Raw genomic sequence first — 55,837 nt, 5'->3', positions numbered from 1 at the left:
TTCTTCGCCAACCACATCTTCTGGCCGACATCGCACTCGCTGCGGTTGATCAACTTCTACCGGCAGCGGTTCGAGCACTACGGCCACGGCACGAAGAAGCAGGCGATCGTCGGACTCGGCGGTCAGGCCTACATCGCCAGGAAGTCCCAGGACGCGTACGCCGAGTTCCGGCCCTATTTCGACGAGGCGCCGGTCTACGGCCACGGCCCGAGTCTTGAGGACTTCAGTCAGATGACACCCCTGACCGTCGGCAGCCCGCAGGAAGTGATCGAGAAGACGCTGACCTTCCACGACACGTTCGGCGACTACCAGCGCCAGCTGTTCCTGATGGACCATGCTGGCCTGCCGTTGAAGACCGTGCTCAACCAGCTCGACCTGCTGGGCGAGGAGGTCATCCCGGTGCTGCGCAAGGAACTCGAATCCCGCAAGGATCCGGAGTCCGCCGACGCGCCGACCCACGAGGGCCTGGTCAAGGCCAAGTACGGTGATCAGCCGGCCCGCCAGCCGCGCCCGAATGCCAACCGCGGCGACAATGTCACCGGTGCCTCGCCCTACCAGGACAGCGACGATGTCCAGGTCACCTACCCGAGCATCGTCTGAGCGCGCCGAGCTGGATGCTGATCATGGTCTCCAAGAGCCGATTGGCCAACGACGCGTGGGAAGCGCTGCTGACCGCACATGCAGTGTTGATCAAGGAACTGGACGCCCAGGACGTCTGGGACGGGATCAGCATGCGGGAGTACGACGTGCTCTACACGCTGTCCAAATGCGGTGGACCGATCCGGCCGAGCGAACTGCACCGCAACGTGCTGCTCAGCCAACCGGCGTTGTCCCGGATGGTCGACCGCCTCGTCGAGCGCGGGCTGGTGGAACGGACCAAGGACGCGCAGGACGGCCGCAGCGTACGGTTGTCGCTGACCGACCTGGGCGCCGATCGCCAGCGCGCGATCGGTGGCCGGCATGCGGTCGGCGTCTCACGGACCGTCGGTGCCACCCTCGACCCGGACGAATTGCGTCAACTCGAATCGATCTGCCGCAAGCTTGCAGCAAGGAACACCCACGATGACCAACGCCAGTGATCAACCGCCGGCCGGCCGGACCTACCACCTGGCCGTGGTGAGCGGCGGGACGAGTGATCCTTCGTCGACCCGACTGCTGGCTGACCGTACGGCCGACCGGGTCGCGGCGCTCGCCCGGGAACGCGGCAACACGGTGCTGATCACCACGATCAGCCTGCGCGAACTGGCCCCGGAGATCGGGACGGCGATCACCTCGCAGCTGTTGGGCCCGAAGATGACCGACGCGGTCGAAGCGCTCGGCCGGGCCGACGGTCTGATTGTCAGCACCCCGGTCTACAAGGCCGGCCCGAGCGGACTCTTCACGTCGTTCTTCCAATCGCTGGACAACGACCTGCTGATCGCGAAGCCGGTAATCCTCGCCGCGACCGCAGGGACGGCCCGGCATGCGCTGGTGGTCGATGATCAACTTCGTTCGCAGTTCGCCTATCTCCGTACGCTGTCGGTGCCGACCTCGCTGTTCGCCGCGAGCGAGGACTGGAGCAGCGACGAACTCACCAAGCGCATCGACCGGGCCGCGACCGAGCTGGTGCTGCTGATCGAGGCCGAGCTGGCTACCAAGATCAAGGAAGCGTCCTGGCATCGCTACCAGCACAGCTACGGCAGCGCCGGCGGAGCCGAGACCGAGATCGACCTCGACACCGATCTGATGCGCCTGGCCACCGGCGGTTCCGCTCCGCCGAAGCCGCCCACGGGCTGACCCGCCCGGCCTCGTACGTCCCTCGCTTCCCTTCATACGGCCCTCGCTTCCCGTTCCTGCGCTCGCTTCCCTTGCCCGAGAAGCGAACGCACGGAGCTGAAGCGAGGACGCTGATAGCGGAAACACCGGGAAGCGAGGACCTTGTCCGGGCGAGCTCACATATCGGCGTAGCGCTTGGCCTGCGAGACGGCCTCCCGCAACCCCTCACGATCGAGCTGCTGGACGTAGCCAGGCGTGTCGCGCTGGATCCGCCAGCCCTCGGAGAGCGGGCCGATGTCCAGGGCGTCGAAGCCGATCGCATCCAGGAAGGCCGCTACGGCATCCTTGGCCGCCTGGTCATCACCGGCGACGATCAGTGCCCGCCGGCTCTCGGTGCCGGCCTCCGTCGCCGTGGTGAGGATCTGGGCGGCTTGGATGTGGTTGAACGCCTTCACGACCTTCGCGCCCGGAAGCTGACGCTGCAGCAGCTCGCTGGTGGTGGTCGACTCGTCGTCGAGCTCGGCGATCTGGCCGTCGCGCTGCGGGTAGTAGTTGTTGGCGTCTATCACGACCTTGCCGTCGAAGTCGGCCGGGTTCAGCGCGGTGATCGCCGCCAGCGGGATCGCGACGAGGACCAGGTCTCCGGCCGCGGCGGCCTCGACGACGGTGCCGGCCTTCGCCTTCGGGCCGAGCTCGGCGATCTTGTCGGCCAGGCTTTCCGGGCCGCGGGAGTTGGAGATGACGACGTCTTCGCCGATGGCGATCGCGGCCTTGGCGACAGCAGTGCCGATGTTGCCGGAGCCGATGATTCCAATAGTGGTCATGTCCGGGCGAACCGAGTCGCCGTGGAGGCTATTCCCGAGATGATCGGTGGCGCTCGCCCGGTGACGGCCTGGATCCGAACGGTCTCGCATACCGGGACGAGGCCCGGTGATCACTGAACGCTTCGCCGCACAGTACGGTCGATCACATCCCTTACACAGTTTCATCGTTGAAACTGACGCTTGTGCGCGACGACGAGACACGGCTGACCCGACGACGCCTGCTCGCGGTCGCTGCCGGTACGGCCGGAGGACTGACGATCGCGGCAGGATCGGTCGGCTACCGGATCGGAACCCACGACTCCGGTGGCGCATCGACCGACGCGGGCTCTGCGTCGGCCACGACGACGCCAACCAGTACGGCGTCCACCACCACTGAGACGTCGGGCTCCGGAGCAGGGAGATTCAGGAGCAGGCCCGACCTGCAGCCACCACCTGTGCAAGTGACGCACCTTTTCGGATCGGACCGATCTCCTGAGCCCGATTCGAATGCGACGTCACCGCAGCAGACCGGCACAACATCGGCCCCCCAATTGGCGCCGTACTACTTCCTGACGCCCAAGGCCTACACGCCATCGGCTCCGATCAACTACCAGGTAGGCCCGATGATCATCGAACCTACTGGCCACGTGGTCTGGTTCCAGCCGTCGGCGCAACCGATCCAGAAACGCGCAATGGACTTGCGGGTGCAGACATATCGCGGCCAACCGGTGCTGACCTGGTACGAAGGCAAGTCAGCCAACGGCTACGGCAAAGGCACCGCGAAAATCGTCGACAGCCATTACACGACCGTCGCAACCATCAAAGCGGTTGGCGGCTTGAAGGTCGACCTGCACGAGTTCCGCATCACGTCACGCGACACCGCACTGATCACCGCCTACCGCACCAGCACCACCGATCTCACCGCGATCAGGGGCCTTCGACGCGGCACCATCGTCAGCGGCGTCGTCCAGGAGATCGACATCGCCACCGGACGGTTGATCTTCAGCTGGGACAGCCTGGACCATGTCAGCCCTGAGATGACGTACAAGAAGGCCAGCGCCGACCCCACCACGCAGCTGGACTACTTCCACATCAACTCCATCGACGAGATCGACGAACACACCCTCCTGATCTCGTCACGAAACACCTGCGCGGTGTACAAGATCGACAAACGAACCGGCAAGATCATCTGGCAGCTCGGCGGGAAGAAGTCCGACTTCGAACACCAGGTCGGCACCCGCTTTTACTACCAACATTCCGCTTCCATGGTCGGCGTCGATGAGGTCCTTCTCTTCGACAACGGCGGCTCGCCGGCGATGGAACCCCAATCCCGGGCCCTACGGCTCAAGATCAACACCGATGCCCACACCGTCACGATGGTCCGGTCCCTCACCCATCCGGCCAAGCTGCTGTCAGTCACGATGGGCAACGTCAACCAGCTGACGAACGGCCACTACGTGGTCGGCTGGGGCTCCGAACCATATTTCTCCGAATACGCCGCCGACGGCAGCCTGCTGCTGGACGCCAAAATGCCCAACAACATCCAGTCCTACCGCGCCTTCGGCGCCGACTGGATCGGCAACCCGACCGACAAACCAGCGCTGGCCGTCGGCACCAACGCCGCCGGCGGCGCGACCGTCTACATCAGCTGGAACGGCGCGACCCGGGTCGCCACCTGGCGCGTGCGGGCCGGCGGAACCAAGGCCGGCCTGAAACACCACGCCACCGCCGCCCGACAAGGCTTCGAGACAGCCGTCGCGGTCAACAGCACCGGACCCTATTTCCAGGCCCTCGCAGTAGACAAGAACGGCCATGAACTCGGGCGTTCCGAAATCGTCAAGGCAACTGTCTAGAGCTCGATTCTGAGGCGATGTCGTCGATGACACAGTCGTCGAAAGAAGCGGCCGGGTCGGCAAAATCCTACGATCCCAGGGGATTACCTTCCTGTGTTCGGTCACAGGAATTGGCGGCACGCTGGGGCCAGTTCGAAAGGTCTGCCAAGTCGAGACGGTCTTGGGCCACCACCGGCGGCGACCAGGAAACCGGCCCAGGGAATAGTGAGGACATCCGTGGAGGTCGAGGTTCTACCGGAGAATTCGGTATTGCTCCACATCGGTCCGTACAAGACAGGATCGACAGCGATCCAGGCATCACTGGCAGCTGCGCGGCCTCATCTCGACGACTTCGGCGTCGCGTATCCGGGTTCTTGGCGCCGATTGATGGGACCGGCGTTCGCTGTGATGGGATGGTCGACTCGCGGTCGCCCGGTGCCACCGATGTCGGTGTGGCAAGCCTTTGCCGAGAGGGTCCAGGAACTGGCCGACCGGCGGGTTTGTGTCAGCACCGAAGATTTCGGCGGATTACGCAACGTCGATACCATCAACCGGATCGCCGACGGGCTGGGCCGGGATCGGCTGCACGTCGTCGCCGTCGCGCGTCCGTTCCATCGCCAACTTCCCTCCGCGTGGCAGGAGCGCATCAAGAGTCACGGGACGATTCGGTATTCGGACTGGCTTAATGCGGTGCTGGGCGAGGACCCGCGCGACGACTCGTACCGGCGCTTCTGGCGTTCCAACGACCTGGCTGGGGTGCTGCGCGCCTGGCGGCATGCTGTGCCGGCGGGCCGTTTCCATGTGGTGGTGTCCGACGAGAGCGATCACGGGCATCTGCTGCGGATCTTCGAAGCGTTGCTCGGGCTTCCTGACCACTTCCTGGAACTACAACCTGCCGTGAACGCCTCCCTCGACGCGGGTGCCGTCGAACTTCTCCGGCAGTTCAACCAACGGTTCCAGCACGGCAACTGGCCGACCGATCTGTACCGGCGCCTGATCCAGGAGGGGTTGAACAAGGGCTTCCAGACCGGAGCACCGGACCCAGCGGCCGCCAGGATCCCGCCGCTCCCGGATTGGGCTCTGGACCGGGTCCACGACCTGACCGCGACCCGCATCGCGACAATGCGCCAAGCAGGGGTGGTGATCCACGGCGACCCCGCAACACTGCAACCACCCGGCAGCTACCGCACCTCCGCCGAAGCGGTGGCCCTCGACGAGCCCACCATGATCTCCATCACCACCATGGTCGACGGGCTGATGACGATGGTCGAAGCCGCCGAGTCCGCCAAATCCCCGGCTGCTCGGACCGCACCCCTCGAACACGCCGCAGCCGCCGAGCTGGCCGCCGAACTGGTCCAGCGAGGTAAGCGTCGACTGCGGCGATCGCTGCAGCTACGCCGGCAACGACCTTCGGCGCCGACATCACACCGACGATCGGCCGATCGAGATCGCCGACAGCAAGACCCTCGTCCCAATCCGGGTCCCCATCCCGGACCCCAGCGACCGATCCCGACCAACGATGATCGGAAGGCGCCGATGTCTGCTGCCCGCGAGTAGCCCAACCGCATGACTGCGCAGGCAGTCACGGAAGAACCGTGGGTGACAGCCCTCCCAATCTGATTCCGCGCAAAGAGTTGCGCAGTCCGGAAACGCCATTCCCTGATCCTTCCGCGCCCGGAAGTTACTCCGCCGCCTGAACGAACTGAGCCGGCCAGAACGCGTCACGCGTGTCGCGTGAGGGCACATCCTCGTGGCCCCCGAACACGTGGCTTCTCGGGAATGAACGACTAGGGTCGAGGGGTTGAATCGTGTGGAGGTGTTAACGGCCATGGAGGTCGAAGAGGTCAAACTGCCCGGCGTCGGACTGCGCCGCGATTTCGCCTGCCTGAACGGCAGACGGGTCGGAGTGCTGTCGAAGAAGTCCGGTGAGCGGCAGCTGATCGTGTACGACGACGTGGATCCGGACTCGGTCCTGGTCAGCGTCGACATGGATGCCGACGAGGCGAGCGTGCTGGCGGAGTTGCTCGGTGCCCCGCGGGTGGTGGAGCGGTTGAACCGCCTGCGGGAACAGATCGAAGGGCTGGCGACCGCCGGCATCCCGATCTCACCGGAGTCGCCGTTCGTCGAGCGCACGCTCGGTGACGCGGAGATCCGCACCCGGACCGGCGTTTCGATCGTCGCAGTCGCACGCCGTGACGGCGTCGAGCTGTCACCGCGGCCGGATTTCCGGTTCCACGCAGGTGACAAGGTGGTCGTCGTGGGCACCGACGAGGGCGTGAAGGCGGCGGACGCCATCCTCAACCCGAGCAGCTGAGTCCGGACCGATCGTGCATCTGGACAGCCTCGCCCAGCTCTTCCTCGAGCTGGGCGCGGTGCTCTTCGGGCTCGGCATGCTGGCCCGGCTGGCCAGCCGATTCGGATTCTCGCCGATCCCGCTCTACCTGCTCGCCGGCCTGGCCTTCGGCAGCGGAGGCCTGCTGCCGATCGGAGCACCGCGCGGATTCTTCGAGACCGGGTCGCAGATCGGCGTCATCCTGCTGCTGTTGATGATCGGCCTGGAGTACACCGCCGAGGACCTGGTCGCCAACCTGCGCACCCAGGCTCCAGCCGGCGTCATCGACCTGTTGCTCAACGGCCTGCCCGGAGTCGGGTTCGCGCTCCTGATGGGCTGGGGGCCGACCGAGGCGCTGGCGATGTTCGGCATCACCGCGGTCAGCTCGTCGGGGATCATCTCCAAGGTGCTCACCGATCTGGGCAGGCTCGGCAACCGCGAAACCCCGGGCGTGCTCGGCGTGCTGGTGCTTGAGGACCTGGCAATGGCGGTCTACCTGCCGATCCTGACCGAGGTGGCGGCGTCGGCTGGTGGGCTCTCGGCCGTGGCCTCGACGATCATCGCGCTTGCCGTGCTCGCCGCGGTGCTGTTCATCGCGCTACGATTCGGCCCGGTCGTGACCCGGATCGTGGTGTCACGATCCAACGAGGTGCTGCTGCTCCGGTTGATCGGCCTGGCGATGCTGGTCGCCGGCGCCGCCGAGGCGGCCCATGTGTCGGCCGCAGTCGGCGCCTTCCTGCTCGGTATCGCGCTCTCGACCGATGTCGCCGAACGGATCCATCGGATCATCGAGCCGCTGCGGGACATCTTCGCGGCGATGTTTTTCGTATTCTTCGGGCTGAGCACCGACCCCGGCCAACTCCCCGGTGTGTTGCTGCCGGCGCTAGCACTGGCCGCGGTCGGGATCGCCACCAAATTCGGCACCGGCTGGGTGGCCGGCAAGCGGGCGGGTGTCGGCAAGCCCGGCCGGCTGAGGGCCGGCGCCGCGCTGGTACCAAGGGGCGAATTCTCGATCATCATCGCCGGACTGGTCGGCACCGCCGCGGCACCCGAGCTCGAGCCGGTCACCGCTGCGTACGTCCTGGTGCTGGCCATCGTCGGCCCGTTGGCGCCGCGATTGGCCGAGCCGCTGATCAGGAGGTTCGTGCTGGGCCGCCGCCCGGCACCGAAGCCTGCAGTGCGTGAGCTGGGGACCGAGACTCCCGACGCCTGATCAGGCGATCGACACCGGTCACCGCCGCGCGTCCGGCACGGTTGGCTCCGACGGTCGACTGGGACGGGCCGTGACCGATCAGGTGGACCCGCGGGTCGGCTGCCACCGCCGTGCCGTCCATCGCGATCCCACCGATCTCGTTGATCAACCCCAATGGCTGCAGATGATCAAGGGCCGGCCGGAATCCGGTGGCCCAGATGATCACGTCGGCCGGCTGGAAGCCGCCGTCGGCCAGCCGTACGCCCTCCGGCTCGATCGCGGTGAACATCGGCCGGCGCTGCAGTGCCCCGTTGGCCTCGGCCTGCCGGACAAAGGACGAGTGCCGGCTCAGTCCGGTGTAGGAGACGATGCTGCGCGGCGGCTGCCCGCGGCGCACGTCGGCCTCGACATTGGCGATCACTGCCCGGCCGGTCGTCTCGGGCTGGAACTCCTGGTCCAGCCAGACCGGCTCGCGCCGGGTGAACCAGCTGGTGGTGGTGATCGCGGAGATCTCGGCCAGCAACTGGACCGCGGAGATGCCGCCGCCGACCATGACCACGTGCTGGCCGTAGAACTCCTCGGCCGAGACGTAGTCGGCGGTGTGCAGCTGGCGTCCGGCGAAGGTCTCCTGGCCCGGATAAGACGGACGGCGCGGGTTGGTCCAGGTGCCGGTGGCGTTGATCACTGCGTCCGCCGACCAATTGTCGCGATCGGTCTCGATGGTCAACCTGCCGTCGGGATGATCATCGGCGCGGCGGACGGATCGGACCCGGACCGGTCGCAGGATCGGCAGATCGAAGCGGCGTTCGAAGTCCGCGAAGTATCGCGGCACCGCCTCCGAGCTCGGTGACTGCGGGTCGAGCGGCGGCTTGGGCAGACCCGGAAGATCGAAGATGCCGTTGACCGTGGCCATCCGCAGCGACCGCCAGCGGTGCTGCCAGGCACCACCCGGCCCGTCGTCGCCGTCCAGGATCACGCACGAAAGATCACCGTCCGACGCCTCGGCGACGGGTCGGTAGCCGCGCCGCATCAGGTGGTAGCCGGCCGACAACCCGGCCTGACCTGCACCAATCACCACGACGGACACCGCGGTGGTGATTTGATCGGCTGGAGTCACGTCCGAGTGAACGCCCAGAGCGTCGGTAGCCTTCCCGCCCTTCGACAAGCTCAGCGATCTCGACAAGCTCAGGAATCTCGACAGACTCAGGAATCTCGACAGACTCGGGAATCTCGACAGGCTCAGGGATCTATGGTCGCCCAGGCTGCAGTCGAACTCGACACCCGGAGCGCGGACACGACGACGATCAGCAACAGGACGACCGCGATCAGCAGGGTCCAGCGGCCGTGGCCCTTGACCACCAGCAGAGCTCCGAAGAGGCCGCCGAGGAACATCGTCAGGATCGACAGCGCCCGCCGGCCGAAGTGACTGTTCGTGCCACCACCAGCAGCACTGTCCGCCGAGATCCCGGTCAGCGTCAGGGTGAGCACCGTGGTGGTCAGGTCCGGCACGGCCAGTGCCCGAGCGGTCGCGTTCTGCAGCCCCATGGCGACACCCAGCAGCACCACCAGCACCCCGAGCGGCACTCCGGCGTACGACTGCCCCGAAGCGGGCGGCGCCAGGACTATGGTGACGACCAGCGCAGCGATCACCAGGATCGCCTGGAACGCACTGCCCAACAGCAGATGCCGGCCGCGATGGGCGGCCCAGCGATGCGCGATCCGGCCACCGAGCAGGGCTCCGACGACGAACGTGATCACCGCCGACAGCGAAGCCCACCAGACGAATCCCGATGCACCGCCCAGGGCGAAGGCCAGGAACACGACGTTGCCGGTCATGTTGGCCACGAAGACCCGGCCGAGCTCCAGATAGCTGAAGGCGTCGACCAGACCGGTGACCACGGTCAGCAGCAGGAGCAGCGGAGACAGTGGGCCGTGCGGATCATCGGGCCTGGGCGCGATCGTGTGCCAGCCGCTCGCCAGCTGCTCTTTCATGATCAGCGAGCCGCCCTTGATCAGCGGGGTTGGCGGAGCACGGCCGGTGGGAGCTCTGGAGCGGTCGTCGCCGGCCGGGCCTGGTACCAATAGGCCGTTGTGGCGATGTCGTCCTCGCGTTCGAAGAGACCGTGGTCCCAGGCGCCGATCTGCTGCACGGTGACCCGCAGGCTGGTGTCGAAGTAGACCGGATCGGGCAGGTGCCAGCGATACAACCCGTGGTTGGGCGGCATGCGGGTCGCGAACGGTGATGCCTGGGTGTGATCATCGACCTCGTATTGCGGATAGCCGATGTAGGGCGCAGAGAAGTTGATCACCTGCGGAGCCGGGTCGTTGCGCAGGGCGTCCTGGAAGGCCCAGGCCCCGCCCGCGTAGTCTTCCAGGCCGGTGCTGCACAGCGTGGGATAGTCGGTGTCGTCGTCGACGTAGAACTTGACCTCGCCCTCGCCCCACCAATACCGCTGCAATGCCGTCAGCGCGACATAGGTGCCGACGTAGGACCCCGGACCGGTCGCGTCATCGAGGATCACATGATCAACACCGAGCCCGGTATCGGCATTCGACCGCCGCCAGCGGGCGTGGAAGTAGCCGGCAGTGTCGTCGAGCCGATCTCCTTGGGTGTAGTCGATCTGGTAGTAGATCGACCCGATGTCCGCGGCATGCTCACTGGTCAGCGTCAGCCGGGCGCCGGTGCGGAACGGCATCGGGAAGTAGCAGTTCAGGCCGCCCGTCGGCGCGACGACGATCGGAGCCGAGGTGATCAGACAACGTCCGAAGCCGTTGCAGAAGAAGTCGCCCAGCGGCACCTCGACCGACGGCACGTCCGAGCCGTCCCAGTACGCCCGCAGCACCAGGTCCCGAAGCACGTACGGCCCGCCCGGGGTCCGGTCCGGAAGGGTGAACCAGATGTGCCTGATCACTCCCGGACCGTCGATCTCGGCCAGGGTGAGGGTCCCGCCGGCGGGCAGCGGGAGCGACGCTGACCCCTTCCGTCCCGGCCCGAGACCGGAGGCCGCACGGGCAGCCTGCCCGGGCGCCCCGGTCGGGTTCTCCGCGTTGATGGACCGGCTCCGTACGCCGGGGTTGAGACTGCTCCAGGAACTGAACAAGGCCGGACCCTTCGTATCGAACGGACTGGCCCGTGGTTCGTCAGTGGACCAGAGCTGCGAGCATCCCCGGCTCGTAGCTGCCTCCTACCGTACGGGTGATCACGTTGAGCCGGTTGGTGGCATTGACAAATGCGATCAGGCCCAGCAGCACGGCGATCTGATCATCGTCGAAATGCCGGCACACCTCGGCCCAGGTGCGATCGCTGACACCGGTGAATGCGTCGGCCAGCCGGGTGCCCTCCTCTGCCAACGCGAGCGCTGCCCGTTCCACATCGGAGAAGACCTCGGTCTCGCGCCAGACCGCGACCAGATTGAGCCGCAGCTGCGTCTCACCGGCAGCGATCGCCTCCTTGGTGTGCATGTCGACGCAGGGCGCGCAGCCGTTGATCTGGCTGACGCGCAGGCTGACCAACTCGCGGACGAGCTTGGGCACCTGCGACCCTTCGAAGACTTGACTGAAGCCGATCAGCCGCTTGGTCAACTGCCGTCCGACGTCGTTGCGCAGCAGGTCGAAACGGGATTCCATGATCAAAAGCCCTTCTCTCCGTCGCCGGCACGGTTCGGCCGGTCAGTCACGAGACGCTCCCGGGCTGGTGCCTGTGACAGGCTGCTGGTGTGATGGAGATCTCGGCGGAGTGCTGTCACGCACGACGCCCGCGGCGCGTCTGGTGGGAGTCGACTCAGGCGCACGAGAGGACAGGAACGTGCAGGAACCGGCAACGGATGCCACCGACAGCTTCGTCCGGCACCGGAAGCTGCTGTTCACGATCGCGTACGAGATGCTCGGCTCGGCCGGCGACGCCGAGGACGTGCTGCAGGAGACCTGGCTGCGGTGGATCGGAGTCGATCATGCGACCGTACGCGACCATCGGGCGTACCTGGTCCGGATCGCCACCCGGCAGACCTTGACCCAGCTGCGCCGGCTGGGACGGCGCAAGGAGTCCTATGTCGGTTCCTGGCTGCCCGAGCCGCTGCTCACCTCGCCGGATGTGGCCGAGGACGTCGAGCTGGCCGAGAGTGTGTCGCTGGCGATGCTGCTGGTGCTGGAGACGCTGTCGCCGATCGAACGGGCGGTGTTCGTTTTGCGCGAGGTGTTCGACGTCGGCTATGACGAGATCGCCGCAACGGTCGACAAGAGCCAGGACGCCGTACGCCAGATCGCCCACCGGGCCCGCGAGCACGTCCGCTCCCGGCGTCCTCGCGGCACGGTGTCGTCCGCGGAGGCGGACCGCGCGCTGCAGGCATTCCGGCAGGCGGTCGAGACCGGGCGCACCGACGACCTGCTGCAGTTGATCGCACCGGATGTGGTCATGATCGGCGACGGCGGCGGTGTCCGGCAGGCGATCCTGCATCCGCTGCGGGGTGCGCGCCGGGTGACCAGGCTGCTCACCGTGGGCCTCGCCGAGACCACCGGGCAGCTGACCGCGGAGTCGGTCTGGATCAACGGCTGGCCGGCACTGATCCTGCGGACCGACGGCCGGATCGACACGGTTCTCGCGCTCCGGTTCGACGACGGGCTGATCACCGGCCTCTACGGCATCCGCAACCCGGACAAACTCGGCCGGCTGGACCGGGAGACGGCGATCAGCCGCTGACGACCCGGCGCAGGCTGGCAGCATCGCGCCCCGGCGGCGCTCCGAACAGCCGCCGGTATTCGCGGTTGAACTGGGTGGGGCTGCTGTAGCCGACCGCCTGCCCGACCCTGGTGACGTCGTCCGCACCGGCCAGCAGGAGCGACCGCGCCTCCTGCAGCTGCAGCAGCTTCTGGAACTGCAACGGCGTCATCCCGGTGATGGCGCGGAAGTGCCGGTGAAAGGTGGAATTGCTCATCCCGGCAGTCCGCGCCAGACCGGGGACCGGGATCGGCCGGGCGTAGTCCTCGCGGATCCGGGCGATCGCCCGGCTGACGTGCACCAGGCTGCTGTCGGCGATCCCGATCCGCGCGATCCGGGGACCTGCGGGCCCGGTCAGCAACCGCCACAGGATCTCCCGCCGGATCATCGGCGCCAACACGGCCGCGTCGCCCGGGTGGCCGCCGGACTGTGCGGGCCGATCGAGCGGTCGCAGCAACCTGGCGACCGCATCGAGCAAGGCAGCATCGGCGGTCAGGGTGCCGATCGCTGATTCGGCTGCTCCGGGCGTCCGCATCCCGACCGCCGGCAGCCGACCAAGATCAGGTAGCAGGCTGGCGATGTCGGCCGCTCGCAGCGGCAGGGTGACGGCGAGCGCCGGATGGTCCGGACGAGCGTCGATGAAGTGGCCGGACAGCGGCAGGGTCGTCGTCACCACCAGACACTGGCCAGGGCCGTATTCGACCAGATCGCTGCCGGCGTACAGCCGCTTGCCGCCCTGGGCCATCAGGATGAACAGCGGCTCGGTCAACTGGTAATCCGGCTCGGTGGTCTGGTGCCGGGAGAGCAGCAGCCCGTCGATCGCCGTCCGGGGATCCGGGCGGGCCTCCCGGAGCACCCGTTGACGGATCTCCTCGAGCAGAGCCGCCGGGTCCATGCCACTAATATGCCATCACTGAGCGCGCCTGGCTCCTCGCGATCAGACCGCGATGACAGGATCAGGCAAGATGTTGTGACTTCTGATCTACCGCCGGGGCTGCCTGCGAGCTTGGATCGACATCATGAAAACCTGGCTCATCACCGGTTGTTCCACCGGCTTCGGACGCGAACTCGCCACAGCTGCCCTGGCCCACGGGCAGCAGGTGGCCGTCACGGCCCGCCACCCCGGCGACATCGCCGACATCGTCGCCCCATACGACTCGAGCGCCGCCCTGGCGCTGGCGCTGGACGTCACTGATCCGGAGAGCGTCTCGATAGCCGTGGCTGCGGGGCACGAACACTTCGGCAGCATCGACGTGCTCCTCAACAACGCGGGCATCAGCTACTTCGGAGGGGTCGAGGAAAGCGACCCGCAGGCCGTGCGGCGGCTTTTCGAGATCAACTTCTTCGGCCTGATGCGCGTAACCAACGCGGTGCTGCCGCTGATGCGCGAGCAGCGCTCAGGCACCATCGTCAACCTGGCCTCGATCGCCGGACTGAACGGATTCCCGGGCGTCGGCTACTACAGCGCCTCCAAATTCGCCGTCGAAGGCGTCTCCGAGGCCCTGGCCCAGGAGGTCGATGCCTTCGGGATCCGCGTCCTGCTGGTCGAGCCGAGCGCCTTCCGTACGGACTGGGCCCGGTCGTCGGCGACAGTTGCCGAGCCGATCGCCGCCTACGACAGGACGCCGTTGCGGCAGCAGGTCGAAGCGGCCAGTGACCCGGCCACACCGCTGCCCGGCGATCCGGCCAAGGCCGCCGGGGCGATCATCGCCGATGTGCTGCGGAGTGGCAGCAACCTGCATCTACCACTGGGCGCAGCCTCCTACCTCGCCACCACCGCGAAGCTGGATCGGCTGCGGGCCGAGTACGACGCCCTTGAGCAGATCGCCCGCGCCGCGGACGACCTCCCGGCAGCTGTCTGACCCGGTCGGCCGATGATCGTCACGCCCGGGCCGCCGCAACGCTCTCACGGCGCCGGGCCTGTTCGGCCGGATCGGGCACCGGGACCGCGTCGATCAACCGCCGGGTGTACGGATCCTGCGGTGTGAAGAGGATCTGGTGCCGGTCGCCGATCTCGGCGACCCGGCCGTTGTGCAGGACGACGACCCGGTCACAGAGCTCGTCGACGACAGCAAGATCATGACTGATGAACAGGCACGCGAATCCCAACCGGGACTGCAATTCCCTGAAGGTGTCCAGCACCCGGGCCTGCACCGAGACGTCCAGGGCGCTGGTCGGTTCGTCGGCGATCAACAAGGTTGGATCGAGCGCCAGCGCCCGGGCGATCGCGGCCCGTTGCCGCTGGCCACCGGAAAGCTCATGCGGATAACGGAACCGCCACGCCTCCCCCAGCCCGACATCGGAGAGCAGCTGGGTGACCCGATCGTCCACCTCTGCCGCCGGCACCCCAGCCACCAGCCGGAGAGGTTCGGCGATGGTCCGATGCACGGTGTAGCGGGGATTCAGCGACAGCAGCGGATTCTGGAAGACGATTCCGATCTTGCTCCGCGCAGCCCGGCGGCGGGCCCCGGAGGTGTCGGCCAGTGATACCCCGTCGACGGTGACAACGCCGGAGGTGATCGGCGCGAGGCCGGCGATCGCCTTGCCGATCGTGGTCTTGCCGCTGCCCGATTCCCCCACCAGGCCGAGGATCTCGCCGCGTCCGACCGAGAAGCTGACCTCGTCGACGGCGCGGAACTTGTGCCCGATCCGGTGGCCGTATTCGACGACCAGATCCTCCATGATCAACACCGGGGTATCGGCCTCGGGACCGGGATCGGCCTGCCCACGTCGTCCCAGCCGGGGTACAGCGTCCAGCAACTGTCGGGTGTAGTCGGCCGACGGCGCGCCGAAGATCTCGGTCGCGGTCCCCTCCTCCTCGACCTTGCCATTGCGCATCACCACGACCCGGTCGGCAAGATCGGCTACCACGCCCATGTCGTGGGTGATCAACAGGATGCTGGTGGTCCGGTCCCGGCGAAGCTTGCGCAGCACGTCGAGTACCTCTGCCTGGACCGTGACGTCCAGGGCGGTGGTCGGTTCGTCGGCGATCAGCAGGTCGGGATCGGCCGCCAGCGCGATCGCGATCATCACCCGCTGGCACTGGCCGCCGGACAGCTCGTGCGGATACTGCTTGAGCCGGCGCTCGGGCTCCGGGATCTCGACCGACTCCAGCAGGTCGAGGCAGCGGGCGCGGACCGCCGCCCGGTCCAGATCCGGACTGGACCTGCGGACGGCCTCGGCCATCTGGAATCCGATCGAGTAGACCGGGTCCAGAGCGGCGACCGGGTCCTGGAAGATCATCGAGACCACCCGGCCGCGGATCATGCGGCGCTGCTGTTCGGTGGCGGCGACGGTGTCCAGTCCGCCGACGACGATCCGGCCCCTGACCCGGCTGCCGAAAGGAGTGATGCCGAGCACGCTCATCGCGGTCATGCTCTTGCCGGATCCGGACTCTCCGACCAGGGCCACCACCTCGGCGGAGCCGATCGCGAACGAGACGTCGTCGACGACGACCGATTCGTGTCCCTTGTCCCCGAAGGCGACACTGAGATGCTCGACCGCCAGCACGGCTGCTTCTGACTGGTCCGCCATCACATCTCCCCGTTCTGCGAGTCGTCTCGCGCGTTGTCCTGCGCCTTGCTCTGCCGGGCATCGCGGACGGCCTTGTAGGTCTCCCACGCCTGGCGCATCGTCTGGTGGTATTCGGCGAGCCAGATCATGTAGTCGCGTCCGTTCTCGAGCTTCTTGACGACCCCGGCGTCCTGCGGGTCGTCCGACTTGCCGACCACCGCCAGCGCGCGCTCCATCACGTCCCGCTGCCGGCCGAGGTAGCGCGGCTCCCCGGCCAGCCAGCTGCCCCAGATGTCGGCCTCGGTGCGGAAGTAGTAGCGCCGCTCGCCGGGAGCGACGTAGCGCTTGATGAAACCCTCGTCCAGCAATCGCCGGGTGGACATCGACACCGATCCGGAACTGGCGTGCAGGTCCTCCGCGATCTGGGCCGAGGACGCGTACGGTGCGGGCAGGATCATCAGGTAGGCCAGGACCCGGCCGTCCATCAGCGGACTGCCCGAGCCGTGCCAGAAAGTCGCGAAGTCCTCGATGAACTCCCGCCGCTCGGCCGACAGCCCGGCCGATCCGCGGCCGTTGACCGGCTGCCGAACATCGCTCGGCCCCGGATCACCGTCGTCCCGTGCCGTCGCCATCGTCTGGATTCCCGTCCTCTCCTGCACCATTGCTCGTCCGGGGCCCGTTATGCCACCCCTGCGGAGATCAACGGGTCCTCGTCTCCGGGCACGTCCCAGGGCGTCATGCTCATCCCGCCGCCGTTGCGCACGGACGTGATCGCACCGGAGGTGTCCCGAAGGTAGCGGATATCCTCGTCGATCGCGCCGAAACGGCTGCCGGCCGTCGCGCGGACCGTGTCGGCGTCGGTGATCTCCAGCCGCACCGGCAGTTCGAGCGGCGTCGGCGAGCCGGGATCGATCTGCAGCAGCCGGTCGCCGACCACGGCGATGTCGGCCACGCCCCAGTTGCCGGCGAACCGGCCCGTCACCGTCGCCGGGTCGACATCGGCGGGCATCTGCGACAGCGGCGTGCCGGGTGCGGACTCGTCGGCGGCGGCGAACAGCAGCGACAGGATGCCGCGGCCGATGACGCTGGCCGGGCCTGCGGCGCAGTTGGTCAGCACCGACACCACGACACCGGACTCCGGCTCGAACAGCGACTGGGTGATGTGGCCCGGGAAGCCGCCCGAGTGGCCGACCACCCGGGTGCCGTCGACCTTCTCGTTGCCGAAACCGATCCCGTAGCCACCCGAGCTCTCCTTGTCCGAGCCCTTCCACGCCTCGTGCTGCAGCAGCCACTTGGAGTGGTCGGTCAGCAGCCGGTCATCGCCGGGCAGGTGGGCGGAGAAGTAGTGCACCAGGTCCTCGGCGGTGCTGTAGAAGCCGGTCGCCGACGACATCGCATGGGTATCGACGTGGTCGATCGGCTTGCGGGTCCGGGCCGCGTGCAGGCCGGAGTAGCCCCGGACCCACTCCTCTGCAGGCCGGCTCTTGTCGAAATCCGGTCCGGTGTTGGCCAGTCCGAGCTTGTCGATGATCTCGGCCTTGACGTAGTCGCGGTAGCTCTGCCCCGAAGCCGCGGCAACCACCAGACCGAGCAGTGAGTAGCCCAGGTTGCTGTAGTTGAACTTGCTGCCGACCGGCGTCTTGGTGCCATGGTCGAGAACCAGGTCCAGCAGCTTCTCCTCGTCCGGGAACGGCTGCGCCAGTTGCCAGTGGTCGGAGTCCAGGCCGTCCCGGATGACACCGGCACTCTGCTCGGCGAGCTCGCGGACCGTGGCATCGGCGATCGGCGAACCGGCGGCGGCCAGCTGCGGGATGTACTGTCCGACGGGATCGTCGAAGCGCAGCTTGCCCGCTTCCACCAGCTGGGCCAGAGCGGTTGCGGTGAAGGTCTTGGAGTGGCTGGCGATCCGGAACAGATGCCCGGTCCCCAGCCGTACGCCCTTCTCGACGTCTGCCGACCCGTACGCCGTGGAGAACAGCACCTCGTCCCGGTGCCCGATCGCCACCTGGACGCCGGGAACGCGCAACTGCCAGGTCTTGTACGCCGCCCAGCTGTCGATGTAGGGAAGGGTCGCGCGATAGCGGTCGAGGAGCTGGTCATCGGATGAAGTGGGGGTATTGGTCACAGTCGGTGCTCTCTCGTCTTGATCATGAACGGGTTGATCATGAACGGGTTGATCATGAACGGGTTGATCATGAACGTTTGGGATCCAGTGCGGTGCGGAGCGCGTCGCCGAGCCCGATGATCGCCAGCACAGTGATCACCAGGAACAGCGCGGGGAAGATCAGCATGTGCGGTGCCCGCTCGAAGTTGCCCGATGCGGCCGACAGTTCCAGTCCCCAGGACACGGCCGGCGGCTGCAGGCCGATGCCGAGGTAGGTCAGCGAGCTCTCCGAAACGATCACACCGCCGACGGTGATGGTCGCCAGGACTAGCACCGGGGAGATCGAGCTCGGCAATACGTACCGGGTGACGATCCGCCAGGTCGACAACCCCATGGCCTGGCCGGCCTGGACGAATTCCGCACCGCGGACGCCCCGGACGGCGCCACGAGTCAGCCGGGCCATAGTCGGCCAGCCGAACAGCGCCAGCACCAGCGAGACCGTCAGCACCGAACGCTCGCCGACGCTGCCGAGCACCACGACCGCGCCGAGGAGGAACGGGAAGCCGAGGAAGATGTCGGTCAGCCGGGACAGCACGGTGTCCAACCAGCCGCCGAACATCCCGGCCGCAGTGCCCACGACCAGCGCGACGGCCATCGCCAGGACGGTGGTGAGCAGTCCTACCGACAGCGACGAGCGGGTGCCGTAGATGACGTTGGCGTAGACATCACAGCCTTGCAGGTCGAAGCCGAAGGGATGCCCGTTCGCCGGTCCGTCCGTGCTCCTGCCGAGGTCACACGCGTGCGGATCACCGTGGCCGAAGATGCCGGCGATCGGGCCGGGAAGGAGTGCGATCAGGATCAGGATGGCCAGCACTACCGCCGGCACCAGGAACGACGGGGTCAGCAGGGCGCGCCCCCAGGACCGCTTGCCGACGATGGTCGCGGTCGGCTCGATCGTCTGGCTGATCACTGTCTCGGTCATCGACGCCTCACTCTCGGGTCAAGGGCCGCATGCAGCAGGTCGACCAGCACGCTGGTGACCAGGAAGATCAGGATCAGCGCGGTGGAGACACCGACAACGGTCGGCCCCTCGTGCGTCCGGATCGCCTGGAAGAGCAGGTTGCCGACCCCCGGGATGTTGAAGATGCCCTCGATGATCACCGTGCCGCCCATCAGGTAGCCGAGGTCGGTGGCCAGATAGGTTGCGGTCGGGATCAGCGAGCTGCGCATCGCGTGCACGCCGACGATCCTGGCCGGCGGCAGTCCCCGGGCCCGGACCGCGCGGATGTGATCACTGCCGAGTGTTTCGATCATAGACGTGCGGGTCAGCCGCGACACCGCCGCCAGCCCGAAGATCGCGATCACCACGGCGGGCAGGATGTAGGACTTGGGCCAGCCGTAGACGATGCCGGCGACCGGGAACCAGTGCAGGCGTACCGAGAAGACCAGCTGGCTGGCAACGCCGATGACGAAGACCGGGATGCCGCCGATCACGATGGTGAAGATCAGGATCGCCTGGTCGGCGAAGCTTCCCCGGCGCAGCGCCGAGATCACCCCGAGGCCGACACCGAAGATCATCTCGATCACCCAGGCGGTCAGCGCCAGCGTGATCGTCACCGGCCAGCGGCTGGCCATCTGTGAGGCGACGCTTTCGTCGTTGAAGTCGACACCGAAGTCGCCGTGCAGCAGTCCCCACAGATAGCGCAGATACTGCTCGAAGAACGGCTCGTCGAGGTGGTACTTGGCCCGCAGCGCATGGACCACGGAGTCGGTCAGCGGTCGATCGCCGCCCAGCGCCTTGATCGGATCACCGGGCAGCGCGAAAACCATCAGGTAGATCAACAACGTGACGCCGAGGAAAACGATGATCAACTCGCCGAGCCGACGACCAACGACGATCGCGGCCTTGTTCATAGGGCGGACCCCGCACTGCCGACACGTTCGGCGACGGACTCGCCGACGACCGAGGCGGCCGACGCCAAGGTGGCGGCCAGCTGGACACCGGCCAGCCGATCGATCGGGATCGCCTCCGCCCCGGTCCGGTCGGCGGCCTGACGCTGCCAGTCGCCGTACGTCGCCGCGACCTCCGCACGCAACCGGCGCAGCTCGGGCGGCGCTGTCCCGGCACCGGTCTCCGCTTCGACGGCCCGCAGCAGGATTCCGCCGTAGCGCAGCCGGAAGCAGTGCAGCAGGTCCTCACATCCGAAGGTCTCGGCGACCGTTGCCATCCGGTCGGCCGGCTCGTCGCCGGCGCGACGCAGGTCGGTCTCGCCCATCGCCTTGAACATCGGGACGAAGGCCTCGGTCGCCTCCCGGAACGGCGTTTTCAAGATCAGGTACGGTTCGGCCCGTTCCAGGTAGCCCGACAACGTGTCGGCCATCGCGATCATGTCGCCGGCGGTGCGGCGCAACATGTCGGCGTACGTCTCCTCCGTCGGGCTGGTGTCGCCGGCATCGGGATGCTTCCAGTACGGCAGTTCCGCGACCAGGCACAGGGTCCCGTAACGGGCGGCATAGTGGCTGGAGGCCGATCCCGAGATGAAACCCGACGGGTCGACGCCGAGGTCCTCGTAGTAGTCGTAAGCCGCACTGACGGGGTCCAGCCGGAAGATCGCCGGAGCGAACGCCCGCAGGTACGGCGACTCCGGTTCCCCGACATCCAGCGGCAGCCCGAAGTGATCGGGAATCGCCGACAACGCACCGACGAGTCCGGGAGCGTCCCGGGAGATGTAGTAGTAGACACCCCCCATCTCGCCGTTGTGCAGGCTGACCAGCAGGTCAGGTCGAAGATCATCGATCAGTCGCATGAAGGCCAGCGTCTCGGGCAGCACCCGGTCGAAGTAGGCGTTCTTGTAGTTGGTCGGGAAGGTCCACTCCGCCTGACCGTCGGGTGCCGGCCGGTAGAAGCCGCGGCCGTAGCCGATCCGGTCCGCCGGGTTGGCGAACCAGCTCTCGTTGAGCCGGGCACCGTCCGGGTCGATCGTCGGCACGATGCACCAGCGATAGCCGAGCGAGGCGACCGGCTCCTCCTTGGCCGCGGCCGCCTCGGCCAGCCACAGCGCGGTCCACGATCCGATCGGCTCGTTGGGATGCACACCGCCGACGATCAGGGCCGTACGCGGTCCGTCGCCCACGGTGTAGGAGTGGATCGGTTCGCCGAGCCGGCTGGTGCCGGCCCGGGACCTGATCACCCGCCCGGCCGACGAATCGGCCAATGCATCGAAGCGGGCGATCAGGTCGTCGACCGGGAGGAATCCGTCGACCTCGGGAAGCCGGTCGGTGAACTGGAGGATCGACTCGAGATCGATTCCGGTCTTCTGCACGCCTCAGCTCACCTTGATCTGGGAGATCACCGGGCTGCCTTCGATGGACGGGAGCTTGGTGACCTTGGTGCTGGTCACGTAGCTGTACCGGTCGAAGAAGGTCGGCACCACCGGGAAGTCCTGCAGCACCCGCTTCTGGACCTGGGTGTAGTAGGTGTTGGCCTCACTCTGGGTGGTCGCGGAATCCGCCTTCGCCATCAGCTTGTCGACATCGTCGTTGTGATATTTGCCGGTGCAGAAGTAGCAGCCGCCGGCCGTCGTGAAGAGGCTGCGCAGAGTGTTCTGCTGGCTGGTGTAGAGCGCTCCCCAGTGTCCGAAGTGCGGTCCGGCGACGGTGGAGTTGGTCAGCGTCGCGTAGTAGGAGGCCCAGTCCGCCGAGGGCTTGGCGACCACCTTGGCGATGCCGAGATTCTGCCGGATCTGGTTGGCATAGGCCTGGTAGAGCGAGTCCAGACCGTCACCGCCCGGGTAGATCAGGTCCATCTCGCCGCTGAATCCACCCGCCTCGGCCAGCAGCTTCTTGGCCTGGGTCGGGTTGAAGGTGCAGTACTGACCGCAGATCCCGGGCTGGGTGCCGGCCATGTCGGGCGGCGTCAGTGCGGTGGCCGGCGTGTACAGGCCGCCGTAGATCGCCTTGTTGACCTCCTGTCGGTTGATCGACATCGAGATCGCCTCGCGGACCCGCGGATCCGAGTATTTCTTGTTCCACAAGGGGAAACCGAGATAGTCGATGCCCGGCGAGTCGAACGAGTACAGATGATCACCGAAGTCGCCCTTGGCGCTGGTCATCTTGTCCGCGGGCAGGAAGACCACGTCGGCGTTACCGGCCTGGACATCGGTGTAGGCGGTGTCCATGTTGGTGTAGCTCTTGAAGGTGACCTTCTGAGTGACGGCCTTGGGGCCCTGGTAACCCTTCCACGCCTGCACGGTGAAGGGCTGGTTGTCCTTCCAGGCCTCGGTCATCTCGTACGGGCCGTTGCCGATCGGCTTGCGGTCGTAGGCCGCCAGATCCTTGTACGCCGCCTCGGGCATCGGGAAGAAGCCGGTCTGGGCCTGGGTGAGCTGCATCGGGAACTGGCTGTCCGGATGGGTCAACTCGACGGTGAAGGTGTCGGTACCGGTGGCCTTCAGACCACTCATCTCGGTCGTCTTCGGCTTGCCCTTGGCCGGGTTGAGGTCGGTATAGCCGACGATCTCGGCGAGCTCGCCGGAGTTCTCCCAGGCGTGCGGGCCGTACGCCTCGTAGTTCCACGCCTTGACGTAGCTCTGGGCGGTGACCGGCTCCCCGTTCTGGAATTTCCAGCCCGAGCGCAGCGTGATGGTCCAGTTCTTGTTGTCGGTTGTGGTGACCGACTTGGCAGCAAGATCGGTCACCTTGTTGCTGTTGTCGATCCAGGTGAGCGGCGCGAAGAGCGCCATCACCTGGTCGAAGGCGACCGTCTGTCGCCCGGGGGTGAGATGGTCCGGTTCACCGGTCGCATAGACCAGGGACGTGTCGGCCGCGCTGCCACCTGCGCTGGCGGAGGTGCCGGTGGGTCCGCAGCCTGCGGCCACCAGGGTGGTCGCGGCGGCGATGGCGATCAGGCCGATTACGGATCGACGCATGGATACTCCTGGCTCGGTGCGGTCGGACCGCACGGCTGTCTGTCGCCGATCCGTCAGCGGCCCGGCGTTGCGCCAACGCTACGGATGCGTACGCTCCAGGTCCATAGAAGTTTCAAAATACGTTGAAACCTTTACACGTACGAAACAGACCAGAAACAACCCATGCCACTACGGATGTAACGAATGCGAAGTGCCCTTGCGGAGTCGGGCTGCGCTCAGCCGACCGACTTCTCGCCCCGCTTCTCGCCCCGCCGGAACGGGCGGACGAAGAACAGGAAGAACCGGACCAGCCACGGAGCCGCTTCGACCCATCCATGCGCAGCCAGGACCGCGTCGACCGGATCGGTCAGCTCCTTGCTCTTGAAGGAGTACGAGTAGCTCGGGACGAGCTGACCGTTGCCGTGGGTGTTGGGCTGCTCCAGGTCGTACTGCCAGGAGGTGTATTCGCCCGTTTCGCCGCGGAGGCTGATGCGGTATTGCGCCAGCTTCTCCGAGGAGCCCATGTTCGCCAGGAACCAGGAGGCAACGATGCGGCCCTTGCGGTCGAGCGACATGGTGAACTTGTCGCCCTCGCTCTTCAGAGCCAGGAGTGCACGAGTGACCTCGGCGGCGGACGAATGCGTGCCATCACCCATAGCTGCATCGTGGCATGAGCGGAGGTCATCCCCCTTTTCAGGGCTGCGGCGGGTTCGCGCCGACCGCGGACGCCCCGACGACTGTCCGGAGGCGACCGCTAGGTTGACGTCATGGCCGATGTCACGATGCCGGATCTCGCCGAAGCGATGCGGTCGACCGTTCGAGATCTGCTCCACAGTCTCGACGCCGGCCAGCGCGATCGCGCACTCTTCGCCTTCGACGCCGACTTCCACCGGCAGTGGACCTACTTCCCCGGCGAGCGACCCGGGCTTCGCCTGGGAGACCTGGGTGCGGAGCAGCTGGACAAGGCGTTGGACCTGTTGCGGCTGATCCACAGTGCCCGCGGCTGGTCGGATGCCCAGATCGTGATCACCATCGAAGCGGTCAAGCACGAACTGTTCCACCAGCAGACCGGACAGCAGGCAGGTCACACGCACGCGCGCCAGCTGCCGTACTGGCTTGCGGTTCTGGGTGATCCCACGGGCGGCGACCCGTGGGCGTGGCGGATCAACGGCCACCATCTGCTGGCGCAGGCCACCGTGATCGGCGACCGAGTCAGCGGGCTGCCGCACTTCTTCGGGGCGTCGCCGGCCACAGTGCTGTCGGGACCGCACAGCGGCCTGCGAGCCCTGCCCCGAGAGGAGGACCTGGCCCGGGAGCTGGTGCTGGCACTGCAGGAGGACCAGCGCCGTACGGCAGTGATCGCTGGGACGGCACCGGTCGACATCGCCACCCGCTGGGATCCGGTCGCGGCACTGCCGCAGCAGCAGCCGAGCGGGATCCCCTATGCCCGGCTGGACCACTTCCAACGCGAGCTCTTCGTCGCCCTGGTCCGGCAGTACCTCGATCGGGCAACTCCGGTGATCGCCGACCAGGCCTGGAACGACATCACCGACGCCGGGCTGGAGAATCTGGCCTTCGGGTGGGCCGGCCCGATCGAGCACGGCACGGGCCACTACTACGCCATCAGCGGTCCGAGCGTACTGATCGAATACGACAACACGCAGGACGACGCCAACCACATCCACTCGGTCTGGCGTGACCTGCGCCGCGATTTCGCCGGCGACCTGCTCGCTCGCCACTACGCCGAGGCTCCGCACCCCGGCGGATCGGTCTAGCGGTACCGGCCGGCTATCCGTCGTCGTTGACCACGCGCAGCGAGTCGATCATGTTCTGCAGGATCCGGAACGCCTGAGCCTGCTCGGATTCGCTCAGGCCGGCCAGCATCCTGACCTCGACCGACCGTACGGCCGCCGACGCCTTCTCCAGGCTGCGCCGGCCTCGCGGTGTCAGTCGCGTGGGGAGCACCTTGCCGATCCGCGCCTGCGGGGGTCGGGTGACGAAGCCGTCGCGTTCCAGCGCCTGGAGCAGCACATTCATCGATTGCCGGGTCACGAACGCACCGCGCGCGAGCTCCGAATTCGACAAGCCGGGCCGTTGGGCCAGCAATTCCAGACACGAGTACTGCGTCACCGTCATGCCGAGCGGACGAAGCACCTCCTCCATCGCGGTCCTCAGAACGCTCGACGCCTCCTTGAGCAGATAGCCCAGGGACGTCTCCAGGTCGACAGTGACACGCGCTTGACTCATGTCAGAATTCTGACATACACTCTGTTGTGTCAGTAAACTGACACGACAGACAGGAGCATCATCATGCCGGCCACCGGCCCCGACTTCATCTCCCTCCAAGCTCGCGACCTCGACGCCTCGCAGGCCTTCTACGAGCGCTATCTCGGCCTGGTCCGGTCACCCACCGGACCCCCACATGCCGTGGTCTTCGAAACCAAGCCGATCGCATTCGCCCTGCGCGACATCGTCCCGGGCACCGATCTCGCATCCGCCGAGCAGCCCGGCATCGGGGTCGCGCTCTGGCTGCACGCCACTGACGTCCAAGCCATCCACGATGCGTTGGTCGCCGACGGCCACACGATCGTCTCCGCACCCATCGACGGGCCCTTCGGCCGGACATTCACCTTCGCCGACCCCGACGGCTACCACGTCACGCTGCACGACCGGGCCTGAGCTGCCTCCCGGCCCTGTCAGCCCACCTCAGGAGGCGGCTGGTCGGGCCATCGCATCCAGCAGCGCGAGCTCGTCGGCCGTCAGCCGGATGCCCGCAGCGGCCACGTTCTCCGCCAGATGGTCCGGGTTGCCGGTGCCGGGGATGGCCAGGACGTGCGGGCCGCGGTGTAGGGTCCACGCGATCCGGATCTGCGCCGGTGTCGCATGGTGCGCTGCGGCGACGGTCTCGAGCTCGCCCCGCCCGGGCTCAGCAGTCGCCTGCTGACCCGGAGCGCCGGCAGCGACCGCGAAGAACGGGACGAACGCAACCCCGTGCTGACCGCACAATTCCAGCAGATCGTCGTCGTCGCGCCGGTTCGTCAGGCCGTACTGGTTCTGGACACAGACGATCTCGGTGATGCCGAGCGCCTCGGTGAGCTGCTCCGCGGTGATGTTGGAGATGCCGATATTGCGGAGCAGGCCGGCGTCCCGCAGCTCGACCAGGGCACCGAGATGCTCCGCGATCGAACCGGGCTCCTTGTCGTGGCCGCTACCCCAGCGCAGATTGACCACGTCGAGTTCGTCACGACCGAGCTGGCGGAGATTCTCCTCGACCTGGCTGCGCAGCTGGTCGGGCCGGGCCATCGGCTCGAACTGCTGATCACGCGATCGCGACGGACCGACCTTGGTGGTGATCACGAGGTCGTCCGGATAGGGCTGCAGGGCCGTATTGATCAGCTCGTTGGAGGATCGGATGGCGCTGAAGTAGAAGGCGGCCGTGTCGATGTGATTGATACCGAGTTCGACCGCCCGGTGCAGGACCGCGAGAGCGTCCGTCCGGCTGTGTGGCGGCTCCCACGGCATGCCCGGCAGCCGCATCGCCCCGAAGCCCAGACGGTTGACGGTCCGGTCGCCGAGTTGCCAGGTGCCGGCGGCAGCAGCACTCGGAGCGTCGGTGTCGGGATTGGTGGTGTCGGGATTGGTGGTGTCGGGATTGGTGGTGTCGGGATTGGTGGTCATGTGTCCAGCTTGCTGGCGACCGACCATGATCCCCACCGATGGCAACAAGCTGCCACCGCCGAGCCGGGTTGTACCCACGGGGCAGAATCTGAGTCATGCCGACTGTCGAATCGGTCACCATCGTGCGTGGCGAGGAAGAGTTGCACCGGCGTACGGAGCATCTGTTCGCTGCTGCCACCGACGTCGCCTGTGCGGCCAACGACCTCTGGGCCTGGGCCTGGCGGCACGGGTCGCGGGACATCACGGCGGCAGCCGCCGCCAGGCCTCGGGGCAGCCTGCGCATGCGCAAGCTCTATCGGGCCGGGCTGCTGCTCGACCCGGTCGCGGCCCGTGAACTTGCCAAGCGCCGGGACCAGTTCGGCGCCGACATCCGACTGACCACCGACGAGATCAACGAGACGATCATCCTCGACGGCCGGCTGGTGATCCTGGCCGGCGACCGGAGCGCCGGCGAGCGCAGCTACAGCGTGATCACCCAGCCGGACACCGTGCAGGGCGTGTCCTCGCTCTTCGAGGCCGCCTGGCGCTCGGCGACGGAATTGGCCGACTTCGACGCCCGGGTGGCCGAGATCCGCCAGATCGCCCCGCAGGTGCTCGATCTCCTCGGCCAGGGAGTCAAGGACGAGTCAGCCGCGCGGGCCCTCGGGCTGGGACTGCGGACCTACCGGCGGCGGGTCGCCGAGCTGATGGGCGCGCTCGGTGCCGAGTCCCGTTTCCAGGCCGGGGTCCGGGCCCGCGAACTCGGGCTGGTCTGATCCGCCCCGACGAGCTGAGTGCCGCACAGACCCCTGAGCCCGTCGAAGCGTCCATCAGCGGCTGTGCGGGTCACTCCGGTTGAGCGTCGCGACAACCTGGTCGTAGTCACCGCGCACTTCACCGAAGCGCAGGAACTTGACATTCTCGACGAGGATCTCGTGAGCGTCGGGAGCCTTGTCCAGCAAGGACATCACTTCGTCGGCGAAATCGTCCAGCGGCATTGCGAAGTCCGATTCGCGTTGCCCGGGCATCAGATCGGTCCGAACCGCCGGCGGCACCAGTTCGATCACCTGGACACCCACCGGCTCGAGCTGCAGCCGGATGGACTCACTGAGCTGGTGGATGGCCGCCTTGGTGGCGTTGTAGGTCGGAGTCACTCGCAGCGGGGTGTGGGCCAGCCCCGACGAGACCGTGATGATCGCGGAGTTCGGACGGGACTGCAGGTGTTGGGTCAACGCGGCGATCAGCCGGATCGGTCCGAGCACGTTGGTGATCACCGTCTCCTCGGCGTCGGCCAGGAAGCCCGGGCCGGTCCAGTCCTCGGCGCGCATGATGCCGGACATCGCCAGCAACACGTTGAGCTCCGGGAACCGGGCGATCACGTCGGAGGTCGCCGTAGTGATCGACTCCGGATCGGCGGTGTCGATCCGGACCGTGCCGAAGCCGTGCTCGGCAGCCAGGCTCTCCAGGAGTTCGGTGCGGCGGCCGCCGATGATCACGACATTGCCTGCCGACTGCAGGCGCTGCGCGAGGGCCAGTCCGATGCCGGAGGTCGCGCCGGGGATGAAGATCGTGTTTCCGGAAATGTTCATGCCCCCACCCTGCCTGTCCATCGGGGGAAGCGGGAGAGACCCGGTGATCGGGGGATCGGCGATCCCTGGCTGCGCCGGCGCCCGCGCGGCACCATGGAACCATGAATCGTGCTGCTCTTGCCGACTTCCTGCGCCGCCGCCGGGAAGCATTGCGGCCCTCCGACGTCGGCCTGATCCCGGGTCCGCGGAGGCGTACGCCCGGATTGCGGCGCGAGGAGGTCGCCGCCCTGACCGGGATGTCGGTCGACTACTACGTACGCCTGGAGCAGCAACGCGGCCCGCAGCCGTCGGAGCAGATGCTGGCAGCCCTGGCACGATCGCTGCGGCTGACCGTCGATGAACGGGACTACCTCTATCGTCTGGCCGGCCACGAAGTGCCGCGCCGCACGCCGCTGGACAGCCATCTCGCCCCGGCACTGCTGCGGGTGCTGGACCGCCTCGAGGACTCCCCTGCGCTGATCATCAACCAACTCGGCGAGACTCTGGTCGCGAACCGGCTGGCGATCGCGATCTTCGGCGACCGGGCCGACCTGACCGGCTGGTCCCGCAGCGAGGTGTATCGCTGGTTCACCGACCCGGCCAGCCGTTCGGTCTATCCGCCGGCTGATCATGCTCGCCAAGCACGCAGTCAGGTCGCCGGACTGCGCGCCGCCTACGGTGCCGCGGGTGATCATTCCCGGGCAGCGGAGTTGGTACGCGTCCTGCTCCTGGAGTCGGCGGAGTTCCGGGAGCTGTGGGAGCAGCACGAGGTCGCACGGCGTTTCGAAGATCACAAAACCCTGGTGCACCCGGAGATCGGCGAGATCGAGGTGGACTGCCAGGCACTCTTCACCGAGGACCAGTCCCAGGCGCTGCTGGTGCTGACTCCGACACCGAACAGCGAGGCCGAGGAGAAGATCCGACTGCTCGCCGTCCTGGGTAACGAGCAGTTCGCCTGATCATCGCTCAGTCGATCACCAGCAGCGTACGGAGCGTCCGCCGGAACTGTGTCGCCGCGGCACCGCTGAGCGGTGCCAGGAATGCCGCCTCCGCCGCGCCGTAAGCAGCATCGGCTTTCCGGCAGAGCGCGAGTCCACGCTCGGTGACGATGATCGCGTTGCGCCGCCGGTCCGCCGGATCCGGCTGCCTGGTGACGATGCCCTTGTCCTCGAGGCCGTCGATCCGCGCGACCACCGTCGTGCGGTCGAGGCCGAGCCGGGCCCCGACCTCCTGTTGGGACAGCGGTTCTCGCCCGACCAGCAGCCGCAGCACGCCGAAATCCCGGCTGTCGATTCCGAGCGGCACGAGTGCTCCGTCGGTCAGCGCGGTGAGGCGCTGATGGGCGTGCTTGACGAGATACCCGAGCGCATCCTCCGGTTCGACGGCAGTCGGCTTGCTTGGCATAACGTGATTCTACCTCTAAGCTGATCGTCAGTACTACTGACAATCAGTCTTCCAACACAAAGGACTCGCGATGATTCTCGTGACCGGCGGAGCCGGATTCATCGGCTCACACACCGTCCGCGCGCTCTACGAGGCGGGTGAGGAATGCGTCCTCCTCCAACGCCGTACTCCACAGCCTCCTCCGCAGCTGGCCGATCTTGGGGTACACATGGCCCAAGGCGATATCACCGACCTGAGGAGCCTCCGCGCCGTCGGACGGCAGTATCCGATCACCGGCATCGTGCATCTTGCGATCACCCTTCCGTGGAGCGATCCGTCAGCCGATCCGGTCGATCGCATCGCGCGTGGCATCGACGGCGTGATCAACATCCTGCGCGTCGGCCGTGCATGGGGTGTCGATCGCGTCACCGTCGCCAGCACCATCGGCGTCTACGGCGCAGCCGCCGGAGCTCTGACCGAGGACCAGCCGCTGCCGCTGCAGCATGTCAACGCCATCCCGACGCTGAAGAAGCTCACCGAACTGGTCGCAGCCCAGGTCGACGCGGAGTCCGATCTGTCGGTGATCACCGCGCGGATCTCCGGCACCTGGGGTCCCGGCGGCCACCTGCCGGACCCGTTCTTCCCTGCACCTTCGCTGGCGTACGCGGCCGCGCACCGGATCGCGCCCGATCTGTCCGGGTTGGTGCATCGGCCGCACGCCGACGATTCGCTCGACCTCTGCTACGTCAAGGACACCGGCCGTGCGCTGGCGCTGCTACAGCTGTCACCGGGTCTGCAGCACCAGACCTACAACGTCGGCTCCGGCAGATCCACCAGCAATGCCGAGGTCGTCGCCGCGCTCGCCGCGGTAGTGCCAGGTTTCGGATTCGATCTTCCCCCCGGTGGACCGGAGCCCCGATGGCTCGACACCACCCGGTTGACCACCGATACCGATTTCGCGCCCGTCTACGACCTGACCGCCGCGGCCGCGGACTACGTCGGCTGGCTGCAGACGAACGAGCGGTAGCCGGATCGGCGGTCAGTCGATGAGCAGCACCAGCTTGGCCCGTACGCCGTCCTCGCCGGCCCGGTGGGCCAACTCGACATCGGCGAGCGGGAAGGTCTGGATCGTCGGGATCACCAACCGGCCGGAGGCGATCAGGTCCCCGACCTGCTCCAGGACGTACAGCGCCCGGCCACTGTCGCCCCGGCTGAAGCGGACGCCGTTGCGCTGCGCGCCGACGAAATCGGCGATCGTGACGACCCGCTCCGGCCCGCCGGTCAGCTTGATCAACTCCGGCAGCACGCCGCTGCCGGCAACGTCGAGCGCCAGATCGACGCCGTCGGGAGCAAGATCACGAACCCGTTCGACCATCCCGGGCCCGTACGTCACCGGCTCGGCCCCGAGCGAACGAAGATGATCCTGACTGGCCGGGCTCCCGGTGCCGATCACCCGGGCGCCGCGGGCGACCGCGAGCTGGACCGCGGCACTCCCGACACTGCCCGAGGCGCCGTTGATCAACACCGTTGCCCCACCCCACACGTCGGACTCGTCCCGCACGCCCAACTCGTCCAGCGCCCGGGCGGCGGTCTCCAGGGCCGACGGGAGCGCGGCGGCCTCGGCGAAGTCGAGCCGATCCGGAACCTTCGCATACGCCGAGAGGACCGCCAGCTCCGCTTGGGCTGCGCCGTCGGTGGAGAATCCGAAGACCCGGTCGCCGACCGCGACGTCACGGACGCCGGGCCCGACTGCGTCGACCTCTCCCGCTGCCTCGTAGCCGAGCGTCTGAGGTAGGTCGGGATCCATCAGTCCCTGCCGTTTCTTCCAGTCGCTGGCGTTGATCCCCGCGGCACGGACAGCGATCCTGATCTGCCCGGGTCCCGGCACCGGGTCAGGAAGGTCGACGATCTCGAGCACCTCCGGACCGCCGAAGCGGCTGAAGCGAACGGCTTTCACAAGCTCGACTCTAGCGGCGCTACCGGTTGCCCTGCCCGCCCGGCAGGTCGCCGGTCGCCAGCAGATGCTCAGCGACGTCGCCGACCTTGCGCTGGCTGTTGCGGGCGGCCCGGCGGAGCTGGTTGAAGGCGGACACCTCGTCGAGGTGGTCCCGGGCCATCAGATAGCCGATGCCGCGCTCGATGACGACCCGGTAGTCGAGGGCGTACTGCAGTTGCTCAGCCAGTTCGCCGGCCCGGTGCGCGGACAGCGAGGCCGCAAGTGCCGCCTCGACGACGTCGCCGTAGCGGCTCAACGCAGCGTGCTCGCCCGACGTCCATTCGTGTGGCTCGGTCAGATAGACGTCCAGGGTGCCCACCGGGGCGCCGCCGAGCGCTATCGGCACCCCCAGCACCGCCCGGACCCCGTGCGGCCGGATCAGTGTCGCCAACCGGGGCCACCGGCTGTCGGTCGTCACGTCGCTGCTAGGAACGATCTGGTTCGTCACGAACGCCTGGGTGCAAGGCCCCTGGCCGGTCTCGGACTCGACGATCTCGAGGATCCGACCGGGCCCGTCGGAGGCCGCGACGTAGCGGGTCATGTTCTGCTCGTCGGCCAGCATGATGCCGGCACCGGACACCCCGAAGAGGTCGACGCAGGCATCGACCACCGCCCGCAATGTCGGCAGCAACTCGTCAGCAGTGCCCCGACCGGCCAACCGTTGCAGGCTGGTGGTCAGCGCCTGCGGGTCGATGACACTCATTCGGCAGCCTCCACGTCGTCGCCTGGACGCTCCAGGTCCTGTTCCCCGGCAGCGCCGGATCGCGACGAGCCGCCCAGCTGGCGCTGCAGTCGATTGACCCGGCCGGCTGTGGCCCGGGCCTGGGCGACCGTCTTGAGCGCGAGCCCGATGACGTCGGCATAGGCCTGGTTGGCGCGCAGCTGCGGCTCGGTCCAGGTATGGGCGCGCAGCAGGACGGCATTCAGATTCCCGATCGTCTGCTGGTCCACCCGGACCGGCGACGACAGCACTGCCCGAATGCCGCTGCCCTGCACCCGCGACTGCAGCAGCGGATAGCGATCGGAGGTGGACAGATCTGCGACGGCGACGGCAGCGCCGGTCCGCTGTGACTCGACCCCGGGACCCTCGCCGGATTCGGCCTGGGCACGCTCCAGCAGGTCGGCGATCTCATCGGTCGCGCCGACCCGGTGCAGTCGGTCCCTGTCATCGAGGAGCATCAGTCCAACAGTATCCACGCCCAGCACCTCGACGGCCGCCGTCAACAGCTGGTCGACGCGGGTCAGCAGTTCGGAATCGGTGAGAACCTCGCGGCCGCCGGCCAACGCCAGCAGTGGTTCGGTTCCTCTGATCAGTGGCCCGTCGGCAAAGATCTCGTCACCATCCGCTGTTGGGCTGTCGCCCGTCGGGCCGCTCATTGGTCCTTCTCCGATCCCTTCGTCGGCGCCGTCAGCCCCAGATCCTGGCCGCCGACCGGCAGCTGCGATGCCAACATCGCCAGCACGTCGGCGTCGGCCGCCACGTCGTGTCCGGCGTGCGCGTCGACCAGGATCCTGGAGAGTTCCCGGACCTTCACGTTGGAAGTCTGTGACAACCGGACCAGCAGTTGCCAGGACTGTTCCGGCGGGCAGCGGAACCGATGAGCCAGGATACCGATCGCCACACCGATCACCCGCTGACTGGCGAGCGCCTCCCTGAGCTGGGCGACCTCTGCCTCGGCCGCGCGCAACCGAGTCATCAGCTCGGCAACGTCGGGGATCCCGCACTCCGGCTCCGCCGACTCGTGGCCGCCGATCGGAAGAGTTTCGATGGGGTGGCCGGAGAGCGCCGGGGCATCGTGTCCAGACATACAGATCAACCCCGATTGAGGGTCGTATCCGCGGACACAGGGCGGAGACGTAGAAGCGGGTCGAGCAGGAAATCGAATCGAACATACCAGCCGGCACCGCAACCGAAGGCACCAATGCCCGGCCGCTGTCCGCGGTGCCGCGGACAGGCCGAAGCGATCCGTCAGCGGTGCTTGGCGCTGAAGGCCGCAGCACTGTGGGCCCGGCTCGAAGAGCCTCCCGTCGAACGGGCCGAAGAGCCTCCCGCCGGACGCGCCGAAGAGCCTCCCGCCGGACGTGTCGTCGAGCGCGGCGTCGACCGTCGGCGACGACGCTGGGACGTGGTGCCAGATTTGCGGGCCGACCCCTCCGGCCGCGGTGTGCCGCCCTGGCGTCCGGCATGTGGCCGCCGGCCGCCGGCCGCTGCGGTGGTGCCCGGACCGGGGTCCGCGGTCGGGCCCGAGAGGGTCCGAGGGCCAGGGGCCAGGTCGGCCAGCACCGCGGCGTCGGTCGACATGACCTTGGTGACGGTCGGCCTGATGCCCGCTGCCCGGGTCAACTGCTGGACCTGCTGCACCTGATCGGGCGTCGCCAAGGTCACCACGGTGCCGGACTTGCCGGCCCGAGCGGTGCGCCCGGAGCGGTGCAGGTACGCCTTGTGCTCCACCGGCGGATCGGCATGGATCACCAGCGCCACATCGTCGACGTGGATGCCGCGGGCTGCGATGTCGGTAGCCACCAGCGTCGAGACCCGGCCCTCGTGGAATGCGTCGAGATTGCGGATCCGTGCGTTCTGGCCGAGATTGCCATGCAACTCCACCGCCGGGACACCACCCTGGTTGAGCTGCCGGGCGAGCGTACGGGCGCCGTGCTTCGTACGAGTGAAGATGACGGTCCGCCCGGGTGCACTGGTCAGGTCGATCAGGACCGGCAGCCGGCGATCTCGCGGCAACTGCAGGACGTGGTGGCTCATCGTGTTCACCGGCGACTGCGCGGAGTCGGCCTGGTGGACCCGGGGATCGGTCAGGAACTGCTTGACCAGGGTGTCGACGGCCTTGTCCAGGGTTGCCGAGAACAACATCCGCTGCCCGTTCGGCGGCGTCTTGGTCAGCAGCCGTCGGACGGCAGGCAGGAATCCGAGGTCGGCCATGTGGTCGGCCTCGTCGAGCACCGTGATCTCGATGTCGGACAGCGAGCACTGGCCCTGGCTGATCAGGTCTTCCAAACGGCCGGGGCAGGCCACGACGATATCGGTCCCGCGGCGGATGGCCGCCACCTGGCGACCCGGGCCGACGCCTCCGAAGACGGTGCACGAGGTGAGCTTGGCCTCACGGGCCAGGGGCTGCAACGCCTCGTCGATCTGGGTGGCGAGCTCACGGGTGGGAGCCAGGATCAGCGCCCGCGGAGCGCCGCGGCGAGCACTGGCGCCGCCCGCCAGCCGGGCAACCAGCGGGACCAGGAAGGCCAGGGTCTTGCCGGAGCCGGTACGACCGCGGCCGAGGACGTCCCGGCCGGCCAGGGCGTCCGGGAGGGTCGCCTCCTGGATCGGGGTGACGGAGTCGAAGCCAAGATCGGTGAGGACGGATGCCAAGCGTGCGGGCACGCCCAGTTCAGCGAAGGAAGTCAAGATCAAACACAATCCAGGAGAGCGATCCCGCCGATAACCGGAACCGGTGGACCCGGCAGGTTGCGTACGGAGCGGACGGATCCGACTCGACGCACGGGCAACCCGCGGCAGGAATCTGACAAGTTGCGCTCTCCAGGATAGCGGAGGCAACCCAACGGTCAGGACATCGGTCAGAGCTTGCGCATCTTGCGGTAGGGGCTGCTGACGCGGATCCGCTGCTGATCCTGGAATTCGACGGTCGTCGTTCCGGTGTCGACATCGGTCACGCGACCCAGGCCGTACTTGTCGTGGGAAACCCGATCACCGACGGTGAACTGGTCGATCACCGGCTCCGGTCGGGGCTTGAAGGGACTCGTGGCGAGGTGTGGACGACCAGGTCCAGGCTTTGTTGTCATTACCGCCAGTATGCGCCTGTCCCGGCGAGATTGCGGCGTCGGGGCCGAAACCTTGGTGCTGACCCCGCATGGGCTCCGGGAGTCTTGACTTCACCACTGCCGTGGTGCAGCGTTCTCCGTGCCTCCCGACGACCACCGATCACCGCGATCGAGGCCCCTCGCGTCGAAGGCGGCACCCCTACCATCCTGATCACCGACACCGACGTCACCGCGGTCCACAACGGCACCGGCGAAATCCTCAGCGAACACGACATCGAACCCACCAAGACCTACTGGCGCAACAAACAAAAAGAGCCCGGCCACAGGCCGGACTCTCAACAATCTCAACAATGACGCGACTCACCTATCAACGATGACCCGACTCATCACAAAAGTGGAGCTAAGGGGATTCGAACCCCTGACCTTCGCATTGCGAACGCGACGCTCTACCAACTGAGCTATAGCCCCGGATGCTGCTCCTCCGGCCTCACCGGCCGAAGTGCGCGAGCCAGCCTAACATCGGCCGGTGAGGCGGTGCGAATCGAGCTCCGGCGCACGCCCTCGACCGTCAGGCGCCGGAAGCGCGACGAAGAACGGCCGCCTGATCGTCGTGCTCATCGGCGGACTGATCCGTCTGCTCCGGTGACGTGGTCGGCTTCGCCACCTCGACCACCTGGTCAGGTGTGGACACAACCTCGGGCGTCGGGCGATCGGCGGTCACGGGGCCGGTACGCAGCTGCACCGAGAGCTCCGGCGCGGACAGGTCGATGGTGCGAACGGTCCGAGGTGCGAGCGGCTTGGACACGTAGGTGGGCATGGTGATCGGCAGCGGGTCCCAGAGTCCGCCGGGCTGCGTGCGGCCGGACTGCTTGTCCGTCTGAGCGTTCCCGCCCGAGGTCACGGTCACGTCCTTGATCAGGTCGGCGACCTGCCGGCGGTTGAGCACGACCGTCGCCTCGTCGCTACCGGCCCGGATCCGGGCGAATCTCTCGTCCAGCTGGCGATGCATGGCGGCGACGGTGAAGCGGGATACCCCGAAGAAGGCGATCACCAATCCGCCGGGGATCGCGATCGTCCACCACGGTGCCAGGTGCATCACCCAGACCACGACGGCTGCCGTCAGCATGATCATCAGCGCCAGCAACACCCGGCGCCGCCGCATTGCGGCATCGCGCTCGAGTCGGCGCAGCTCACGGATCGCTGCCCGTCGGGTCAGTGGTGTGGACACCTCGACCTCGCCCATCACCTCGAGATCCTGGTCCAGCAACGGCGCCGAACCGGAACGGATGATACGCATGGAATCGGAGAAACGATCATGAGGATCGCTCTCCGGCTGACTGACGTCTTCCTTGCGGCGCAGGTAGTTCGGGATCAGGTAGGCAAGCCATGCGAAGGCGATGGCTGCATAGATCAGACCTGTCGTACCCACGCGACAAACCGTAGGTGACAGGAGGGGCGCGATCCGTCACGTGCCCCGGTGTGTCGCAAGGTCGCTCAGGCTCCCTCAGCCGGCTCTGATCCCGGGACGGCCTGTTGATCTTGATTTCGGGTCAGTTCCCAGCGGTTGATCATCCCGTCGCCGACCTCGTCGGAGTTGAGCGCGAAGATCAGATGATCACGCCAGTCACCGTCGATGTGCAGGTAGCGCGGTCGCAACCCTTCGGGCCGGAAGCCGAGTTTCTCCACCACCCGAAGGCTTCTGGCGTTCTCCGGCCGGATCGCGACCTCGATCCGATGCAACCGCAGCACGTCGAAGCAGTAGTCCATCGCCATCGCGACCGCTGTCGGCACCAGTCCCCTGCCCGCCCAGCGTTGATCAACCCAGTAGCCGATCTGGGCCGAGGCGGCCGAGCCACCGACGATCCCGCTGACGGTCAGCTGTCCGGCCAGCACCGGGCGGCTGGAACGGCTGTGCTGTTCCGGCTGGTAGATGATCAACCACGGCAGCATCCGGCCCTGCCGTGCCTGCCGGTTCAGGTGACGGATCAAGGACCCGTACGTTTGCGGCCCCGGCGTCGCGTGCTGCGGCAGCGTGGCCTCCCACGGACGCAGCCAACCTGCGTTGTGCCGCCTTACCTGCTCCCAGTCCCCGGCATCGCGATGCCGCATCGGCCGCAGCGTGACGTCTCCGTGGTGCAGCACGACCGGCCAGCGCTGGTCGGCAAAGCCCTCGGCCATCAGTGATCACCGCCGCGAAGCTGGCTGATCGCATGATCGAGCAACGGCAGCAGCACGGCCATTCCATCACGGGCACCACCCCGGGAGCCGGGCAGATTGACCACCAGGCTGCTGCCCGCGGTGCCCGCCGTCCCCCGGCTGAGGACGGCCGACGGGACACCGTGGTCGACGCCGTACCGCGCGATCGCGGCAGCCAGGTGCGGGATCTCGCGCTCCAGCACCCGCCGGGTCATCTCCGGCGTGTGGTCACCTGGGTTCAGGCCGGTGCCGCCGGTGGTGATGATCACCGCGCGACCCGCGTCAACCAGCTGTCGCAAGATCTCGGCAACCGGCTCGCCGTCGGGCACCACGTGCGGATCACCGACCTGGTAGCCGGCCTCCCGCAGCGCGTCGACGATGATCGGACCCGAGGTATCGGCATACACCCCGGCCGCGGCACGGGTGGAGATCGTGATCACCGCAGCGGATCGGGCGTCCAAGTCCTGCTCAGACACTGTCGCCTCCGGCATCAGTGCCGTCAGCGTGATCGGGCCCGCTTCGCCGCCAGTCACCCCGCCGGCCACCACCCTTGGCCTCGACCCGCACGTCAGTGATCACCGCGGCCCGGTCGATCGCCTTGATCATGTCGATCACCGACAGCGCGGCCACCGAGACTGCAGTCAGCGCTTCCATCTCGACGCCGGTCCGCCCGGTCGTCCGGACGGTCGCGGTAATCGAGACACCGGTGTCGATCACCTCGAGATCAAGATCGACACCGGTCAGCGGCAAGGGATGACACAAGGGGATCAGGTCGGGCGTCCGCTTGGCGCCCTGGATGCCGGCGATCCGGCCGACCGCCAGCGCATCGCCTTTCGGAACGGCGTTGTCCCGCAGTGCGGCGACTGCCTCGGCCGACAACCTGACCTGACCGGTGGCCGTCGCCTCGCGGCGGGTGACATCCTTGTCGGACACATCGACCATCCGGGCGGTGCCGGTCGCGGTCAGATGTGGGAGATCGCTCATTGCCCCACCGGGCCGATCATGATCATCCGTCCTCGAGCAACAGCCACGCCTCGACCTGGTCACCGGCGGCGACGAATTCCGTGTCCTCGCCGAGCAGCAGCAGGGCGTTGGCGCCGGCCAGACCACCGAGCAGATGCGACCCGTGACCGCTGGCCAGGTCGGCGATCAGCTCGCCGTTGTCCCCCTCGGCAACCACGCCGCGGGCGAACTGCAGCTTGTCGGGTATCGAGCTGATCCCACGTGCCGCCGTCGCGATCACGGGCCGGCGCAGGTAGGAATCGACCCCAGCCAGCTTGCGCAGAACCGGTCGTACGAAGGCCTCGAACGAGACGAACGCACTGACCGGATTGCCCGGCATCATGATGATCGGCGTCTGGTCGTCGCCGATCAACCCGAAGCCCTGTGGTTTGCCCGGCTGCATCGCGACGGTGGTGAAATCGGTGGCGCCCAGCTCGGGCAGCACCTGCTTGACGATGTCGTAGTCACCCTGGCTGACGCCGCCGGTGGTGAGGATCAGGTCGGCGCGGACAAGCTGGTCGTTGATCACTTGCTTGAGCCGCTCCGGGTCGTCCGGCACAAGGCCGACGCGGAACACCTGGGCCCCGGCAGCCTTGGCCGCCGCGGCCAGCATGTAGGAGTTGGAGTCGTAGATCTTCTGGTCGCCCTGCAGCACGAACCCCGGTTCGGTCAGCTCGTCGCCGGTGGAGATCACGACGACCCGGGGACGTGGGCGCACCATCACCTTGTCGATGCCGATCCCGGCGAGCAGCCCGATCGAACGGGACGCCAGCCGGTCACCGGCGCGCAGCACGACCTCGCCCTCGTTGATGTCCTCGCCGACCCGACGCACGTTGCTGCCCGGATCCAGTGCCTCGACGATCCTGACGTCCTGTTCGCCGCGGTCGGTGGCCTCGTACGGCACAACCGTGTCCGCGCCCTCCGGCAGCATGGCACCGGTCATGATCTTCATCGCGGTCCCCGGTGACAGGCTGTGCGGCGCCGGCGCTCCGGCCGGGACCTCGCCGACGACCGGCAGGCTGGTCGGCGAAGCGACCGACGCCAGGTGGATGTCCTGGGCCCGGACGGCGTAGCCGTCCATGGACGAGTTGTCGAAGCGGGGCAGGCTGATCGCCGAGACCACGTCCTCGCACAACGTCAGTCCGACGGCGTCCAGGATCTGCTGACCGAAAGGCGGCAGTGGTTCGATGCAGCTGAGCAGATAATCGCGGTGGTCGACCACCGAGCGCATCCCACCGGGCCCCGGCGCCGGCGGCTCCGGCAGCCGGAACGGCTCCGGCTCCTCGACGGGCTGGTCCTTGACACGCTTGCGGCCGAACAAAGGCATGCTCCAAACCCTAGCCGCGATGACTATCGCTACGTTGGAGCCATGGCCAGCGCGGCACCCGCTGTCGAGTTGGAGATCGGCCCGTACGGGGTCCGGATCTCCAACCCCGACCGCGTCTACTTCCCCGCCCGCGGCGAGACCAAGCTCGACCTCGCCCACTACTACCTCAGCGTCGGTGACGGAATCGTCCGGGCGTTGCGCGAGCGGCCCTGCATGCTGCACCGGTTCCCGACCGGCGTGTCCGGCGAGAAAGTGCACCAGAAGCGACTGCCGCGCGGCGCCCCACCCTGGGTGGAGACCGTCCGGGTCGAATTCCCGCGCTACAACCGGCATGCCTACGAGCTGTGCGTGACCGACATCGCCCAGGTGATCTGGGCGGTCCAGATGTCGACCGTCGAATTCCACCCGTGGAACAGCAGGCGGGCCGACACCGAGAAACCGGACGAGTGGCGGATCGACCTGGATCCCGGCGACGAGTGCGATTTCGCGACCGTACGGCGGGTCGCCCACGTCGTTCACCAGGTGCTCGACGAGCTCGGTGCCACCGGCTGGCCCAAGACCTCCGGCGGCTCCGGGATGCACATCTACGTCCGGATCCCACCCGAGCACGGCTTCTCCGAGGTGCGCCGGGCCGCGCTGGCCTTCGCCCGCGAGGTCGAACGCCGGATCCCCCAGGACACGACGACCGTCTGGTGGCGCAGGGACCGCGATCCGCGCAAGCTGTTCATCGACTACAACCAGAACGCCCGGGACCACACCATCGCTGCCGCATACTCGGTCCGCGGCAACCCGGACGGCACGGTCTCCGCGCCGATCGGATGGGACGAGATCGACGATGCGGCCCCGGGCGATTTCACCATCGCCACCATGCCCGGTCGGTTCGCCGAGCTGGGCGACCTGCACGCCGGGATCGACGAGGCGGTCTTCTCCATCGACCCGTTGCGGGAGTGGGCCGACCGGGACGAGCGGGAGGGCGCCGAGACGCCGCCGGTCCCCGAGGAATGAGCGGCAGTCAGCGCCCACAGCCGCTCACTACGATGGGCCGGGTGTTCCGGCCACTGCAGTCCCCCGCCGACGTCGCCGCAATAGCCGAGGCCAAGCGGGTGCTCCGCCGGGCCCTGGTGGAGCGGCGCCGGGTGCATCCCGACGAGCAACGCGCTGCCGATGATGCCGCCCGGTTCGAGCGGATCCGGGAGTTCTTCGGCAGCAGCGCGTTAGGGACCGCGGCCAGCTATTTCTCGGTGCCGCCCGAGCCCGGCACCCTGCAGGCGATCGCCTGGCTGGCCAGCCGGGACGTACGCGTCCTGCTTCCTGTCCTCACCGAGCCCGAGGAGCCGTCGGGGATCTTCGGGGCACCGGACTGGGCCCCGTACGCCGGTCCGGACCGGTTGCAGCAGGGCCGCCTCGGACTGATCGAGCCAACAACCTCACCGGTGGGCGCCGCCGCGCTGGCCGAAGCCGAGTTGATCATCGTTCCCGGCGTTGCCGGAAGCGCCGAGGGTGACCGGCTGGGCCGCGGTGGCGGCTGGTACGACCGGGCGCTGCGGCATGCCGCCCGTTCAGCGGTGACGGTGTTGCTGCTCAACGACGACGAGGTGCTGGACGTGATCCCGGCGCATCGCCACGACCGCCGGGTGGATGTGATCATCACCCCGACCCGGATCCTCGATTGCGGCTGAGGTAAATTCCGCACTGCGGAGGGGAGCTCACGGTTGCTGAAATCAATCTTTTGGCCGGTGCTCGCTCCTGCATTTCTCTACGCCTGTGGCACCGGTGCGCTGACCCCGGTGATCGTGCTGGCGGCCTTGTCCCTGGGTGCTCATCAGGCAGTCGCCGGTGCCATCGTCACCGCTGCCGCGGTTGCCGCCGGCGTGGCTGCCATCCCGGCCGGCTATGTGATCAACTCCCTCGGCGAACGCCGCAGCATGATCGGTGCCACGGCGGTTGCTGCAGCGTTGACGGCCGTCAGCGTCTTTGCTCTCGTCACCCACAACGGATCGTCGCTGCCGATCTTCATCGTCGCGGTCGTGCTGGTCGGGTCGATCGAGGTGGTCTGGAGCCTGGCCCGGCAGGCGTTGATCGCCGAGACGGTCGAGCGCGAGTCGATGGCACTGGCGATGACGAGTCTGGGCGGCGCGGCGCGCGCCGGTCAGCTGGTCGGGCCGTTGATCGGTTCGGTGCTGTTGCTGAAACTGCCGCTGTATTCCGTCTTCATCATGCACATCTTCCTGGCGCTGGCGGCGACGGTGCTGATCGCCTTCGGCCCGGCGGATCCGCCCAAGCGCAAGCCCGTCGGTAGCGGCCGTGCCAACCGGAAGCTGCAGGTCCGCTGGAGTGCGGTGTTCCTGGCCGGCTTCGCGATCATGACGCTGTCGATGGCCCGGCAGGGCAAGAACGTGATCATCCCGCTCTGGGGTGATCATCTGCATCTGACCGCGAGTTCGATCTCGCTGATGGTCGCGCTCGGGTCCGCGGTCGAGCTGATCCTGATCTACCCGGGCGGCCGGCTGAAGGACAGCCTCGGCCGGGTGAGCACGTTCGTTGCCTGCGTCACGCTGCTCGGCATCGGCTTCGCGATCCTGCCGATCGGCGGGACGATCGCTTTCTTCATCATCGGCGTCGCCGTGGCCAGCGTCGGCAACGGGCTCGGTGCCGGGATCAACATGACCTTCGGCGCCGACCTGAGCCCGTCGGTTGGGCGGGCCAAATTCCTCGGCTACTGGAATGCGCTGGGACAGGTCGGATCGCTGCTCGGTCCGGGCCTGATCAGCGTGCTGATCGCGGTGGCGAGCCTGCCGGTCGCCGTCCTGTCGTTGGCCGCTGCACCGCTGGTGGGCGGCATCTGGATGGCCGGCTTCCGGCACCGGATCGGACTGCCCGGTCGGCGCCGGGTGATCATTCCGGCACCCGATGCGGTGGCCGACGAGTCCCAGTCCCAGTAGTCTCGCCGGAGGACCGACGGAGTTCCGACCGTCGGCGCAGACCGGCAGCGCGCAGGAGGAACTGATGGCGGGCAACAGAGCTGTTACCTATGTCGGTTCGGGCAGGGTCGAGGTCCATGACATCGACTATCCGGGCCTGGAATTGCGGGACGGGCCGGGGGTCAATCCGGCCAATGTCGGCAGGAAGACACCGCACGGCGTGATCCTGAAGAACGTCGCCACCAACATCTGTGGCAGTGACCAGCACATGGTGCGGGGGCGTACGACCGCACCCGAGGGGTTGGTACTGGGACACGAGATCACCGGTGAAGTCGTCGAGACCGGTCCCGATGTCGAATTCATCAAGGTCGGCGACCTGTGCTCGGTGCCGTTCAACATCTCCTGCGGACGCTGTCGCAACTGCAAGACGGGCAAGACCGGCATCTGCCTCAACGTCAATCCGGACCGGCCCGGTTCGGCGTACGGCTATGTCGATATGGGCGGTTGGGTCGGCGGGCAGGCCGAGTACGTCATGGTCCCCTATGCCGACTGGAACCTGCTGAAATTCCCGGACAAGGACCAGGCAATGGAGAAGATCCTCGACCTGGCCATGCTCTCCGACATCTTCCCGACCGGCTATCACGGCTGCGTTTCGGCCAAGGTGACCACCGGATCCACCGTCTACATCGCCGGAGCCGGACCGGTCGGTCTGGCGGCGGCAACCTCGGCGTTCCTGCTGGGCGCCGCCGCGGTGATCGTCGGCGACCTGAACGCGGACCGGCTGGCCAAGGCCAGGAGCTTCGGCTGCGAGACGGTCGACGTCTCCCAGGGCGAGCCGCAGGATCAGATCGAGCAGATCCTCGGCATCCCGGAGGTGGACTGCGCGGTCGACGCCGTCGGGTTCGAAGCACGAGGGCACGGCCCGGATGGCGCTGCGGTCGAGAAGCCGGCCAGCGTGTTGAACTCACTGATGGAAATCACCACAGCCGGCGGCTCGCTGGGAATCCCCGGCTTGTACGTCACCGGTGATCCCGGTGCGCAGGAAGAGGCCGCCAAGGTCGGATCGCTGTCACTGCGGCTCGGGCTCGGGTGGGCCAAATCGCATGCGTTCTTCACCGGCCAGTGTCCGGTGATGCAATACAACCATCAGTTGATGATGGCGATCCTTCACGACCGGGTGCAGATCGCCAAGAACGTGGACGCCACCCCGATCCCCCTCGAGGACGCACCCAAGGGCTACGCCGACTTCGATCATGGCGCCGCCAAGAAGTTCGTCCTCGATCCGCACGGTTTGATCAAGGCGGCCCATCCGGACCTGGCGGTCGGCGCGTGACCATGAGTCAACCGGTGCTGAACTACGAGTGGTTCGCCTTCCCGGAGGATCCTGCCCACACCGACGGGTGGGCCCACCATGGCGTCGCGATAACCACCGACGGCCGCGTCGTGACGTTCGCGCCCGGTGGTGACGAGGTGGTGATCTTCGACGTCGACGGCAACATCCTGGACCACTGGCCGACCGGACTGACCGAGGGACACGGCATCTCGGTGTCCCACGACGCCGACGGTGATCATATCTGGATCGCCGATCCGGGAAGCAAGATGATCACCGAATCACCGGGCCACTACCAGGGCTTCACACCCGGTGATCACGGCCGGGTCGCCAAATTCGACCTGACCGGTCGGCTCGTCCTGGAGCTCGGGCTACCCGACCATCCGGCCTACGCAGCCGGGCGGTACGCACCGACGTCGGTGGTGGCCGATTCGGTGGCCGACGGCGGCACCGGCATGATCTTCGTCGGCGATGGATACGGCGCCAGCCTGGTGCACGTCTTCGGCACCGGCGGTGGTTACCGGCAGACCCTGTCCGGCGACTTCGACTGCCCACACAGTGTCTTCATCGACCGGCGCCGCAGCGAACCGGAACTCTATGTCGCCGATCGCGGTCACGAACGACTCCAGGTCTTCGGACTGGACGGTCAGCTGCACCGGATCTGCGGTGAAGGACTGCTGCGTGGACCCTCGGCATTCGCGGTCCGCGACGACGAGTTGATCATCGCCGAGCTCCAGGCCCGTGTGGCCGTGCTCGACATCGATGATCAACTTGTTGGCTACATCGGCGCCGACGACGATGCACCGGCACGTCCCGGGTGGCCCAACGCCATCTCGGCGGACGGCTCGACCATCCGTCCCCCGCTGCAGCCGGGCCGCTTCAACTCCCCGCACGGCGTCGCAGTGACCGCCGACGGAAGGATCATCGTCGGCGAATGGCTCATCGGTGGGCGCGTCAGCAGGTTGACCGACAGAGCCTGAAGTCCGGACAAGTCGCGGGATCTATTGATCGTCTGCAAGTCGTTCGATCTTGCGCTCGAATACGCCACGCTCGCGGCTGTTGGCGGTCAGGCGTGCAGCCAGTTCGAGCTCCTGCCGCGCCTCATCCCGGCGGCCCACTCTGATCAACAACTCGCCGCGGACACTCGGAAGCAATTGGGATCCCCGCAACACGTCCCGGGCGACAAGATCATCGACAATCGGCAACGCCTGCTGCGGTCCGTAGGCCATCGACATGGCGACCGCACGGTTCAGCTCGACGATCGGGGACGGCGCGATCCGGCCGAGAGCCTCGTACAAGATCACGATCCGGTCCCAGTCGGTCTCCTCGACCGACCGCGCTGCGGCATGGCAGGCCGCGATCGCCGCCTGCAGTCCATACGGTCCGAGACCTTGACCGAACGACTCCGCCTTGGCCAGTGCAGCCATCCCTCGTCGGATCGCCGACCGGTCCCAGCGCCGTCGGTCCTGCTCGGCGAGCAACACCGGTTCGCCGTCAGGACCGATCCGCGCCGGAAACCGGGCTGCGGTCAGCTCGCACAGCGCCAGCAGGCCGTACGTCTCGGGCCGGTCCGGATCCAAGTGCGCCATCACATTGGCCAGTCGGATCGCCTCGATAGCAAGATCAGCAGCCAGCAGGTCATCGCCGATGGACGCGTTCGCTCCTTCGGTGAAGATCAGGTAGATGACGTTGAGCACCGAGGAGACGCGCTCGTCGCGTTCGGCCGCCGAGGGTAGCCCGTACCGCACTCCGGCGGCGCTCAGGGTCTTCTTCGCGCGGGTGATCCGCGCCTGGATAGTCGGCACCGGCACCAGGAACGCCCGCGCGATCTGATCACTCCCCAACCCGGCAACCACTCGCAGCGTCAGCGCGATCTGGGACTCCTTGGACAGCACCGGATGACAGGCGATGAAGAGCAACGCCAGCCGGTCGTCCCCGACGCGGTCCGGGTCGAGAAGATCGTCCGGCGCTCCCGCGGGCACGCCGGCTGTGGCGTCGCGCGCGAGTTGGGCGTACTTCTCGTCCCGCGTGTTGTTGCGACGAAAGCTGTCGATCGCCCGGCGCCTGGCGACAGCGAGCAGCCAGCCGGCCGGGGTGGCAGGGACGCCATCCCGCGGCCAGCTGACAAGCGCCTCCGCCAATGCCTCCTGCGCGACGTCCTCCGCCAGCGCGAAATCACCGGTGTAACGGGCCAGCGCGCCGACCATCCGGGCGGAGTCGATCCGCCAGACCGCCTCGACCGTCCGGCGGACCGATTCAGGGTCGTTCACAACTGACCGTGCGCTTCACGCCAGGCCCGTTCCCTCTTGATCCATTCGTTGTCCTGCGGGAATTCGTCGATCTCGGCCACCCTGCGGATCTCGACCTTGCTGCCCGGCCCGGCCAGCGGAGCCCGCTTGGCCCACTCGACCGCCTCCTCCTGGGACGCAACGCTGAGGATCCAGAAGCCGCCGAACAGCTCCTTCGTCTCGCCGTACGGTCCATCCGTCACGACCGGCGGCTCGACCTCGTAGTCGACGACCACCCCGGGGCCCTGGTCGAGTCCTTCGGCCGCCAGCAGCACGCCGGCGTTGATGAGGTCGTCGTTGTAGCGCCCCATCGTCTCCAAGATCTCCTCGAACGGGACACCCTCGTACATCTTCGAGGTCTCATCCGTCGAGCGCATGATCAACATGTACTTGGCCACGATCCGATCCTCCATCGGTTGCGGGTCCGCTCCGTAGGGAACCCTCTCACCATCAGGTCGAGTGGGACCAGTGCTCGATCGACATGTCTGGGCACTTTCACTGTCCGATTCGTACAAGACAGCTGACAGCCGGACCTCTACCGTCGAAATCTCACGAGCAAGGTCGGCGTCATCATCAGGAGGAACGGTGACCAACACACATCACGCCATCTCATACGTCGAGTTCGGGGCCACAGATCTGCCGGCCACCCGAGCTTTCTACCAGGCGGTCTTCGGCTGGGAGTTCAACGACTACGGCGGCGCCTACGCCGGCATCAAGACACCCAGCGGCGACGGCGAAGTCGGCGGTTTCAACCCGACCTCGGCACCGGGCGACACCGGCAGTCCGCTGGTGCTGCTGTTCTCCGAAGACCTGGACGCGACACTGGTGTCAGTGCAGGATGCCGGTGGTGCTATCGCCGCCGGCCCGTACGAGTTTCCCGGCGGGCGCAGATTCGAGTTCACCGATCCGAGCGGAAACCGACTCGGCGTCTACTCCGAGAGCTGACGGGCGCTGGTCGTCATGAGGACTTGACCAGCTCCCCCGGCGTCGTTGCTGCGAACCGTTTGACGTGGCGGGTCAAGTGCGCCTGGTCGGCATATCCTGCCAGCGCACCGGCCTCAGCCGGTCGGGCGCCGGCCGACGGGAGCGCGTGCGCGCGACAGAACCGGCACAGCGATCTCAGGACGGATGCGGAGGTGCCGAAAGTCTCGATGCAGAAGCGGTGCAGCCTGCGTTGGGTCCAGCCCAGTGTCTGGGCCATCGTGCGGACTGAGAGGTCCCGGCGCGCCAGCTCCGAGATCACGTCGGCCGTTCGTACGGTCTCCGGGTCGGGGTCGGCCCGGGCAAGCAGCCGCACCGCGATGTCACGCAGGGCTTCGGTGGTGTTGGCGGCCGCCGGCAGTTGGTCGATCATCTGCGCGAGCCGTGCATCACCGCGGGGCAAGCGGACCGGCAGCCGAGCGTCCGTGGCATTCGTCGCAGAGTCGTGCAGCACGAGCGCCACCACACCAGGCCGGTGGACGGGTCCGTCGCCTCCTGGTAATTCACCGCTATCGCCCACCCCTTACGGCCGGTTCAGTCTCCATGGACGGTCTGACCAGCCTTGTCGGGATGCTCCGGTCGGAAGGCGGCGAACGGGTCGGTGATCTGCAGGCTCTGCCGGGTGAAACGGTAGAGGGCCGCCGGACGTCCGCCACTCCCCCCGGCGGCCGCGGTCCGGCCGGTCGGTTCGAGCTGCCCGCGCCGCTTCAGCACCCGCTGCAGATTGGTCGCCGACACGTCGTAGCCCAGCGCGGCCCGGTAGATGTCGCGCAGCTGGGCGAGGGTGAATTCCGCCGGCGCGAGCCCGAAACCGATGTTGCTGTAGGACAGCTTGCGCTCCAGCCGTTCCATGGCCGAGCGGACCAGCGACGCGTGGTCGAAGGCCATCGTCGGCAACTCCTCGGTACGGATCCATGCCGCGTTCGGCGGCAGCTGCGGTTTCGCGGTGCTCGGCACCAGCCCCAGATAGGCCGTCGCGATGGTGCGCTGAAACGGATCCCGGTCCGGCTCGCTGCGAGTCTCCAGCTGCTCTAGGTGTGCTATCTCGGCCAGGTCGACCTTGGACGCGAGATTGCGGGCCACACAGGCACCGATCGTCTCCCCTGCCTGCACCGGGCCGCTGGGCAGCGCCCAGGCGCCCTCGTACGGATCCCGGGTGCGTTGCCAGGCCAGGACGGCGAGTTCCCCCCGCCCGCCGGCCTCGAACTGCGTGATCTTGAACACAACCGCCAGCGCTTCGTGCCGAAACGTGGGCACCTCGCTCGATCTGGCCACGGCTGCATGCTAGCGTCGAAGTAGTTTTCGACTGATAGGCGAAAACCTGAGACCAGGAGTATCTGTGACCATCCCAACGGCGATCCGCACCGATCAGGTCGGCGCCTACGAGCAGGACACCACCGACCTTCCCGCCGGCTTCGCCAGCTGGTCCGCCTGGCGCGAGGAGGTCCGCGAGCTGGCCCGCAAGAAGAATGCCGTGATCCTGGCGCACAACTACCAGCTCCCGCAGATCCAGGACGCCGCCGACCACGTCGGCGACTCGCTCGCACTGTCCCGGATCGCCGCCTCCGCGCCGGAATCCATGATCGTCTTCGCCGGCGTGCACTTCATGGCCGAGACCGCCAAGATCCTGTCGCCGGAGAAGAAGGTGATCATCCCCGACGCCCGGGCCGGCTGCTCCCTGGCCGACACCATCAACGCCGATCAGTTGCGGGCCTGGAAGGCAGAGCACCCGGGTGCGGTCGTGGTCGCGTACGTGAACACCACCGCCGAGGTGAAGGCCGAGACCGATATCTGCTGCACGTCCTCCAACGCGGTCGAAGTGGTCGAGTCGATCCCCGCCGACCGCGAGGTGCTCTTCCTGCCCGACATGTTCCTGGCGGCACACGTGAAGCGGAAGACCGGCCGGACCAACATGTACAACTGGATGGGCGAATGCCACGTGCACGCGGGCATCTCACCGAAGGACCTCGAGGCGGCCGTGCATGCCGATGCCGACGCCGAGCTCTACGTCCACCCGGAGTGCGGCTGCTCGACCTCGGCGCTGTGGCTGACCTCGGTCGGCGACATTCCCGCCGACCGCACCCATATCCTGTCCACCGGTTCGATGCTGGACGAGGCTCGCAAGAGCACGGCCCGCAAGGTGCTGGTGGCCACGGAGATCGGCATGCTGCACCAGCTCCGCAAGGCCAATGATCATGTGGATTTCCAGCCGGTCAACCCGAAGGCGTCCTGCAAGTTCATGAAGATGATCACTCCGGAGAGGTTGATCAACGCGCTGCGTACGGAGACCGATGTCGTCGACGTCGCCCCGGATATCGCCGCCCGGGCCCGCAAGGCGGTCGAGCGGATGGTCGCGATCGGCCAACCCGGCGGGGGCGAATGACCATGGTCGGACCGATCGTGGCCGGCGGAGTTGATCTTCCGGTGCTGCCGGGCCGGATCCCGACGGCGACTGCGGCCTGGACCGACGAGACCGATGTGATCGTCATCGGCACCGGCGCCGCTGGGTTGAGTACGGCCGTACGGCTGCTGGACGCGGGCCGTCGGGTCAGCGTGATCACCAAGGCCGAACCCGGGGACGGATCGACGGCCTGGGCCCAGGGCGGCCTGGCTGCCGTGCTGGGCTCCGACGACACGATCGACAGCCATCTCGACGACACTCTGGTCGCGGGTGCCGGACTGTGCGAGGCTGACGCCGTACGAGAGCTGGTGATTTCCGCCCCGGGCGCCATCCGCCGGATGATCGAGCTCGGCGCCCACTTCGATCTCGATCGCGACGAACGAATCGCCCTGGGCCTCGAGGGCGGCCATCATGCTCGGCGCATCGTGCACGCCGGCGGCGATGCCAGCGGCGCGGAGGTTGCCCGCGCCCTCGCAGCCGCGTTCGCCGACAGAGCCCTGAGCTTGTCGAGGAGCGCTTCGACCAGCTCCGCGATCATGAGGCTGCACGAGCACACCACAGTGGTCGACCTGCTCACCGATGATCACGGTGTGCACGGCGTCCGGGTGATCGACAGCGACGGATTGATCGGCGAGATCACCGCCACCGCTGTAGTTCTGGCCAGCGGGGGAATCGGACAGGCCTGGGACACCACGACCAACCCGGCCACGGCGACCGGGGACGGTCTGGCACTCGCACTGCGCGCCGGCGCTGTGCTGCGTGACCTCGAATTCACCCAGTTCCATCCAACCGTGCTGGTCGTGCCGGAGGAATACCGCCGGCCCGGCGATCGCGGCGTGCTGGTCTCCGAAGCCGTCCGCGGCGAGGGTGCGGTGCTGGTCGACCGGCACGGTGAGTTGATCATGAAGGGCCGACACCCGCTGGCCGACCTCGCCCCACGGGACGTGGTGTCGGCGACGATGCACGCCCATCTGATGGCCAGTGGCGATGATCATCTGTTCCTCGACGGTACGCACCTGGGCGAGCACGTGTGGCGCGAGCACTTCCCCTCGATCCTGATGTTGTGCCAGGCCCGCGGCGTCGACCCGATCCACGAACCGATCCCGGTTCGGCCGGCCGAGCACTACTCCTGCGGCGGCGTCCTGGCCACACTCGACGGCCGGACCACCGTTCCCGGCCTGTACGCGGTCGGCGAGGTCGCCTCGACCGGCGTCCAGGGCGCCAACCGGTTGGCCTCCAACAGCCTCACCGAGGCGTTGATCGCCGGCGACCGGGTCGGGCAGTTGCTGGCAGCCGGTGATCCGGAGCAGGGTCGACCGAACACCGCGCGCAACCGGACCGGCTTCGCCACGCCGGCTGCCCACCGGGAGTCGATCGTCAGGGCGGTCAGCACCGGTGCCGGCGTGCTCCGGGACGAGACCGGCCTGGACGTGCTGCTGAAATCCCTGGACCAGATCTCCACTCAGCAGCAGGCAACGACGGTGGCTGAGGTCGAGGCCACCAACCTGCACACCGTCGGCGTGCTGGTGGCGGCCGCCGCACAGCAGCGGACCGAGAGCCGGGGCTGCCATCGCCGGGCCGATTTCACAGCTCCCGACGTCGGCTGGCAGCGGCACACACTGCTGCGCCTTGGCGTCGACGGCCTGGAGATCTCCCAGCAAGCAAAGGAATCCTGATGAGCTTCGATCTCGACGCGGCTCTGGGCGCCGCGGATCTCAAACGCGACCTGGTGAGCCGGATCGCCCGCGAGACGCTGGCCGAGGACCTGCAGTGGGGCCCCGACATCACCACCCAGGCCACCATCCGCTCAGGCCAGCCCGGAGTGGCCGACGTGGTCGCCCGGAAGCCCGGCACGATCGCCGGCATCCCGGTTGCGGCCGCCGTGGTCGAGGCGGCTGATGATCATGGCGCGACCGTCGAATTCTCCGCGGCGATCAGCGACGGTGACCGGGTCCGGCCCGGCGACCGGGTGCTGACCGTCGAGGGTCCGCTGAGCACCCTGCTCACCGCCGAACGGACACTGCTCAACCTGCTCTCGCAGCTGTCCGGCGTCGCAACGCTCACCGCGGCCTGGAGCGACGCGATCGGTGATCAGTCCTGCAAGGTGCGCGATACCCGCAAGACCGTTCCCGGGCTGCGGATCCTGCAGAAGTACGCGGTCCGTTGCGGTGGCGGCGTGAACCACCGGATGGGCCTGGGCGATGCCGCATTGATCAAGGACAATCACGTGGCGGCGGCCGGATCGGTGCGGGCGGCGTACGAGGCGGTCCGGGCGGTGAACCCGTCGATCAGCTGCGAGATCGAGTGCGACACCCTCGACCAGGTCGGCGAGGCGCTCGAGGTCGGCCCGGACCTGATCCTGCTGGACAACATGGACACCGACCAGCTGCGGCAGGCCGTCGCCCTGGCCGCGGGCCGGGTCAAGCTGGAGGCGAGCGGCGGCCTGACACTGCAGGACGCCGCCGAGGTCGCCGCGACCGGTGTCGACTACATCGCCGTCGGAGAGCTCACCCACTCCGCCCCAGTGCTCGATCTCGGATTCGACCTGCGCAGCAGCTGAGGTAGAAAGCTGATCATGAGGATCCTCGACATCCGGGAACGCACCTATCCGATCAGCTCGCCCATCCGTAACGCCTACATCGACTTCTCCAGGATGACGCTGAGCCTGGTCGCGGTGATCACCGACGTGGTGCGCGACGGACGGCCGGTGGTCGGCTACGGCTTCAACTCCAACGGCCGCTATGGCCAGGGGCCGATGATGCGCGAGCGATTCATCCCCCGCGTGCTGGAGGCCGATCCCGGCGATCTGGCCGATGATCATCGTGACAATCTCGACCCGGCCAAGATCTGGGCGGCGATGATGCGCAACGAGAAGCCCGGTGGCCACGGTGAGCGGTCGGTCGCGGTCGGCACCATCGACATGGCCGTCTGGGACGCGGTTGCCAAGATCGAGGACCGTCCGCTCTTCGACCTGCTCGCCGAGCGGTACGGCTCCGGCACGCCTGACCACAAGGTCTTCGTGTACGCGGCCGGCGGATACTACTACCCCGGCCAGGACGTCAGCGCGCTGACCGACGAGATGCAGAGCTACCTCGACCGCGGCTATTCGGTGGTCAAGCAGAAGATCGGCGGTGCGGGTCTTGATCAACGCGGCTTCGACACCGACCGTGAGCGGATTGAGGCCACGCTGGCCATCCTCGGTCCCAGGCAGCAGCTTGCGGTCGATGCCAACGGCCGTTTCGATCATGAGACCGCGTTGAAATACGCCGATCTGCTCAGCCAGTACGACCTCTTCTGGTACGAGGAACCCGTTGACCCGTTGGATTTCCAGCTCCAGGCGGAGGTGGCCGCGGCGTACGAGGGACCGCTGGCGACCGGGGAGAACCTGTTCTCGGTCCAGGACGCCCGCAACCTCATCTGGTACGGTGGCCTGCGGCCCGACCGCGACTGGCTGCAATTCGACTGTGCACTGAGCTACGGCCTGGTCGAATACCTCCGCATCCTGGAGATGCTCGATGATCATGGTTGGTCACGGACCCGGTGCATCCCCCACGGCGGTCATCAGATGTCGCTCAACATCGCCGCCGGGCTGGGACTGGGTGGCAACGAGTCCTATCCCGACCTGTTCCAGCCGTTCGGTGGATTCCCTGACGGCGTCGAGGTCCGGGACGGGTATCTGATCATGCCCGACCTGCCCGGTATCGGCTTCGAATCCAAGTCCGATCTGTACGCCGTGATGCGGGAGCTGGCCGCTTGAGACGCGACCGGGGCAGTTCACTAGGCTCTCGACCATGGCCGATACCAGCACGCCGACCAGTACACCAACCACGACACCGGCGACGACACCGGCCATCGGCCGGCTGACGAATCTGCGAGAGATCGGCGGCCCCGGTTTCCAGGCCGGCCGGAGGCGTACGATCTATCGCGCCAACACCGAGCCGGTCGACATCAGGGACTATCCGACCGGACTGACCGCGGTCCTCGACCTGCGCCGCGAGGACGAGATCGACCGGGTGCCGCATCCGCTCGTCGCCGATGCCGGCTACCGGCGGGTGCCGTTGTTCGACCCGGCATCCCGACTTGAAGCGGACGCGGACGCCGTCTACCTGCACGAGCAGTACATCGACTGGCTCGAACGCCACCGGGCCACGATCCCGGCCGTGTTCGCCGCCTTGGCCGCGACCGAAGGCGACGCACTGGTGTGCTGTTCGGCGGGCAAGGACCGAACCGGTGTCGTCAGTGCACTGCTGGCCCGACTCTGGGGTGCCGACCTCGAGCTGGTCGGCGCGGACTACGCACTGACCCGGGAACGACTGGCCGAGCGGTTCGCCGCCGACCTGGCCGCCAGTGCCGATCCGGACTGGACCAGGATCCAGCAGGCATGCACCCCGGACGTGATGATCAACGTCGTCCGACATGTCGAACAGCACTACGGCGGAGTGCCCGACTACCTTCGGTCGATCGGACTCAGCGATACCGAGATCGATTCGCTCTAGCAGTCAGGCGGGCAGCGCCTCGGGAAGTCTCGGATCGTCGTCGACGAGTCGGTTCGCCAGACCCTTCAGCGCGGTGTGGAACTCCTCGTCGTGATCGCTGCCCCAGTCGGCGAGCTCGTCGGCCAGCCAGGACCGGAACTCCTCGGCCAGTTTGACCAGCTCCTCGCGCCCGGAGTCGGTGATCGCGTACGACGTCTCATCGCCACCGAGGTAGCCCGCTGCCACGCTGGCCGAGAAGGCCGGCGCCAACACCGGGGCCGGCAATCGGTAGCGGCGGGCGATCGGCGCCAGTGACGTGTCGCCGCTGACCCGTTGCCGAAGCGCGACCTGGCCGACGCACCACGCGGCCGCGGCATCCAGTGAGGTGCCGGACCGCTCCCGGATCTGCCGCAACTGCTCTGGCGGCGTACCCCGGACCACCCGCACGATCGCCCGCTGCAGTGCCAGCACGTTGTCCGACCCCTCGGGGATCGCGAAGCCTTCGCCGACGTCGCCGGCAGCGGCGCGGGCGGTGCCGCGCAACGGCACCTCGCGCAGGATCAACGAGATCACCAGCGCCAGCAGCGCGACCGGGACGGCGTACAGGAAGACCCGTTGGATCGTCTCCGCGTAGGCGTTGACGATCGGCGTCCGCTGCGCCAACGGCAACGCGTGGATCGCCGCCGGCGAGCCGATCGCGGCCGGATCATGGATCTGCGCCTGCACCAGGGCCCGGGCCAGCCGTCCGCCGAGTTCGTTGACGTAGATGGTGCCGAAGATCGACGCACCGAAAGAACTGCCGAGCGTTCTGAAGAAGGTCACCCCGGAGGTCGCCACACCAAGATCGCGGAACTCGGCCGTGTTCTGCACGATCAAGGTCAGGATCTGCATGCACAGACCGATGCCGATCCCCAGTACGAACAGGTAGAGCGAGAATGTCCAGGTCCCGGTCTGTGCGTCGATGGTCGACAACAGGAACAAGCCGCCCGCCATGATCAACGATCCGAGGATCGGAAAGATCTTGTACCGACCGGTCCGGCTGACGATGGTGCCGGCTGCGATCGAGGTGCCCAGCAGGCCGACCACCATCGGCAGCGTACGGACCCCGGACCCCGTCGCGGAGACTCCTTGCACGTATTGCAGATAGGTCGGCAGGAACGTCATCGCTCCCAGCATCGCGAATCCGACGATGAAGGACAACACGACGCTGACGCTGAAAACCTGGCCGCGGAACAGGCGCAGCGGCAAGATCGGATCGACGGCCCGCGATTCCGCCCAGACGAACAACAACAATGCCACCAGTGCGCCGGCGAACATCGCGATGATCGTCACCGAGTCCCAAGCGTACTGTGACCCGCCCCAGCTGACCGCAAG

At 67.4% G+C, this 55,837-nt stretch carries 60 protein-coding genes and 1 tRNA gene (1 of these 61 cut by a window edge); 26 read left to right on the top strand and 35 right to left on the bottom strand.

Translation table 11 applies throughout. The annotated features are described in order from the left end of the window. The 3 genes in view from IEY07_RS21515 to IEY07_RS21505 are tightly spaced (at most 23 nt apart) and all read left to right on the top strand, a layout consistent with a single transcriptional unit that may run on beyond the window. Positions 1–600: the 3' portion of an LLM class flavin-dependent oxidoreductase gene (locus IEY07_RS21515; RefSeq protein ID WP_188897764.1), read on the top strand. The gene continues 588 nt to the left of window position 1, outside the view; the window shows 600 of its 1,188 coding nt (coding positions 589–1,188); its start codon lies beyond the left edge, outside the window; the stop codon is at positions 598–600. Positions 601–623: 23 nt separating this feature from the next. After that, the gene (locus IEY07_RS21510) at positions 624–1,079 is read left to right on the top strand and encodes a MarR family winged helix-turn-helix transcriptional regulator (protein WP_188897762.1); all 456 of its coding nucleotides are present in this window, start codon (positions 624–626) and stop codon (positions 1,077–1,079) included. Next, positions 1,063–1,776 carry a CE1759 family FMN reductase gene (locus IEY07_RS21505; protein ID WP_188897760.1) on the top strand — a complete coding sequence of 238 codons (714 nt, stop codon included), beginning with the start codon at positions 1,063–1,065 and terminating at the stop codon, positions 1,774–1,776. Before IEY07_RS21510 ends, IEY07_RS21505 begins: the two co-directional genes overlap by 17 nt. A 155-nt stretch (positions 1,777–1,931) precedes the next feature. On the opposite strand, the gene IEY07_RS21500 is transcribed toward IEY07_RS21505, so the two are convergent. Continuing rightward, the gene (locus tag IEY07_RS21500; RefSeq protein ID WP_188897759.1) at positions 1,932–2,579 is read right to left on the bottom strand and encodes an NADPH-dependent F420 reductase; all 648 of its coding nucleotides are present in this window, start codon (positions 2,577–2,579) and stop codon (positions 1,932–1,934) included. A gap of 167 nt (positions 2,580–2,746) precedes the next feature. Here IEY07_RS21500 and IEY07_RS21495 point away from each other — a divergent pair, with 167 nt between their 5' ends. From IEY07_RS21495 to IEY07_RS21480, 4 genes are all read left to right on the top strand, one after another. After that, complete coding sequence (locus IEY07_RS21495) at positions 2,747–4,411, top strand: arylsulfotransferase family protein (protein ID WP_188897757.1); 1,665 nt, start codon at positions 2,747–2,749, stop codon at positions 4,409–4,411. A 423-nt stretch (positions 4,412–4,834) separates the two neighbouring features. Next, entirely contained in the window at positions 4,835–5,947 is a 1,113-nt protein-coding gene (locus tag IEY07_RS21490; protein WP_188897755.1) for a hypothetical protein, read from the top strand. 271 nt (positions 5,948–6,218) lie between these two features. Next, a complete protein-coding gene (locus IEY07_RS21485) occupies positions 6,219–6,704 on the top strand; it encodes a cation:proton antiporter regulatory subunit (protein WP_188897753.1) in 486 nt (161 codons plus the stop codon). A 13-nt stretch (positions 6,705–6,717) separates the two neighbouring features. After that, on the top strand, positions 6,718–7,935 hold the full coding sequence (locus IEY07_RS21480) for a cation:proton antiporter (RefSeq protein WP_229670485.1): 1,218 nt from the start codon (positions 6,718–6,720) through the stop codon (positions 7,933–7,935). On the opposite strand, the gene IEY07_RS21475 is transcribed toward IEY07_RS21480, so the two are convergent. From IEY07_RS21475 to IEY07_RS21460, 4 genes are all read right to left on the bottom strand, one after another. Beyond that, positions 7,856–8,992: an NAD(P)-binding domain-containing protein gene (locus tag IEY07_RS21475; RefSeq protein ID WP_188897751.1), complete on the bottom strand. Its 1,137-nt coding sequence runs from the start codon at positions 8,990–8,992 to the stop codon at positions 7,856–7,858. The two genes, IEY07_RS21480 and IEY07_RS21475, sit on opposite strands and share 80 nt — an antisense overlap. 161 nt (positions 8,993–9,153) lie before the next feature. After that, positions 9,154–9,906 carry a YoaK family protein gene (locus IEY07_RS21470; RefSeq protein WP_188897749.1) on the bottom strand — a complete coding sequence of 251 codons (753 nt, stop codon included), beginning with the start codon at positions 9,904–9,906 and terminating at the stop codon, positions 9,154–9,156. A gap of 20 nt (positions 9,907–9,926) precedes the next feature. Continuing rightward, positions 9,927–11,015 carry a glycoside hydrolase family 172 protein gene (locus IEY07_RS21465; RefSeq protein WP_188897747.1) on the bottom strand — a complete coding sequence of 363 codons (1,089 nt, stop codon included), beginning with the start codon at positions 11,013–11,015 and terminating at the stop codon, positions 9,927–9,929. Between the two features lie 40 nt (positions 11,016–11,055). Next, positions 11,056–11,541 (bottom strand): carboxymuconolactone decarboxylase family protein, encoded by a 486-nt coding sequence (locus tag IEY07_RS21460; RefSeq protein WP_188897745.1) that lies wholly within the window; start codon positions 11,539–11,541, stop codon positions 11,056–11,058. Between the two features lie 178 nt (positions 11,542–11,719). Between IEY07_RS21460 and IEY07_RS21455 the strand changes: the two genes are divergently transcribed. Further along, positions 11,720–12,610, top strand: a complete 891-nt coding sequence (locus IEY07_RS21455) for an RNA polymerase sigma-70 factor (protein ID WP_229670484.1) — start codon at positions 11,720–11,722, stop codon at positions 12,608–12,610. Here IEY07_RS21455 and IEY07_RS21450 read toward each other — a convergent pair. After that, complete coding sequence (locus tag IEY07_RS21450) at positions 12,600–13,523, bottom strand: AraC family transcriptional regulator (RefSeq protein ID WP_188897742.1); 924 nt, start codon at positions 13,521–13,523, stop codon at positions 12,600–12,602. The genes IEY07_RS21455 and IEY07_RS21450 overlap by 11 nt on opposite strands. Before the next feature lie 124 nt (positions 13,524–13,647). Between IEY07_RS21450 and IEY07_RS21445 the strand changes: the two genes are divergently transcribed. Then, complete coding sequence (locus IEY07_RS21445) at positions 13,648–14,490, top strand: oxidoreductase (protein WP_188897740.1); 843 nt, start codon at positions 13,648–13,650, stop codon at positions 14,488–14,490. A 19-nt stretch (positions 14,491–14,509) separates the two neighbouring features. Here IEY07_RS21445 and IEY07_RS21440 read toward each other — a convergent pair whose 3' ends face one another. The 8 genes from IEY07_RS21440 to IEY07_RS21405 form a co-directional block, all read right to left on the bottom strand. Beyond that, the gene (locus tag IEY07_RS21440) at positions 14,510–16,162 is read right to left on the bottom strand and encodes a dipeptide ABC transporter ATP-binding protein (protein WP_188897738.1); all 1,653 of its coding nucleotides are present in this window, start codon (positions 16,160–16,162) and stop codon (positions 14,510–14,512) included. Continuing rightward, positions 16,162–16,773 (bottom strand): GbsR/MarR family transcriptional regulator, encoded by a 612-nt coding sequence (locus tag IEY07_RS21435; protein WP_188897736.1) that lies wholly within the window; start codon positions 16,771–16,773, stop codon positions 16,162–16,164. The genes IEY07_RS21440 and IEY07_RS21435 overlap by 1 nt, the downstream gene beginning before the upstream one ends. A gap of 47 nt (positions 16,774–16,820) precedes the next feature. Further along, entirely contained in the window at positions 16,821–18,266 is a 1,446-nt protein-coding gene (locus IEY07_RS21430) for a serine hydrolase domain-containing protein (RefSeq protein ID WP_188897734.1), read from the bottom strand. Between the two features lie 67 nt (positions 18,267–18,333). After that, positions 18,334–19,227, bottom strand: coding sequence for an ABC transporter permease (locus tag IEY07_RS21425; protein WP_188897733.1), 894 nt, complete (start codon positions 19,225–19,227; stop codon positions 18,334–18,336). Next, positions 19,224–20,159, bottom strand: coding sequence for an ABC transporter permease (locus IEY07_RS21420; RefSeq protein WP_188897731.1), 936 nt, complete (start codon positions 20,157–20,159; stop codon positions 19,224–19,226). The genes IEY07_RS21425 and IEY07_RS21420 overlap by 4 nt, the downstream gene beginning before the upstream one ends. Continuing rightward, on the bottom strand, positions 20,156–21,568 hold the full coding sequence (locus IEY07_RS21415) for a M14 family zinc carboxypeptidase (RefSeq protein ID WP_229670483.1): 1,413 nt from the start codon (positions 21,566–21,568) through the stop codon (positions 20,156–20,158). Before IEY07_RS21415 ends, IEY07_RS21420 begins: the two co-directional genes overlap by 4 nt. Before the next feature lie 3 nt (positions 21,569–21,571). Next, positions 21,572–23,173 (bottom strand): peptide ABC transporter substrate-binding protein, encoded by a 1,602-nt coding sequence (locus tag IEY07_RS21410; RefSeq protein ID WP_188897729.1) that lies wholly within the window; start codon positions 23,171–23,173, stop codon positions 21,572–21,574. 215 nt (positions 23,174–23,388) lie between these two features. Beyond that, positions 23,389–23,808 carry a hypothetical protein gene (locus IEY07_RS21405; protein WP_188897727.1) on the bottom strand — a complete coding sequence of 140 codons (420 nt, stop codon included), beginning with the start codon at positions 23,806–23,808 and terminating at the stop codon, positions 23,389–23,391. Between the two features lie 111 nt (positions 23,809–23,919). On the opposite strand from IEY07_RS21405, the gene IEY07_RS21400 reads away from it, so the two are divergent. Further along, positions 23,920–24,927, top strand: a complete 1,008-nt coding sequence (locus tag IEY07_RS21400) for a DUF3500 domain-containing protein (protein ID WP_229670481.1) — start codon at positions 23,920–23,922, stop codon at positions 24,925–24,927. A 13-nt stretch (positions 24,928–24,940) separates the two neighbouring features. Here IEY07_RS21400 and IEY07_RS21395 read toward each other — a convergent pair whose 3' ends face one another. Beyond that, complete coding sequence (locus tag IEY07_RS21395) at positions 24,941–25,399, bottom strand: MarR family winged helix-turn-helix transcriptional regulator (RefSeq protein WP_188897725.1); 459 nt, start codon at positions 25,397–25,399, stop codon at positions 24,941–24,943. A 63-nt stretch (positions 25,400–25,462) separates the two neighbouring features. On the opposite strand from IEY07_RS21395, the gene IEY07_RS21390 reads away from it, so the two are divergent. Next, positions 25,463–25,831 carry a VOC family protein gene (locus tag IEY07_RS21390; protein ID WP_188897723.1) on the top strand — a complete coding sequence of 123 codons (369 nt, stop codon included), beginning with the start codon at positions 25,463–25,465 and terminating at the stop codon, positions 25,829–25,831. Between the two features lie 27 nt (positions 25,832–25,858). Here IEY07_RS21390 and IEY07_RS21385 read toward each other — a convergent pair whose 3' ends face one another. Then, positions 25,859–26,830, bottom strand: a complete 972-nt coding sequence (locus IEY07_RS21385; RefSeq protein ID WP_188897721.1) for an oxidoreductase — start codon at positions 26,828–26,830, stop codon at positions 25,859–25,861. Between the two features lie 95 nt (positions 26,831–26,925). Between IEY07_RS21385 and IEY07_RS21380 the strand changes: the two genes are divergently transcribed. After that, positions 26,926–27,585, top strand: a complete 660-nt coding sequence (locus tag IEY07_RS21380) for a helix-turn-helix domain-containing protein (protein WP_188897719.1) — start codon at positions 26,926–26,928, stop codon at positions 27,583–27,585. Positions 27,586–27,639: 54 nt separating this feature from the next. On the opposite strand, the gene IEY07_RS21375 is transcribed toward IEY07_RS21380, so the two are convergent. After that, the gene (locus IEY07_RS21375) at positions 27,640–28,398 is read right to left on the bottom strand and encodes an SDR family oxidoreductase (protein ID WP_188897717.1); all 759 of its coding nucleotides are present in this window, start codon (positions 28,396–28,398) and stop codon (positions 27,640–27,642) included. Positions 28,399–28,499: 101 nt separating this feature from the next. On the opposite strand from IEY07_RS21375, the gene IEY07_RS21370 reads away from it, so the two are divergent. Beyond that, entirely contained in the window at positions 28,500–29,336 is an 837-nt protein-coding gene (locus IEY07_RS21370; protein ID WP_188897715.1) for a helix-turn-helix transcriptional regulator, read from the top strand. 7 nt (positions 29,337–29,343) lie between these two features. On the opposite strand, the gene IEY07_RS21365 is transcribed toward IEY07_RS21370, so the two are convergent. Continuing rightward, positions 29,344–29,781, bottom strand: coding sequence for a MarR family winged helix-turn-helix transcriptional regulator (locus tag IEY07_RS21365; protein WP_188897712.1), 438 nt, complete (start codon positions 29,779–29,781; stop codon positions 29,344–29,346). A 70-nt stretch (positions 29,782–29,851) separates the two neighbouring features. Between IEY07_RS21365 and IEY07_RS21360 the strand changes: the two genes are divergently transcribed. Continuing rightward, complete coding sequence (locus IEY07_RS21360; protein WP_188897710.1) at positions 29,852–30,787, top strand: NAD-dependent epimerase/dehydratase family protein; 936 nt, start codon at positions 29,852–29,854, stop codon at positions 30,785–30,787. 12 nt (positions 30,788–30,799) lie between these two features. Here the strand turns inward: IEY07_RS21360 and IEY07_RS21355 are convergent, their stop codons facing one another. The 6 genes from IEY07_RS21355 to IEY07_RS21330 all read right to left on the bottom strand — a co-directional run bounded on the left by IEY07_RS21355 (position 30,800) and on the right by IEY07_RS21330 (position 35,563). Then, positions 30,800–31,717 carry an NADP-dependent oxidoreductase gene (locus tag IEY07_RS21355; protein ID WP_188897708.1) on the bottom strand — a complete coding sequence of 306 codons (918 nt, stop codon included), beginning with the start codon at positions 31,715–31,717 and terminating at the stop codon, positions 30,800–30,802. Between the two features lie 19 nt (positions 31,718–31,736). Next, positions 31,737–32,459, bottom strand: coding sequence for a GAF and ANTAR domain-containing protein (locus tag IEY07_RS21350; protein ID WP_188897706.1), 723 nt, complete (start codon positions 32,457–32,459; stop codon positions 31,737–31,739). Beyond that, positions 32,456–33,133: a GAF domain-containing protein gene (locus tag IEY07_RS21345; RefSeq protein ID WP_188897704.1), complete on the bottom strand. Its 678-nt coding sequence runs from the start codon at positions 33,131–33,133 to the stop codon at positions 32,456–32,458. The genes IEY07_RS21350 and IEY07_RS21345 overlap by 4 nt, the downstream gene beginning before the upstream one ends. Next, a complete protein-coding gene (locus IEY07_RS21340; RefSeq protein WP_188897702.1) occupies positions 33,130–33,564 on the bottom strand; it encodes an ANTAR domain-containing protein in 435 nt (144 codons plus the stop codon). The genes IEY07_RS21345 and IEY07_RS21340 overlap by 4 nt, the downstream gene beginning before the upstream one ends. A 161-nt stretch (positions 33,565–33,725) precedes the next feature. Further along, positions 33,726–35,144, bottom strand: a complete 1,419-nt coding sequence (locus IEY07_RS21335; protein WP_188897700.1) for a DEAD/DEAH box helicase — start codon at positions 35,142–35,144, stop codon at positions 33,726–33,728. A 194-nt stretch (positions 35,145–35,338) separates the two neighbouring features. After that, positions 35,339–35,563 carry a hypothetical protein gene (locus IEY07_RS21330; RefSeq protein WP_188897698.1) on the bottom strand — a complete coding sequence of 75 codons (225 nt, stop codon included), beginning with the start codon at positions 35,561–35,563 and terminating at the stop codon, positions 35,339–35,341. An 84-nt stretch (positions 35,564–35,647) separates the two neighbouring features. Between IEY07_RS21330 and IEY07_RS21325 the strand changes: the two genes are divergently transcribed. Beyond that, entirely contained in the window at positions 35,648–35,896 is a 249-nt protein-coding gene (locus IEY07_RS21325) for a hypothetical protein (RefSeq protein ID WP_188897696.1), read from the top strand. 41 nt (positions 35,897–35,937) lie between these two features. Here the strand turns inward: IEY07_RS21325 and IEY07_RS21320 are convergent. The 6 genes from IEY07_RS21320 to glp all read right to left on the bottom strand — a co-directional run bounded on the left by IEY07_RS21320 (position 35,938) and on the right by glp (position 40,067). Continuing rightward, positions 35,938–36,010: transfer RNA gene (locus IEY07_RS21320), tRNA-Ala, on the bottom strand. A 100-nt stretch (positions 36,011–36,110) separates the two neighbouring features. Next, entirely contained in the window at positions 36,111–36,971 is an 861-nt protein-coding gene (gene sepX / locus IEY07_RS21315; protein ID WP_188897694.1) for a divisome protein SepX/GlpR, read from the bottom strand. A gap of 65 nt (positions 36,972–37,036) precedes the next feature. After that, positions 37,037–37,720: a GNAT family N-acetyltransferase gene (locus IEY07_RS21310; protein ID WP_188897692.1), complete on the bottom strand. Its 684-nt coding sequence runs from the start codon at positions 37,718–37,720 to the stop codon at positions 37,037–37,039. After that, entirely contained in the window at positions 37,720–38,214 is a 495-nt protein-coding gene (locus IEY07_RS21305; protein WP_229670479.1) for a MogA/MoaB family molybdenum cofactor biosynthesis protein, read from the bottom strand. Before IEY07_RS21305 ends, IEY07_RS21310 begins: the two co-directional genes overlap by 1 nt. Then, positions 38,207–38,722 carry a cyclic pyranopterin monophosphate synthase MoaC gene (moaC, locus tag IEY07_RS21300; protein ID WP_188897688.1) on the bottom strand — a complete coding sequence of 172 codons (516 nt, stop codon included), beginning with the start codon at positions 38,720–38,722 and terminating at the stop codon, positions 38,207–38,209. The genes IEY07_RS21305 and moaC overlap by 8 nt, the downstream gene beginning before the upstream one ends. 22 nt (positions 38,723–38,744) lie before the next feature. Further along, the gene (gene glp, locus IEY07_RS21295) at positions 38,745–40,067 is read right to left on the bottom strand and encodes a molybdotransferase-like divisome protein Glp (RefSeq protein WP_188897686.1); all 1,323 of its coding nucleotides are present in this window, start codon (positions 40,065–40,067) and stop codon (positions 38,745–38,747) included. Between the two features lie 42 nt (positions 40,068–40,109). Here glp and ligD point away from each other — a divergent pair, with 42 nt between their 5' ends. From ligD to IEY07_RS21270, 5 genes are all read left to right on the top strand, one after another. Then, a complete protein-coding gene (gene ligD / locus IEY07_RS21290) occupies positions 40,110–41,072 on the top strand; it encodes a non-homologous end-joining DNA ligase (RefSeq protein WP_188897684.1) in 963 nt (320 codons plus the stop codon). 41 nt (positions 41,073–41,113) lie between these two features. Beyond that, positions 41,114–41,746: a 5-formyltetrahydrofolate cyclo-ligase gene (locus IEY07_RS21285; protein WP_188897682.1), complete on the top strand. Its 633-nt coding sequence runs from the start codon at positions 41,114–41,116 to the stop codon at positions 41,744–41,746. A gap of 57 nt (positions 41,747–41,803) precedes the next feature. Beyond that, the gene (locus tag IEY07_RS21280; protein ID WP_188897680.1) at positions 41,804–43,009 is read left to right on the top strand and encodes an MFS transporter; all 1,206 of its coding nucleotides are present in this window, start codon (positions 41,804–41,806) and stop codon (positions 43,007–43,009) included. A gap of 64 nt (positions 43,010–43,073) precedes the next feature. Next, positions 43,074–44,321, top strand: coding sequence for a formaldehyde dehydrogenase, glutathione-independent (fdhA, locus tag IEY07_RS21275; RefSeq protein ID WP_188897678.1), 1,248 nt, complete (start codon positions 43,074–43,076; stop codon positions 44,319–44,321). A gap of 2 nt (positions 44,322–44,323) precedes the next feature. Then, on the top strand, positions 44,324–45,298 hold the full coding sequence (locus IEY07_RS21270; RefSeq protein ID WP_188897676.1) for an NHL repeat-containing protein: 975 nt from the start codon (positions 44,324–44,326) through the stop codon (positions 45,296–45,298). A gap of 21 nt (positions 45,299–45,319) precedes the next feature. On the opposite strand, the gene IEY07_RS21265 is transcribed toward IEY07_RS21270, so the two are convergent. Both IEY07_RS21265 and IEY07_RS21260 read right to left on the bottom strand, forming a co-directional pair. After that, positions 45,320–46,588, bottom strand: coding sequence for an RNA polymerase sigma factor (locus IEY07_RS21265; protein WP_229670477.1), 1,269 nt, complete (start codon positions 46,586–46,588; stop codon positions 45,320–45,322). After that, a complete protein-coding gene (locus IEY07_RS21260) occupies positions 46,585–47,004 on the bottom strand; it encodes a YciI family protein (RefSeq protein WP_229670475.1) in 420 nt (139 codons plus the stop codon). Before IEY07_RS21260 ends, IEY07_RS21265 begins: the two co-directional genes overlap by 4 nt. Positions 47,005–47,191: 187 nt before the next feature. On the opposite strand from IEY07_RS21260, the gene IEY07_RS21255 reads away from it, so the two are divergent. Then, entirely contained in the window at positions 47,192–47,551 is a 360-nt protein-coding gene (locus tag IEY07_RS21255) for a VOC family protein (RefSeq protein WP_188897672.1), read from the top strand. Between the two features lie 13 nt (positions 47,552–47,564). Here the strand turns inward: IEY07_RS21255 and IEY07_RS21250 are convergent, their stop codons facing one another. Both IEY07_RS21250 and IEY07_RS21245 read right to left on the bottom strand, forming a co-directional pair. Further along, positions 47,565–47,960: a helix-turn-helix domain-containing protein gene (locus tag IEY07_RS21250; protein ID WP_188897670.1), complete on the bottom strand. Its 396-nt coding sequence runs from the start codon at positions 47,958–47,960 to the stop codon at positions 47,565–47,567. A gap of 161 nt (positions 47,961–48,121) precedes the next feature. Next, positions 48,122–48,862 carry an NUDIX hydrolase gene (locus IEY07_RS21245; RefSeq protein WP_229670473.1) on the bottom strand — a complete coding sequence of 247 codons (741 nt, stop codon included), beginning with the start codon at positions 48,860–48,862 and terminating at the stop codon, positions 48,122–48,124. A 64-nt stretch (positions 48,863–48,926) separates the two neighbouring features. On the opposite strand from IEY07_RS21245, the gene nadA reads away from it, so the two are divergent. From nadA to IEY07_RS21220, 5 genes are read left to right on the top strand one after another with little or no spacing between them, the layout of a single operon-like run. Then, positions 48,927–49,970: a quinolinate synthase NadA gene (gene nadA / locus IEY07_RS21240; protein ID WP_188897667.1), complete on the top strand. Its 1,044-nt coding sequence runs from the start codon at positions 48,927–48,929 to the stop codon at positions 49,968–49,970. A gap of 2 nt (positions 49,971–49,972) precedes the next feature. Further along, entirely contained in the window at positions 49,973–51,664 is a 1,692-nt protein-coding gene (gene nadB / locus IEY07_RS21235; protein ID WP_188897665.1) for an L-aspartate oxidase, read from the top strand. Continuing rightward, positions 51,664–52,548 (top strand): carboxylating nicotinate-nucleotide diphosphorylase, encoded by an 885-nt coding sequence (gene nadC / locus IEY07_RS21230; protein ID WP_188897663.1) that lies wholly within the window; start codon positions 51,664–51,666, stop codon positions 52,546–52,548. The genes nadB and nadC overlap by 1 nt, the downstream gene beginning before the upstream one ends. 15 nt (positions 52,549–52,563) lie before the next feature. Further along, positions 52,564–53,745 (top strand): mandelate racemase/muconate lactonizing enzyme family protein, encoded by a 1,182-nt coding sequence (locus tag IEY07_RS21225; RefSeq protein ID WP_308422967.1) that lies wholly within the window; start codon positions 52,564–52,566, stop codon positions 53,743–53,745. Between the two features lie 34 nt (positions 53,746–53,779). After that, entirely contained in the window at positions 53,780–54,484 is a 705-nt protein-coding gene (locus IEY07_RS21220) for a tyrosine-protein phosphatase (protein WP_188897661.1), read from the top strand. Positions 54,485–54,487: 3 nt separating this feature from the next. Here the strand turns inward: IEY07_RS21220 and IEY07_RS21215 are convergent. Then, on the bottom strand, positions 54,488–55,837 hold a 1,350-nt coding region (locus IEY07_RS21215; RefSeq protein ID WP_188897659.1), incomplete at its 5' end, for an MFS transporter.

It is taken from the genome of Microlunatus endophyticus, from assembly GCF_014646195.1.
GTDB lineage: Bacteria > Actinomycetota > Actinomycetes > Propionibacteriales > Propionibacteriaceae > Microlunatus > Microlunatus endophyticus.
This window is presented reverse-complemented; position numbering and strand designations above follow the sequence as displayed.

Excerpts from the sequence above, each read along its gene's own strand:
- IEY07_RS21510 (WP_188897762.1), top strand. The coding sequence starts at position 624 with ATGGTCTCCAAGAGCCGATTGGCCAACGACGCGTGGGAAGCGCTGCTG.
- IEY07_RS21505 (WP_188897760.1), top strand. The coding sequence starts at position 1,063 with ATGACCAACGCCAGTGATCAACCGCCGGCCGGCCGGACCTACCACCTG.
- IEY07_RS21500 (WP_188897759.1), bottom strand. The coding sequence starts at position 2,579 with ATGACCACTATTGGAATCATCGGCTCCGGCAACATCGGCACTGCTGTC.
- IEY07_RS21490 (WP_188897755.1), top strand. The coding sequence starts at position 4,835 with ATGTCGGTGTGGCAAGCCTTTGCCGAGAGGGTCCAGGAACTGGCCGAC.
- IEY07_RS21485 (WP_188897753.1), top strand. The coding sequence starts at position 6,219 with ATGGAGGTCGAAGAGGTCAAACTGCCCGGCGTCGGACTGCGCCGCGAT.
- IEY07_RS21470 (WP_188897749.1), bottom strand. The coding sequence starts at position 9,906 with ATGAAAGAGCAGCTGGCGAGCGGCTGGCACACGATCGCGCCCAGGCCC.
- IEY07_RS21460 (WP_188897745.1), bottom strand. The coding sequence starts at position 11,541 with ATGGAATCCCGTTTCGACCTGCTGCGCAACGACGTCGGACGGCAGTTG.
- IEY07_RS21450 (WP_188897742.1), bottom strand. The coding sequence starts at position 13,523 with ATGGACCCGGCGGCTCTGCTCGAGGAGATCCGTCAACGGGTGCTCCGG.
- IEY07_RS21445 (WP_188897740.1), top strand. The coding sequence starts at position 13,648 with ATGAAAACCTGGCTCATCACCGGTTGTTCCACCGGCTTCGGACGCGAA.
- IEY07_RS21440 (WP_188897738.1), bottom strand. The coding sequence starts at position 16,162 with ATGGCGGACCAGTCAGAAGCAGCCGTGCTGGCGGTCGAGCATCTCAGT.
- IEY07_RS21435 (WP_188897736.1), bottom strand. The coding sequence starts at position 16,773 with ATGGCGACGGCACGGGACGACGGTGATCCGGGGCCGAGCGATGTTCGG.
- IEY07_RS21425 (WP_188897733.1), bottom strand. The coding sequence starts at position 19,227 with ATGACCGAGACAGTGATCAGCCAGACGATCGAGCCGACCGCGACCATC.
- IEY07_RS21420 (WP_188897731.1), bottom strand. The coding sequence starts at position 20,159 with ATGAACAAGGCCGCGATCGTCGTTGGTCGTCGGCTCGGCGAGTTGATC.
- IEY07_RS21410 (WP_188897729.1), bottom strand. The coding sequence starts at position 23,173 with ATGCGTCGATCCGTAATCGGCCTGATCGCCATCGCCGCCGCGACCACC.
- IEY07_RS21405 (WP_188897727.1), bottom strand. The coding sequence starts at position 23,808 with ATGGGTGATGGCACGCATTCGTCCGCCGCCGAGGTCACTCGTGCACTC.
- IEY07_RS21400 (WP_229670481.1), top strand. The coding sequence starts at position 23,920 with ATGGCCGATGTCACGATGCCGGATCTCGCCGAAGCGATGCGGTCGACC.
- IEY07_RS21395 (WP_188897725.1), bottom strand. The coding sequence starts at position 25,399 with ATGAGTCAAGCGCGTGTCACTGTCGACCTGGAGACGTCCCTGGGCTAT.
- IEY07_RS21390 (WP_188897723.1), top strand. The coding sequence starts at position 25,463 with ATGCCGGCCACCGGCCCCGACTTCATCTCCCTCCAAGCTCGCGACCTC.
- IEY07_RS21385 (WP_188897721.1), bottom strand. The coding sequence starts at position 26,830 with ATGACCACCAATCCCGACACCACCAATCCCGACACCACCAATCCCGAC.
- IEY07_RS21380 (WP_188897719.1), top strand. The coding sequence starts at position 26,926 with ATGCCGACTGTCGAATCGGTCACCATCGTGCGTGGCGAGGAAGAGTTG.
- IEY07_RS21375 (WP_188897717.1), bottom strand. The coding sequence starts at position 28,398 with ATGAACATTTCCGGAAACACGATCTTCATCCCCGGCGCGACCTCCGGC.
- IEY07_RS21370 (WP_188897715.1), top strand. The coding sequence starts at position 28,500 with ATGAATCGTGCTGCTCTTGCCGACTTCCTGCGCCGCCGCCGGGAAGCA.
- IEY07_RS21365 (WP_188897712.1), bottom strand. The coding sequence starts at position 29,781 with ATGCCAAGCAAGCCGACTGCCGTCGAACCGGAGGATGCGCTCGGGTAT.
- IEY07_RS21360 (WP_188897710.1), top strand. The coding sequence starts at position 29,852 with ATGATTCTCGTGACCGGCGGAGCCGGATTCATCGGCTCACACACCGTC.
- IEY07_RS21350 (WP_188897706.1), bottom strand. The coding sequence starts at position 32,459 with ATGAGTGTCATCGACCCGCAGGCGCTGACCACCAGCCTGCAACGGTTG.
- IEY07_RS21345 (WP_188897704.1), bottom strand. The coding sequence starts at position 33,133 with ATGAGCGGCCCGACGGGCGACAGCCCAACAGCGGATGGTGACGAGATC.
- IEY07_RS21340 (WP_188897702.1), bottom strand. The coding sequence starts at position 33,564 with ATGTCTGGACACGATGCCCCGGCGCTCTCCGGCCACCCCATCGAAACT.
- IEY07_RS21330 (WP_188897698.1), bottom strand. The coding sequence starts at position 35,563 with ATGACAACAAAGCCTGGACCTGGTCGTCCACACCTCGCCACGAGTCCC.
- IEY07_RS21310 (WP_188897692.1), bottom strand. The coding sequence starts at position 37,720 with ATGGCCGAGGGCTTTGCCGACCAGCGCTGGCCGGTCGTGCTGCACCAC.
- moaC (WP_188897688.1), bottom strand. The coding sequence starts at position 38,722 with ATGAGCGATCTCCCACATCTGACCGCGACCGGCACCGCCCGGATGGTC.
- glp (WP_188897686.1), bottom strand. The coding sequence starts at position 40,067 with ATGCCTTTGTTCGGCCGCAAGCGTGTCAAGGACCAGCCCGTCGAGGAG.
- ligD (WP_188897684.1), top strand. The coding sequence starts at position 40,110 with ATGGCCAGCGCGGCACCCGCTGTCGAGTTGGAGATCGGCCCGTACGGG.
- fdhA (WP_188897678.1), top strand. The coding sequence starts at position 43,074 with ATGGCGGGCAACAGAGCTGTTACCTATGTCGGTTCGGGCAGGGTCGAG.
- IEY07_RS21270 (WP_188897676.1), top strand. The coding sequence starts at position 44,324 with ATGAGTCAACCGGTGCTGAACTACGAGTGGTTCGCCTTCCCGGAGGAT.
- IEY07_RS21250 (WP_188897670.1), bottom strand. The coding sequence starts at position 47,960 with ATGATCGACCAACTGCCGGCGGCCGCCAACACCACCGAAGCCCTGCGT.
- nadB (WP_188897665.1), top strand. The coding sequence starts at position 49,973 with ATGGTCGGACCGATCGTGGCCGGCGGAGTTGATCTTCCGGTGCTGCCG.
- nadC (WP_188897663.1), top strand. The coding sequence starts at position 51,664 with ATGAGCTTCGATCTCGACGCGGCTCTGGGCGCCGCGGATCTCAAACGC.
- IEY07_RS21225 (WP_308422967.1), top strand. The coding sequence starts at position 52,564 with ATGAGGATCCTCGACATCCGGGAACGCACCTATCCGATCAGCTCGCCC.
- IEY07_RS21220 (WP_188897661.1), top strand. The coding sequence starts at position 53,780 with ATGGCCGATACCAGCACGCCGACCAGTACACCAACCACGACACCGGCG.